This window comes from Microbispora sp. CSR-4, from assembly GCF_008033685.1.
Lineage (GTDB): Bacteria > Actinomycetota > Actinomycetes > Streptosporangiales > Streptosporangiaceae > Microbispora.
The window spans coordinates 57,320-98,612 of record NZ_VJVX01000032.1; the positions used below are offsets into that span (position 1 = coordinate 57,320).

32 protein-coding genes (1 of these 32 only partly in view) are annotated in these 41,293 nt (G+C 72.7%); 17 read left to right on the forward strand and 15 right to left on the reverse strand.

Annotated elements, in window-relative coordinates; all coding sequences use genetic code 11:
• Both FLV34_RS23020 and FLV34_RS23025 read right to left on the reverse strand, forming a co-directional pair.
• On the reverse strand, window positions 1-439 hold the 5' end (the start) of the coding sequence (locus tag FLV34_RS23020; RefSeq protein ID WP_142645329.1) for a diacylglycerol kinase family protein. Its footprint begins 491 nt before the window's first position; 439 of the gene's 930 nt are visible here — the first part of the coding sequence; the start codon lies at window positions 437-439; its stop codon lies off the left edge, out of view.
• 143 nt (window positions 440-582) lie between these two features.
• The gene (locus tag FLV34_RS23025) at window positions 583-3,336 is read right to left on the reverse strand and encodes an immune inhibitor A domain-containing protein (protein ID WP_142645330.1); all 2,754 of its coding nucleotides are present in this window, start codon (window positions 3,334-3,336) and stop codon (window positions 583-585) included.
• Between the two features lie 197 nt (window positions 3,337-3,533).
• On the opposite strand from FLV34_RS23025, the gene FLV34_RS23030 reads away from it, so the two are divergent.
• The 8 genes from FLV34_RS23030 to FLV34_RS23065 all read left to right on the forward strand — a co-directional run bounded on the left by FLV34_RS23030 (window position 3,534) and on the right by FLV34_RS23065 (window position 15,298).
• The gene (locus tag FLV34_RS23030) at window positions 3,534-4,874 is read left to right on the forward strand and encodes an FAD-binding oxidoreductase (protein WP_260617056.1); all 1,341 of its coding nucleotides are present in this window, start codon (window positions 3,534-3,536) and stop codon (window positions 4,872-4,874) included.
• A gap of 50 nt (window positions 4,875-4,924) precedes the next feature.
• The gene (locus FLV34_RS42625) at window positions 4,925-6,922 is read left to right on the forward strand and encodes a serine/threonine-protein kinase (protein WP_261985867.1); all 1,998 of its coding nucleotides are present in this window, start codon (window positions 4,925-4,927) and stop codon (window positions 6,920-6,922) included.
• Between the two features lie 168 nt (window positions 6,923-7,090).
• Window positions 7,091-8,689 carry an acyl-CoA carboxylase subunit beta gene (locus tag FLV34_RS23040; RefSeq protein WP_147944024.1) on the forward strand — a complete coding sequence of 533 codons (1,599 nt, stop codon included), beginning with the start codon at window positions 7,091-7,093 and terminating at the stop codon, window positions 8,687-8,689.
• An 82-nt stretch (window positions 8,690-8,771) separates the two neighbouring features.
• Window positions 8,772-11,243 carry a biotin carboxylase N-terminal domain-containing protein gene (locus FLV34_RS23045; RefSeq protein WP_142645332.1) on the forward strand — a complete coding sequence of 824 codons (2,472 nt, stop codon included), beginning with the start codon at window positions 8,772-8,774 and terminating at the stop codon, window positions 11,241-11,243.
• Window positions 11,240-12,040: an enoyl-CoA hydratase-related protein gene (locus FLV34_RS23050; protein ID WP_185948908.1), complete on the forward strand. Its 801-nt coding sequence runs from the start codon at window positions 11,240-11,242 to the stop codon at window positions 12,038-12,040. Before FLV34_RS23045 ends, FLV34_RS23050 begins: the two co-directional genes overlap by 4 nt.
• A gap of 79 nt (window positions 12,041-12,119) precedes the next feature.
• The gene (locus FLV34_RS23055) at window positions 12,120-14,117 is read left to right on the forward strand and encodes an acyclic terpene utilization AtuA family protein (protein ID WP_147944025.1); all 1,998 of its coding nucleotides are present in this window, start codon (window positions 12,120-12,122) and stop codon (window positions 14,115-14,117) included.
• A gap of 40 nt (window positions 14,118-14,157) precedes the next feature.
• Window positions 14,158-14,385 carry a hypothetical protein gene (locus tag FLV34_RS23060; RefSeq protein ID WP_187280701.1) on the forward strand — a complete coding sequence of 76 codons (228 nt, stop codon included), beginning with the start codon at window positions 14,158-14,160 and terminating at the stop codon, window positions 14,383-14,385.
• 67 nt (window positions 14,386-14,452) lie between these two features.
• Window positions 14,453-15,298, forward strand: a complete 846-nt coding sequence (locus FLV34_RS23065) for a helix-turn-helix transcriptional regulator (RefSeq protein WP_147944027.1) — start codon at window positions 14,453-14,455, stop codon at window positions 15,296-15,298.
• Window positions 15,299-15,480: 182 nt separating this feature from the next.
• On the opposite strand, the gene FLV34_RS23070 is transcribed toward FLV34_RS23065, so the two are convergent.
• From FLV34_RS23070 to FLV34_RS23100, 7 genes are all read right to left on the reverse strand, one after another.
• Window positions 15,481-15,897, reverse strand: a complete 417-nt coding sequence (locus tag FLV34_RS23070) for a bacterioferritin (RefSeq protein WP_142645336.1) — start codon at window positions 15,895-15,897, stop codon at window positions 15,481-15,483.
• Between the two features lie 62 nt (window positions 15,898-15,959).
• Window positions 15,960-18,179 (reverse strand): glycosyltransferase family 39 protein, encoded by a 2,220-nt coding sequence (locus FLV34_RS23075; protein ID WP_147944028.1) that lies wholly within the window; start codon window positions 18,177-18,179, stop codon window positions 15,960-15,962.
• Entirely contained in the window at window positions 18,176-19,348 is a 1,173-nt protein-coding gene (locus FLV34_RS23080) for a bifunctional glycosyltransferase family 2/GtrA family protein (protein WP_147944029.1), read from the reverse strand. The genes FLV34_RS23075 and FLV34_RS23080 overlap by 4 nt, the downstream gene beginning before the upstream one ends.
• A gap of 272 nt (window positions 19,349-19,620) precedes the next feature.
• Window positions 19,621-20,379, reverse strand: coding sequence for a YcnI family protein (locus FLV34_RS23085; protein ID WP_147944030.1), 759 nt, complete (start codon window positions 20,377-20,379; stop codon window positions 19,621-19,623).
• 199 nt (window positions 20,380-20,578) lie between these two features.
• Window positions 20,579-21,331: a hypothetical protein gene (locus FLV34_RS23090; protein WP_142645340.1), complete on the reverse strand. Its 753-nt coding sequence runs from the start codon at window positions 21,329-21,331 to the stop codon at window positions 20,579-20,581.
• A gap of 14 nt (window positions 21,332-21,345) precedes the next feature.
• Entirely contained in the window at window positions 21,346-23,085 is a 1,740-nt protein-coding gene (locus FLV34_RS23095; protein WP_222709592.1) for a copper resistance CopC/CopD family protein, read from the reverse strand.
• Between the two features lie 133 nt (window positions 23,086-23,218).
• The gene (locus tag FLV34_RS23100) at window positions 23,219-24,691 is read right to left on the reverse strand and encodes an LVIVD repeat-containing protein (protein WP_185948909.1); all 1,473 of its coding nucleotides are present in this window, start codon (window positions 24,689-24,691) and stop codon (window positions 23,219-23,221) included.
• Between the two features lie 499 nt (window positions 24,692-25,190).
• Here FLV34_RS23100 and FLV34_RS23105 point away from each other — a divergent pair, with 499 nt between their 5' ends.
• Window positions 25,191-25,550, forward strand: a complete 360-nt coding sequence (locus FLV34_RS23105; RefSeq protein WP_142645342.1) for a helix-turn-helix domain-containing protein — start codon at window positions 25,191-25,193, stop codon at window positions 25,548-25,550.
• A 26-nt stretch (window positions 25,551-25,576) separates the two neighbouring features.
• Here the strand turns inward: FLV34_RS23105 and FLV34_RS23110 are convergent, their stop codons facing one another.
• The 3 genes from FLV34_RS23110 to FLV34_RS23120 are packed head-to-tail and all read right to left on the reverse strand — an operon-like array spanning window position 25,577 to window position 29,285.
• On the reverse strand, window positions 25,577-27,010 hold the full coding sequence (locus FLV34_RS23110) for a cell wall metabolism sensor histidine kinase WalK (RefSeq protein WP_147944032.1): 1,434 nt from the start codon (window positions 27,008-27,010) through the stop codon (window positions 25,577-25,579).
• Window positions 27,007-27,726 (reverse strand): response regulator transcription factor, encoded by a 720-nt coding sequence (locus FLV34_RS23115; protein ID WP_168065602.1) that lies wholly within the window; start codon window positions 27,724-27,726, stop codon window positions 27,007-27,009. The genes FLV34_RS23110 and FLV34_RS23115 overlap by 4 nt, the downstream gene beginning before the upstream one ends.
• Before the next feature lie 20 nt (window positions 27,727-27,746).
• Window positions 27,747-29,285, reverse strand: a complete 1,539-nt coding sequence (locus tag FLV34_RS23120; protein ID WP_142645344.1) for an NAD(P)/FAD-dependent oxidoreductase — start codon at window positions 29,283-29,285, stop codon at window positions 27,747-27,749.
• Between the two features lie 382 nt (window positions 29,286-29,667).
• Between FLV34_RS23120 and FLV34_RS23125 the strand changes: the two genes are divergently transcribed.
• From FLV34_RS23125 to FLV34_RS23135, 3 genes are read left to right on the forward strand one after another with little or no spacing between them, the layout of a single operon-like run.
• Complete coding sequence (locus FLV34_RS23125; protein WP_142645345.1) at window positions 29,668-30,570, forward strand: pseudouridine-5'-phosphate glycosidase; 903 nt, start codon at window positions 29,668-29,670, stop codon at window positions 30,568-30,570.
• Window positions 30,567-31,505, forward strand: coding sequence for a carbohydrate kinase family protein (locus FLV34_RS23130; protein ID WP_142645346.1), 939 nt, complete (start codon window positions 30,567-30,569; stop codon window positions 31,503-31,505). The genes FLV34_RS23125 and FLV34_RS23130 overlap by 4 nt, the downstream gene beginning before the upstream one ends.
• A 37-nt stretch (window positions 31,506-31,542) precedes the next feature.
• Window positions 31,543-33,675, forward strand: a complete 2,133-nt coding sequence (locus FLV34_RS23135; RefSeq protein ID WP_147944033.1) for a hypothetical protein — start codon at window positions 31,543-31,545, stop codon at window positions 33,673-33,675.
• Here the strand turns inward: FLV34_RS23135 and FLV34_RS23140 are convergent.
• Both FLV34_RS23140 and FLV34_RS23145 read right to left on the reverse strand, forming a co-directional pair.
• Entirely contained in the window at window positions 33,659-34,102 is a 444-nt protein-coding gene (locus FLV34_RS23140; RefSeq protein ID WP_142645348.1) for a GNAT family N-acetyltransferase, read from the reverse strand. The two genes, FLV34_RS23135 and FLV34_RS23140, sit on opposite strands and share 17 nt — an antisense overlap.
• Window positions 34,103-34,158: 56 nt before the next feature.
• A complete protein-coding gene (locus FLV34_RS23145) occupies window positions 34,159-35,043 on the reverse strand; it encodes a LysR family transcriptional regulator (RefSeq protein WP_147944034.1) in 885 nt (294 codons plus the stop codon).
• A 107-nt stretch (window positions 35,044-35,150) separates the two neighbouring features.
• On the opposite strand from FLV34_RS23145, the gene FLV34_RS23150 reads away from it, so the two are divergent.
• Window positions 35,151-35,516, forward strand: a complete 366-nt coding sequence (locus FLV34_RS23150; protein ID WP_142645350.1) for a nuclear transport factor 2 family protein — start codon at window positions 35,151-35,153, stop codon at window positions 35,514-35,516.
• A 57-nt stretch (window positions 35,517-35,573) separates the two neighbouring features.
• Here FLV34_RS23150 and FLV34_RS23155 read toward each other — a convergent pair whose 3' ends face one another.
• Window positions 35,574-36,929, reverse strand: coding sequence for a cation:dicarboxylase symporter family transporter (locus FLV34_RS23155; protein WP_142645351.1), 1,356 nt, complete (start codon window positions 36,927-36,929; stop codon window positions 35,574-35,576).
• Between the two features lie 214 nt (window positions 36,930-37,143).
• Between FLV34_RS23155 and FLV34_RS23160 the strand changes: the two genes are divergently transcribed.
• The 4 genes from FLV34_RS23160 to FLV34_RS23170 all read left to right on the forward strand — a co-directional run.
• Window positions 37,144-38,889, forward strand: a complete 1,746-nt coding sequence (locus FLV34_RS23160; protein WP_187280705.1) for a sensor histidine kinase — start codon at window positions 37,144-37,146, stop codon at window positions 38,887-38,889.
• Window positions 38,886-39,557, forward strand: coding sequence for a response regulator (locus FLV34_RS23165; RefSeq protein WP_147944035.1), 672 nt, complete (start codon window positions 38,886-38,888; stop codon window positions 39,555-39,557). Before FLV34_RS23160 ends, FLV34_RS23165 begins: the two co-directional genes overlap by 4 nt.
• 1,019 nt (window positions 39,558-40,576) lie before the next feature.
• A complete protein-coding gene (locus tag FLV34_RS40645) occupies window positions 40,577-40,735 on the forward strand; it encodes a hypothetical protein (RefSeq protein WP_187280703.1) in 159 nt (52 codons plus the stop codon).
• Window positions 40,714-41,293 (forward strand): DUF222 domain-containing protein (locus tag FLV34_RS23170; protein ID WP_147944036.1); only part of this gene is annotated, 580 nt, incomplete at its 3' end. The genes FLV34_RS40645 and FLV34_RS23170, both read left to right, overlap by 22 nt.

A 41,293-nucleotide genomic window follows, 5' to 3' on the forward strand; every position in this document is an offset into this window, starting at 1 on the left:
TCGCGAGGTTGGCGAAGGGCCGGTCGCCGCAGATGCCGAGGTCGATGTCGGCCACCTTGCCCTCGGTGAACACGCCGATCGCCCCGGGCAGGTCGAGCGGCAGGCCCAGGCTGCGGGCGAAGTTGTTGGTGGTGCCGAGCGGCAGCACGCCGAGGGCGATGTCGCGGCCCGCCACGTGCCTGAACGAGCTGCTCAGCGTGCCGTCGCCGCCGCCCACGACGAGCAGATCGGGGCCGGAGTCGAGCGCGCGGGTCAGGATGTCGCGCAGCCGTGAGGGGTCGGTCACGGGGTGGACGCCGGTGAGCCGGAAGTCCCGCTCCTTCAGCAGCCGCAGCACCTCGGCATAGTGGCGGCGGCCCCGCCGGGACTTGGTGTTCACCACGACCGCGGCCTTCCGCTCCCGGTGGATGGCCGCCGTGTGATCCGCCTTGGTCCGCACGCTCACATGCTAGGGGCAGCCGCGCCCGGGCGCGCGGGCCCGGCGTGACCGCGCCCGCCCGGCATAGCCGGGCCCCGGCATGAGTGTGCCCGGCGGCCGTCCGGAGCGGACGGCGGCCGGGCACGGGGACCACCTGGCGGTGGTTACTTCTTGGCCGGGGTCACCTGGATGATCGCGGCCAGGTTGGCCGGCAGCGGGCTGATCAGCTTGATCTGCACGCCGAGCTGCTTGCCCTCGTCACCGGGGTTGCCGGAGCCGAGGATCGCGCCGCCGATGTCGGTGCCGTACAGCTCCTTGGCCGGGGTGCCGTCCGGGTGGACGATCCGGGTGGTGTACGGCTGGTTGTCCTTCGACGGGACGACCGCCGAGGAGTCACGCTGGCGGTAGTAGAGGCTGCCGTCGCGGATCTCCAGGCCGGGGTACCAGCCCTTGGCGTCCGTGAACGACTTCACCGCGGCCTGCTTGCCGAACGAGGTGCAGTACTCCTTGAACGGCTCGCCCTCGACGCACTCCTTGAACGGGTAGGTGCCGACGAAGTTGAACGCCGCGTTGGACGACTGCGGGCGGGACGGCAGGTTCTTCAGGACGGTCGGGTCCTTCTGCGCCGCCGCACCCGTACGGCGCAGCGGGTCGAAGTGCGAGTCCACGATGAGCAGCTCGCCCTTCGGGCCCACCGACGGCAGGTCGAACGTGCGGCCCGAGACGTCGTTGTTGGACACCGAGGTGTCGCGGTACCACACGAGCAGACCGGGGGCGTTGTACTTGACCTTCTCGACCTTCCAGGCGCCGTCGCGCAGCCAGGTCGTGTCGTAGGCGTACTCCAGGCCCTTGTCGAACCCGTCGAAGTTGCGCCACTCGGCCAGGTAGTACTGCGCCGCCTGCTCCTCACCGGGGTGGATGATCCAGCCGGCGCCGCTGGTGTCGGTGAACGTGCCCTTGGTGGTCGTCCAGCCGTTGGCGCCGCCCTCGACGTCGTCGGTCCAGACCGCGGTGGCGCCGCTGTTCAGCGAGAAGTCGTCGTTGAACCAGCCGCGCTGCACGGACGCCGCGTCCGTGGCGTAACGCAGGCGGATCTGGACGGACGTGCCAGCGAACGGCGCGAGGTCGACGTACAGGTGGTGCCAGCCGCCGCTCTCACCGGTGAGGCCGTACTTCTTGTTGCCGTAGTCCTTCAGGCGGCCGTTCGGGTCGGTGTAGTCGTCACCGGTGGTGGCGAGGCTGCCGTCCTCGTTGTAGATCTTCTGCTCGGTCCAGGTGGCGCCGCCGTCCGTGGAGATCTCGAAGAAGCCGAAGTCCCAGTCGGTCTCGATGCCCCAGTCGCTCCACCACCAGAACTTCGCGTCCGACCCGGCCGGGACGTCGACGGTCCTGCTCAGCTTGTTGTCGGCCCAGTCCTGGTCGCTGTTGGACCACCACATGTTCGTCCCGCTGTGCGGGACGGACATGATGTTCTGCTTGTCCGGCAGGTTGATCCGGACGCCGTCCTCGGTGCCCTTGGGCGTACGCGAGGTCTGGCCGACCACCAGGAGCTGGTCCTTGCCGCCCGGCTCGATGACCTTCGGGTTGGCCCAGCCGAGCACCCACTTGTCCCACAGGCCCATGTGGGTGGGCAGCGACTGGAAGATCGGCCCGGAGTGCGAGCCGCTCGACATCAGGTCCCAGAAGTCGACGTCGGAGTCGCCGGCGCCGGTGGTGTCGTACAGGTCCGGCAGGCCGAGGTCGTGGCCGTACTCGTGGGCGAACACGCCGACCCCCGCGTCCTCCGGCTGGAGGATGTAGTTGGAGATCTTGATGTTCGTGCCCGGCACCGTGTATCCGCCGGCCACGTCGCTGGAGTGGGCCCACAGGGAGAACGTGCCCTCGGCGCCGCCTCCACCGGACTTGTCCTCACCGGCGTGGATCAGCACGAGGTGGTCGATGACGCCGTCCGGCTCGTCGTAGTTGCCGTCGCCGTCGGCGTCGGAGGTGTCCTCGACGTCGTAGTCGGCCCACGGGAAGTTCGGGTTCGACTGCACGAGCGCGTTGACCGCGTCGATCGCGAGCTGGGCGGGGCCGCGCGGGTTGTCCGGGTGACCGGTCATGTCCTGCGGGTAGGTGTGGCACTTGCCCGCGCCGTACCACGCCTCGGAGTGCGGCACCTTGAGCCAGCCGACGGCCTGACCGGTGACGGTGTAGGCGCCCTTGGACATCTCCTCGTACATGTTCTTCAGGGTCGAACCGGAGATGTCGATGCCCTTCTTGCCGTCCCGGGGGTCCTTCAGGTCCGGACGGACCCGGGTCGTGATCCCCTTGGAGGTGTAGAGCATGTTGTTGTAATGGGCCGTGTTGAAGTCGGCCACCCACATGGAGTTGTTGTCCTTGCCCCCACCGCCGGCGGTGGCGGGGTTGGGGATCGTGTTGTGCAGCGGGCCGTTCAGCTTGGTGCCCGGCGGCTCGGTGATGCAGTCGTCGACGTCGTCGATCGTCCTCGGGTGCGACCAGCCGGAGAAGTCGTCGTTGGCCTGGTCGTTGAACTCGACCAGCAGCGTGAGGAGCTTGGCGGTCCGGGTCGTCTTCGCCTTCTTGTAGATGAAGTCGAAGGGGTTCTTCCCGGTCCTGATCGCCTGCTTCTCATGCTTGGCCAGGACCCGCGCCGCGACCGGGTTGCCGCTCGCGAACTTGTGGTCGATCGCCCGCGCCAGCGCGGCGGTGCGCTTGACGCCCTGGGACGGGACCTTCTCCTCGGTGGTGGTGAAGTCGCCCTGAACGCGCGGCGGCGCGTAGTTGATGTAGTGGTCCTTGGCGGAGGGCTGGTAGCCCGCCGTGGGCGCCGCAGCCGCGCCTGCTGCGGCCAGACCTCCTGCCGCCAGCCCGAGCGCGGGCACGATCGCGGCGAGACGCCGGATTCTTCTGGACAACGAGATCCCTTCCCGTCCGGGTTCCCCGGACACCCATGCACAGCGCGCCGGGATGAGCGCGCATGCGGGACCTTAAACGAGGGGGTAAAGGCCGGGTAAAGAGCGATCCGGCATGGTTGTCAAAATGTGATCTGTACCGAAAACCGTTAATAATTCCGGATGGGACCTGATACCGAACAGTGCCGTAAAGTCCAGACGTGAACGAGCTGACTTCCGCGCTCGCCGCGGCGCTGCCGGACGGGCGAGTCCTCACCGATCCCGACGTCGTCGACTCGTACGCCAGGGACCGCACCTTCGTGCCGCCGGGCAGGCCGCTCGGCGTGGTGCTCGCGCGGTCCCGCGACGACGTCGTGGCCACGATGCGCTGGGCGACCGAGCACCGCGTGCCGGTGGTCCCGCGCGGCGCGGGCACCGGGCTCGCCGGCGGGGCGACGGCCGTCGACGGCTGCGTCGTCCTGTCGCTCGCCCGGATGACCGCGATCCGCGAGCTGTCGCCGCAGGACGAGATCGCGGTCGTGGAGCCCGGCGTCATCACCGCCGACCTCGACCGGGCGGCCCGCGAGCACGGCCTGATGTACGCCCCCGACCCCTCGTCGTACGAGATCTCGACCATCGGCGGCAACCTGGCGACCAACGCGGGCGGGCTGCGGTGCGTGAAATACGGCGTGACCCGCGACTCGACGCTCGGGCTAGAGGTCGTGCTGGCGGACGGGCGGGTGCTGAACACCGGCCGCCGCACGATGAAGGGCGTGGCCGGATATGACCTGACCGGCCTGTTCGTCGGCTCGGAGGGCACGCTCGGCGTGATCACGGCCGCGACCGTGCGGCTGCGGCGGGCCCCGGGCGAGCTGGCCACGATCGCCGCCGAGTTCACCTCGCTGCGCGACGCCGCGGCGGCCGTCTCGGCGATCGTCGCCGCGGGCTGCCGGCCGTCGATGCTCGAACTCATGGACCGCACGACGCTGCAGGCCATCGACGACTGGAAGAACATCGGGCTTGAGCCGTCCACCAGGGCGATGCTCATCGCCCAGGCCGAGGGCTCGGCGGACGAGATGGCCGCGCTGTGCGGCGCCGCGTCGTTCGTGGCGGTGTCGTCCACGCCGGAGGAGGCCGCCGAGCTGATCGGCGTCAGGCGCCTGGCCTACCACGCCAAGGAGCGGCTGGGCCAGTGCCTCGTGGAGGACGTGTGCGTGCCCCGCTCGGTGCTCCCCGAGATGATCACCGCGATCGAGGAGGCCGCGGCACGGCACGGCGTGCTGATCGCGACGGTCGCCCACGCGGGGGACGGCAACGTGCACCCGGTGTTCATATTCGACCGCGGCCTCGCCGAGCCGCCGGAAGAGGTGTGGGCCGCCGCCGACGAGGTCTTCCGCGCCGCGCTCGACCTCGGCGGCACGCTCACCGGCGAACACGGCGTCGGCCTGCTGAAAAAGCGCTGGCTCGGCCTCGAAACCGGCCCGGTGGCCGCCGAACTGCACCAGGGCATCAAGCAGGTGTTCGACCCTTTGAACATCCTCAACCCCGGTAAGGCCATCTGACCACTGGTAGCGTTTGGTGCCATTGTCAGGTTGCGTGGTAATCGGGGGCGATGGTGGCGTTAGAGGCTGGGGATCCCGACCGCCTGGGCCCGTTCACGCTCGTCGACCGGCTCGGTGAAGGCGGCCAGGGAGTCGTCTTCCTCGGGCGCGGGCCGGCGGGCGAGCAGGTCGCGGTCAAGTTGCTGCACACCCGTCTGACGGCCGATCCGGAGGCGCGGGAGCGGTTCCTGCGCGAGGTCGCGCTGGCGCAGCGGGTCGCGCCCTTCTGCACTGCCCCTGTGCTGTACGCCGACCTCGCCGGCAATCAGCCGTTCATCGTCAGCGAGTTCGTGTCCGGGCCCTCGCTGCGGCAGCTCGTCGACCGGGAGGGGCCGCGCCGGGGCGCCGCGCTCGAACGGCTCGCCATCAGCACGGCGACGGCGCTGGCCGCCATTCACCGGGCGGGCATCACCCATCGCGACTTCAAGCCGGCCAACGTCCTGATGGGGCCCGAGGGCCCGGTCGTCATCGACTTCGGGGTGGCCAGGGCGCCCGACTCGCCCCAGTCAACCGCGACCGGCGCGTCCATCGGCACGCCCGCCTACCTGGCCCCCGAGGTGCTCTCCGGCGGCACCGCGGGCGCGTCCGCCGACATGTTCGCCTGGGGCGTCACGATGGTGTTCGCCGCCACCGGCAGGCCCGCCTTCGGCGCGGACTCGATCCCCTCGGTGATCACCCGGATCCTGAACACGCCGCCCGACCTGGGCGACCTCACGGCACCCCTGCGCGACATCGTCGCCGCGTGCCTGTCGAAGGACCCCGCGCTGCGTCCCTCGGCCGAGGACGTGGTCGCGCGGCTCACCGGACAGCCCACCGTTCCCGTACGGCAGGCCGCCGCACCGCAGGCGCCGGGACCCTACGCGACCGGGCCGCAGGCGCCCCCGGCGGGACCGCAGGCCGCCGCACCGCACGCCCCCATGCCGGGACCGCACGCCCCCATGCCGGGACCGCACGGCCCCGCACCGGCACCCGGACCACAGGCACCGCAGGGGCCGGGGCCGCACGGGCCGGGGCCGCACGGGCCGGGGCCACAGGCACCCGGACCACAGGCACCCGGGCATGCACCCGGACCGCAGGCACCGCAGGCGCCCGGACCTCACGCGCCCGCTGCCGGGCCGCGGGGTGCCGGAGCGCCCACGCCGCCCGGATCTCCCACGCGGCGGCCCGTGCTGACGTGGACGGCGGCCGCGGTCGGCGTGTCGGCCCTCGCGGCGGCGGCCTTCCTCGTGCCGACGTGGGTGTCCGCCAAGCAGATCTCGTCCGAGGACGCCCTCGGCCCCACCGCGACGCCCGCGGTGATCGAGTCCCAGGACGTCGAGGTGCCCCTCCCGCAGCCGTCCGAGCTGGTCACCGAACCCGCCCGGCCGAAGGGCGGGAAGCCCTCGCCGAGCCCCTCGGCACACCGGCAGACCGTGGCGCCGAAGCCGGGCGCCACCCCGGCGCGCACCCGCCAGGCGCGGCCGTCGCCCTCCCGCACGGCACGGGCCCAGGCCAAGCCCACCCACAAGGCCACCACACCGACGCAGACCAACCCGCTGCCCGCGCAGACCACCCCGGCCCCGGCGAAGACCACCGCCGCACCCAAGCCCACCGCGACGAAGACCACCGCCGCACCCAAGCCCACCGCGACGAAGACCACCGCCGCACCCAAGCCGACCGCGGCGAAGACCACCGCGGCGCCCAAGCCCAACCCGTACACCGCCGCGGGCGTGTGCGGGAGCGGCTACAGCGTCATCGACTCGCACTCCTTCGGCTCGGCGACGACATACCTGCTCTACAACGCGTCCAACGGCTACAACTGTGTGATCACGATGTCGAAGTACGTCGTGCCCGGGAAGATCAAGATGAGCGCGGTGCTGAAGGTCCAGAACGGGTCGTCCAACAGCGACTCCGGCAGCTACACGACGTATGCCGGCCCGATCCGGCTGGCCGCGAAGAGCAAGTGCGTCATCTGGGGCGGCGGCTACGGCAGCGCCTCCTGGAGCAGCGCGTGGTCGCACTGCTCCTGATCCCGGAACCACAGGGCTTGATCCCGGAACCACAGGGCTTGATCCCGAACCCACACGGCCTGGTCCCGAAGCCACCGGGGCCGGGCAGGAGGCCGGGCCCGGCTCGTTGACGTGACGGCGGCTCACCACGGAGGATCATCAGGTGACAGAACTCGGTTCGGTGGTGCGATGACGGTGCTCGTGAGCCGGCTGGAGACCTCCAGCGGCGAGTACGGCACGCGGCGCGAGGCCATGCTGGCGAAGCTCGCCGAGCTGGAGGCCGAGCACGCCAAGGCCGTCGCCGGAGGCGGGCCCAAATATGTCGAACGGCACCGGGAGCGCGGCAAGCTGCTCCCCCGCGAGCGCATCGAACTGCTCGTCGACCCCGACTCGCCGTTCCTGGAGCTGTCGCCGCTGGCGGCCTGGGGCACCGAGTATCCCGTCGGCGCGAGCGTCGTCACCGGCATCGGGGTGATCGAGGGCGTCGAGTGCGTCATCACCGCCAACGACCCGACCGTGCGCGGCGGCGCGTCCAATCCCTGGACGCTGCGCAAGACCCTGCGCGCCGCCGAGATCGCGCTGCGCAACCGCATGCCGTACGTGAACCTGGTGGAGTCGGGCGGCGCGGACCTGCCGTCGCAGAAGGACATCTTCATCCCCGGCGGCCAGGTGTTCCGCGACCTCACCCGGCTGTCGGCCGAGGGGATCCCGACGATCACGCTGGTCTTCGGCAACGCCACCGCGGGCGGCGCGTACGTGCCGGGCCTGAGCGACCACGTCGTCATGGTGCGGGAGCGGGCCAAGGTGTTCCTCGGCGGCCCGCCGCTGGTGAAGATGGCCACCGGCGAGGAGTCCGACGACGAGTCGCTGGGCGGCGCGGAGATGCACGCGCGGACCTCCGGGCTGGCCGACCATCTCGCCGCCGACGAGTTCGACGCGCTGCGGATCGGCCGCCGCATCGTGCGGCGGCTCAACTGGCGCAAGGCCGGGAACGTTCCCGCGTCCGGTTACGCGGAGCCGCTGTACGACGAGGACGAGCTGCTGGGGATCGTGCCGGAGGACCTGAAGGTCCCCTTCGACCCCCGCGAGGTCCTGGCCCGGGTGGTGGACGGCAGCGACTTCGACGAGTTCAAGCCGCTCTACGGGCCGAGCCTGGTCACCGGGTGGGCGAGCGTCCACGGCCACCCGGTCGGGGTCCTCGCCAACGCCAGCGGCGTGCTGTTCGGCGCGGAGTCGCAGAAGGCGGCCCAGTTCATCCAGCTCGCGAACCAGACGCGCACGCCGCTGGTCTTCCTGCAGAACACCACGGGGTACATGGTCGGCAGGGACTACGAGCAGAGCGGCATCATCAAGCACGGCGCACTGATGATCAACGCGGTGGCCAACTCGACCGTGCCGCACATCACGATCGTCATGGGCGCCTCCTACGGCGCGGGCAACTATGGCATGTGCGGGCGGGCCTACGACCCCCGCTTCCTGTTCAGCTGGCCGAGCGCGAAGTCGGCCGTCATGGGCCCGGCCCAGCTCGCGGGCGTCATGTCGATCGTGGGCCGGGCCGCCGCGCAGGCGCGGGGGCAGGCGTACGACGAGGAGGCCGACGCGGCGATGCGCGCCGCGGTCGAGGCGCAGATCGAGTCGGAGTCGGCGGCGTTCTTCCTGTCCGGCCGCCTGTACGACGACGGGGTCATCGACCCCCGCGACACCCGTACGGTGCTCGGGCTGTGCCTGTCGGCGGTTGCGGGGGCACCGGACCCGGGCCGGGCCGGCTACGGCGTCTTCCGGATGTGACCGGCATGCTCACTGGCACCATGCTCATCGGCACCATGCTCATCGGCACCATGCTCATGAAGATCGACGGGGGTGAGGGGTCATGATCGGGCGACTGCTGGTCGCGAACCGCGGGGAGATCGCCCGCCGGGTCTTCCGCACCTGCCGCGAGCTGGGAATCGAGACCGTCGCCGTCTTCACCGACGCCGACGCGTCCGCCCCGCACACCGCCGAGGCCGACCAGGCCGTACGGCTGGGCGCGCCCCTGGCGTACCTCGACCCGGAGCGGATCGTCGAGGCGGCCCGCAGGTCGGGCGCCGACGCGATCCATCCCGGCTATGGCTTTTTGTCGGAGAACGCCGGTTTCGCCCGCGCCGTGCTGGAGGCCGGGCTGACCTGGATCGGCCCCTCCCCCGAGGCCGTCGCCGCGATGGGCAAGAAGATCGAGGCGAAGGCGCTGATGGAGGAGGCCGGGGTGCCGGTCCTGCCGACCATCCCGCTCTCCCCGGACGCCCCCGTGGAGCTGACCGGTCCCGTGCTGGTCAAGGCGTCGGCGGGCGGCGGCGGGCGCGGCATGCGGGTGGTGCGCGATCCGGCCGGCCTCGCCGGGGCCGTCGAGTCGGCCCGGCGGGAGGCGCTGTCGGCCTTCGGCGACGGCACGCTGTTCGCCGAGCCCCTGCTGGAGGGCGCCCGCCACATCGAGGTGCAGATCCTCGCCGACGCCCACGGCACGGTCTGGGCGCTCGGCGAGCGCGAGTGCTCGATCCAGCGCCGCCACCAGAAGGTGATCGAGGAGGCTCCCTCCCCCGCGGTCACCCCCGAGCTGCGCCGCGAGCTGAGCGACACGGCGATCCGGGCCGCCCGCGCGATCGGCTACCAGGGCGCGGGCACCGTCGAGTTCCTGCTGTCCGACGAGGGCTTCTTCTTCCTGGAGATGAACACCCGCCTCCAGGTGGAGCACCCGGTCACCGAGAGCGTCTACGGCGTGGACCTGGTCCGGCTGCAGATCGAGGTCGCCGAGGGCGCCCACCTCGCCGCGCTGCCGCCGAGCCCGGTCGGTCACGCGATCGAGGCCCGCCTGTACGCGGAGGACTCCGAGGGCCGCCCGCAGAGCGGCGTGCTGCGCCGTTTCGAGATCCCCGGCGTGGACGGCGAGTTCGGGCACGAGGCGCGGCTGCGGCTCGACTCGGGCGTGACGTCCGGCACCGAGGTGGGCGTCCACTACGACCCGATGCTCGCCAAGGTCGTCTCGTACGGCCGCGACCGGGCGGAAGCTGCCCGGCGGCTGGCGGACGTGCTCGCGCGGGCGCGCATCCACGGGCTGACGACCAACCGCGACCTGCTCGTGGGAGTGCTGCGGCACCCGGACTTCCTGTCCGGGGCGCTCGACACCGGTTTCCTCGACCGGCATCCCGCACCGGCCCCGCTCGCCGGTCCCGAGGCCGTACGGCTGTCGGCGCTCGCGGCGGCGCTCGCCGGAGCGGCGGCCAACCGCGCCGCCGCCCGCCGCGACGGCGTGCTGGGCGGGCTGCCGAGCGGCTGGCGCAACGTTCCCTCCCAGCCGCAACGTGTGGCGTTCGACGCCGAGGACGGCGGGCGGCTGGAAGTCGCCTACCGGCTGACCAGGGACGGGCTGCGGGCCGAGGGCTTCGATGACGTCACGCTCGTGGCGGCGGAACCCGGCCGGGTGGTGCTGGAGACCACGGGCCTGCGGCGCACCTTCGAGGTGGCCGCCTACCCCGGGGCGCACCCCGGTGTGGTGCATGTCGACTCCCCGCTCGGACCGGTGCGGCTCACCCCGGTCGAGCGGCTGCCGCAACCGGCCGCGAGCGTGACGCCGGGGGCGCTGCCCGCCCCCATGCCGGGTACGGTCCTGCGCGTCGAGGTCAAGCCCGGCGACGTGGTCGAGACCGGGCAGCCGGTGGTCGTGCTGGAGGCGATGAAGATGGAGCACCTGATCGTGTCTCCCGCCTCGGGCACGGTGGCCGCACTGCACGTGACGCCGGGCACGCAGGTCGAGGCGGGCGTGCCTCTCGCCGTGATCGAGCCGTCGCCGCCGCAGGAACCGGACGGCGGCCCGCGGACGGAGGCTCCCCCGGCAGAGCCGGGCCCAGAGGCAGGGACAGGGACAGAGACAGGGACGGATTCGGGGGCGGACACAGGGGCGGACACAGGGGCGGCGACCGGCCCGGTGATCGGTGGGGTGACCGACCCCGTGATGGATGCGGGCCCGGATCCGGACCTCGGCGAACGTCCCGGCGCGGAAAGCCTCCCGGAGACGAGGCCAGAGTCGAGCCCTGAGGCGAGACCGGAGACGTTCTCGGCGACGGGCGCGCCACCGGAGACGGACGCCGCAAGCCATCGTGCGATGGACACCGGTGCGCATCCGGCATTCGGCACCGCCGGGCATCCGGGCACAGCGACCGGCCCGGTCATGGGGACGGGCGTTCCCTCCGGCATCGAGACGGGCGCCGGTCCGGGCACGCAGGGCGGCCCGGAGATCGGCAGTCCGATCCCCAGTCCGATCGGCAGTCCGATCGACGCTGATCGGGGCGGGGAGGCGACGCAGCCGTGAGCGAGCCCCAGGACGTGCTGGTACGCCGCGAGCAGGCGGGCGGCGTGGCCACGATCACGCTCGACTCCCCGCACAACCGCAACGCCCTGTCGTCCCGGCTGCTGCGGCAGCTCGACGACGCCCTGTCCTGGGCGCTCGACGAGCCCGCCGTACGGGTGATCGTGCTGACCGGCACGGGACCGGTGTTCTGCGCGGGCGCCGACCTGAAGGAGCAGCGCGGCGGAGGGGCGCCGGTCACCGCGTCGTTTCCCGACATCATGCTGCGGATCTGGGAGAGCCCGAAGCCGGTCGTGTGCCGCCTGAACGGCACGGCACGAGCGGGCGGCCTCGGGCTGGTGGCGGCCTGCGACTTCGCCATCGCCCCGGCGACCGCTTCGTTCGCCTTCACCGAGGTGCGGCTCGGGGTGGTCCCCGCCATGATCGCGGTCACCTGCCTGCGCCGCCTGGAGCCCCGGGCCGCGGCCGAGTATTTCCTCACCGGCGAGGTCTTCAGCGCCGGACGTGCGGTGGAGATCGGCCTGCTGACCCGGGCCGTGCCCGAAGAGGACCTGGACGCGACCGTGGCCCACTACACCGGCATGCTGCTGCGCGGCGGCCCGGAGGCGCTGGCGATCACCAAGCGGCTCGTGCGGGAGGTGCCGCAACTATCGGTCGAGGAGGGGTTCCGCGCGATGGCCGCGCTGTCCGCGGAGCGCTTCACCTCGGCGGAGGGGCAGGAGGGCATCCGGGCCTTCGCCGAGAAGCGGCCCGCCGCCTGGGTTCCCGCCGACGCGCCGTCCCCGGAAGCCGGGCGATGACGGCGCAGGCCGGGGCGATGACGCCGAAGGCCCGGCAGATGCCCGCGAAAGCCGCGCGGAGAACACCGGAGGCGGGCGGATGACATCGAAGGCCGGGCTTACGACGGCGCAGGCCGGGCGGCAGGGACCGATCCGGGTCGCGAACTGCGGCGGCTTCTACGGCGACCGGCTGTCGGCCGCCGAGGAGATGGTCGAGGGCGGGCCGATCGACGTGCTGACCGGCGACTGGCTGGCCGAGCTCACCATGTCGATCCTCGCGGGCAACCGGCTCAAGGGCCGCCCCGGCTACGCGCGTACGTTCCTGACCCAGATGGAGCAGGTCCTCGGCACCTGCCTCGACCGAGGCATCAAGGTCGTCGCCAACGCGGGCGGCCTCGACCCGGCCGGGTGCGCGGAGGCGGTCTCGGCCCTGGCCGACCGGCTCGGGCTGCGCGCGTCCGTCGCCCACGTCACCGGCGACGACCTCATGCCGCTCGCCGAGCCGCCGGTCAACATCGACACCGGTGAGACCCTGGGCGCGACTCCGCTCACCGCCAACGCCTACCTCGGCGGCCGGCCGATCGCCGTGACGCTGGAGCACGGCGCGGATGTCGTCGTGACCGGGCGGGTCACCGACGCGGCGCTGGTCACCGGGCCCGGCATGTGGTGGTTCGGCTGGGATTCGGGCGACCTCGACGCGCTGGCCGGATCCGTCGTCGCCGGGCACGTGATCGAGTGCGGCTGCCAGGCGACCGGCGGCAACTACGCCTTCTTCGAGGAGGTGCCCGACCTCGCCCACTGCGGCTTCCCCATCGCCGAGCTGTACGCCGACGGATCGAGCGTGATCACCAAGCACCCCGGCACCGGCGGGCTGGTCTCGACCGGGACCGTGACCGCGCAACTGCTGTACGAGATCGCCTCGCCGCGCTATCTCGGGCCCGACGTGACCGCCAGGTTCGACACCATACGGCTGGAGCAGGAGTGCCCCGACCGGGTCAGGATCACGGGCGTGCGCGGCGAGCCCCCGCCGGACACGCTGAAGGTCGCCGTCACCTACCTCGGCGGCTACCGCAACACGATGACGCTCGTGCTGACCGGCCTCGACATCGCCGCCAAAGCCCGCATCGCGCAGGAGGCGATCTGGGCGCGCGTCCCCCGCGAGTCGTTCGAACAGGTCCACGTGGAGCTGACTCCCCTCGGCGCGGACGGCGCGGGCTCGGCCGCGCCCGGCCCGGAAACCGGCGGACACCCGGCCAGGGGCGGCGCGGGCACAGCCGGTGCCGGCGGCAGCGTCACGGATGGTGCGGGCGAAGGCGGCGCGGGTGCGGACGAGCCCCGCACGGGCGGCATGACCACCGGCGGCGCGGGTGCGGGCGACCCGCGCACAAGCGCCGTAGATGAGGGCAGCCCCCGCACGGGCAGCGTGACCACACACGGTGTGGGCGCGGCCGCGACCGCGCTGTTGCGGATCACGGTCATGGACTCCGATCCGCGCAAGGCGGGGCGGACGTTCTCCTCCGCCGTGGTGGAGACCGGCCTGGCGAGCTATCCCGGCTTCTACGGCCTGACCCCGCCCGGCGACGCCTCCCCCTACGGGGTCTACTGGCCCTCGTCGGCCGACGCGCGGGCCGTGCTCCCGGTGGTGACCGTGGACGGAGTCCGCGTCGAGGTGCCGCACACCCCTCCGTCCGGTCCGCTGCTGGGCGAGCAGGCGGGCGGGCCGCCCAGTGAGACGCCCGGCGACACCGTTCCTCCGTACGCCGGGGATCTCGCGGCCGGGCCGGTCATGCCGCTCGGCAGGGTCGCCGGCGCCCGCTCGGGCGACAAGGGCGGCGACGCCAACCTCGGCGTCTGGGTGCGCGATCCCGCGCGCTATCCGTGGCTCGCGGCGTTCCTGACCGTGAAGCGGCTCAGGGAGCTGCTGCCGGAGGTCGGCGACCTGCCGATCGAACGGTTCGCGCTCCCGAACCTGCACGCGCTGAACTTCGTCGTCCACGGGCTCCTGGGCCGGGGCGTGGCGGCCAGCCCGCTCCTGGACGCCCAGGCGAAGGCGCTCGGCGAGCGGCTTCGGGCTGTATGCGTGCCCATTCCGCTATGACTAGGATTGCGCCGTTCGCCGCCGATCGGGAGAGAAGGACATGCGATTGCGCTTTCTCGGCTCCACCTCGGAGGCGGGGGCCTGCCCCTCCCTCTACGAGACCGGCCGCGGCACGATAGCCGTCCAGGGCCGGGAGGTCGTGGACCACGAGGGCCGCGCCGGCCTGCGCCATGTGCTCGACGGGGAGACGGCGGTCGAGACGGCGGTCGAGGTGCCGGGGGAGCTCCTCGTGGAGATCGCCCGGCGGGTCCTGCCCGATCACGATTGAAGGCCTCCCTCTGGCAGGATCCGGCGCGCCGGGTCTACCTTGAACCGCACCACGGCCGGAGGTGGGCATGAGCGGTTTCCATCAGGCCCGCATGGACCTGGGAGCCCGGCTACGCCGGTTGCGGGAGAACGCCCGCCTGTCCGGGAAGGATCTCGCCGAACGCCTGCGCTGGCAGCCGTCCAAGGTCTCGCGCATCGAGAACGCCCGCCAGACCGCCACCGAGGACGACGTGGCCGCGTGGGGAAAGGCCGTGGAGGCCGACCCGCAGACCATCGACGACCTGATCCGGCAGGCGGCCGGCCTGCTGGAGCGGCACGACTCCTGGCGGCAGCGGAACAGGAACGGCCTGGCCGCGCTGCAGGATGACGTCCGCGACCTGGAGGCGCGCACCCGGCTGTTCCGGGCGTTCGAGCCGGGCGTGGTGATCGGCCTGCTGCAGACCACCGAGTACGCCAGGCACACCTTCGGCAAGGTCAGGCGGGTCCACGAGCCCACCGACGACGTGGACGACGCGATCCGCGTCCGCATGCGGCGTCAGGAGATCCTGTACGACCCGGCTCGGCGGTTCCGGTTCGTCATGCCCGAGGCGGTGCTGCGTTACCGGCTCGCGCCCCCGGACGTGATGCGCGGCCAGCTCGACCGGCTGATCGCGGTGACCACGCTGCCGAACGTGGAGTTCGGGCTGCTGCCGTTCGAGGCGCAGTTGCCGTCCGCGCTGATGAACTCGTTCTGGATCTACGACGACTGCCTGGTCGGGGTGGCGACCATGACCAGGGACCTGCTGCTTCGCGACGCCGAGGACGTCGCCTTCTACGCGGAGACGTTCGAGGAGTTCTGCAAGGTGGCGGTCTTCCACGACGACGCGAGGGCGCTGATCGTCCGCGCCCTCGACGACTACGCCCGCCCGCGCTGACCTCGCCGCACGACTTCATGCCACGTGCCGCACGCACGACCGTGCCGTACCACCGGGCCGTACCACCGGGCCGCACGCCCTTGCGGCACCACCGTGCCGCCCATGCGTCGGCGCCCGGACGCGGGAGGTCGCGGCCAGGGCCGAGCCGCGACGTCCCGCCTCACTCCGCGTGCCGCCGTCCGTCACTTCCCCAGGGCGGTCTGCAGGTCCATGACGTGGTCCTGCGTCTGCTGCAGCAGCGGGCGCAGCGCCTCGGCCACGTCGCTCAGGCCGAGCTCCTGGGCCTGCTCCACGCGCTCGCGATAGCGGCGCAGCTGCTCCTGCTCCAGCTCCAGGTCGAGCCGGAGGGCGTCGGCGCCGTCGGTCGCCACCGGCACCTCGGGAACGCGGACGCTCGGGACGCCGCCGAGGAAGTCGATCTGCTCGGCCAGCGTGCTCGCGTGGTCGAGCTCCTGACCGAGGTGCTGCCTGAGCTCCTCGATGATCGACAGATACTCCGCGCCCTTGATGGTGGCCGTGTGCTGCACATACTGGACGATCGAGCGATACTCGCTCTCCAGGTCCTCGTTGAGCAGGGCGATGAAGCCATCCGTGTCCATGGGAGTCCTCTCGTCGGTCGGAAGGCCCGCCACCTACCCGCCGTGGACGCCGCCGAACGCCGTCAGCCCACCTTGTAGAGCGAGGATCCGCCGCCGTCCGCGAAGACGGACGTGCCGGTGGACGTGCCGCCGTACTCCGCGGGGTCGACCTGGGTGCCGTGCGCCTTCACCCATGCGGTGACGTCCGCGCTCGCGCCACGTCCGAAGCCGCCGCCGATCAGGACGTACTTGAGCTTCCCCTCGGCCACGTACCGGCGCAGCTTGTCCACGCTCATCGCCGGGTCCGAGCCGGTGAACCCGCCCATCGCGATGACCGGCTCGCCGGTGGACAGGATGAGCGACGACGCGCTCTGCGCGCTGTCCACCGCCACCAGCCAGGTGGCGCTCCCCTTGTTCCGCTTCAGGTACGCCGCCATCGCGGCGTCCACCTGCCCACCGGGCCCGCGCATGCCGGGCCCGCCCTGCCGGTTTCCGCCGGGCACGGCCTCACCCGGTCCGCCGTACCTGCCGAAGCCTGCGGGGCCACCGAAGCCACCGGGACCGCCACCAGGACCGCCACCGGGACCTCCACCAGGACCGCCACCGGGACCGCCACGGGGGCCGAACCCTTGCGACGGCCCCGCCGTGGGGTTGGTGCCGTTCACCGCCGCACCCAGCGGCGTCACCGCGTACGCCGCCGGACCGGCCAGCCCGGCCGCGACCGCCGCCGCGAGAGCCACCGCCGTGACCCGCGCGGCCGTCCGGCCCCCACGCCCGGCCGGGCCGCCACCCGCCGTGCCGCGGCCCGCGAGCGCCGTGCCCGCCAGGACGAGCACCGCGACCGCCGTGCCGCCCGCGACGGCCCAGGCGAGCCACGGCACGAACTCCGGCGTACGGCGCAGCACGACGAACGACCAGGCCCCGGTCACGGCGATCGCGGCGGCCAGGACAAGCCGCCACGCGGCCGAGGCGCGGGCCGCCCGCCACATCAGCCCCCCGCCGATGCCGGTCAGCGCGGCGACCGCCGGGGCCATCGCGGTCGTGTAGTACGGGTGGAAGGTGCCGCTGGAGAAGCTGAAGACGGCGTAGTGCACGAGCAGCCAGCCGCCCCACACCAGCAGCGACGCGCGTACCGTGTCCCTCACTGTGTCCCTCACCGGGTCCCTCACTGCGTCCCTCGCCGGACCCCCGGCCGGACTGACGGCCGGACTGACGGCCGGGCCGAAGGCCGATCCGGCGACCAGGACGAGGCCGCAGACGAGGGCGACCACGGCGAACGGGAGCAGCCACGAGATCTGCCCGGCCATGACGTCGTTGAACAACCTGCCCGCGCCGGACGCGCCGCCGAAGCCGCCGCCACCGCCGGGACCACCGGGACCGCCGCCGAAGGCACGTGTCACGCCTTCCGGGACACCGGCGGGAAGCCTGCCCCGGCCGCCGCCGTCGCCCTCGCCGCCGAAGATCCGGCCCAGGCCGTTGTAGCCGATGACCAGGTCCCAGACGGTGTTGTCCGTGCTGCCGCCGACGTACGGCCGCGACGACGCGGGCCACCGGTCCACCACGACCATCCACCACGCGCTGGTGACCACGAGGACCGCTCCGGCGGCCGGCAGACGGCCGAGCCGGCGTACGAACGCCCCCGGCGCGGCGTAGAGGTAGGTCAGCGCGAACGCCGGCAGCACGAGGTAGGCCTGGAGCATCTTGGTGTTGAAGGCGAGGCCCACCAGCACGGCGGTGCCCAGCAGCGTGCGCAGCCGCCCGGTGCGGATCGCCTCCAGGCAGAGCCATCCGGCCGCGACCAGCAGCAGCACCAGCACGGTGTCGGGGTTGTTGTCCCTGTTGATGGCCACGGTGATGGGCGTCAGCGTCATGACGAGGGCCGCCAGCAGGGCCGCGGCCCCGGCCGCACGGGCGTCCAGCCCACGCAGCGCCCGCCGTACGGCGGAGTGCACCAGCGCGACCGACGCCACCCCGGCCGCCGCCTGCGGCAGCAGCATGCTCCACGTGCCGAACCCGAAGATCCGGGCCGACAGGCCCATCACCCACAGCGCGAGGGGCGGCTTGTCGACCGTGATGTACGACCCGGCGTCCAGTGCGCCGAAGAAGAACGCCTTCCAGCTCTTCGTGCCGGAGTAGATCGCCGCGGCGTAGTAGTCGTTGGCGTACCCGTTGCGGCCGAGCGCCCACGTGTAGAGCACGGCCGCGAGCACGAGGACGGCCCACCTCCCCCAGCGCAGGGCGGGGGTCACACGGTCCGCCGGGGCCCGGTGACCGATCGGCGCCGCGGAGGCGAGGAGGGTCATCGGAAGTCCTTCCGGGGCGCGAAGACCCAGGTGCGCAGGAGCAGGAAGCGCAGCAGGGTGGCCAGGCCGTTCGCCACGACGACGGCGGCCAGCTCGGCCGCCCGTGGCGCGCCGTCGGGCAGCGTGACCAGCCCCGCGCTGGTCAGCGCGAGCCCGGCGACGAAGGCGACGAGCCCGCCGAGGTGGTGCCGCAGCGCCCCCGCCCGCCCCCGTACGCCGAAGGTGAAGCGGCGGTTGGCCGCGGTGTTGGCGACGGCGGTGACGAACAGCGCGACGGCGTTGGCCGCCACCGGCGGCAGCACCGAGCGCAGCATCCAGAACAGCGCCAGGTATGCCACCGTGCTGATCGCCCCGATCACCGTGAAGGCGGGGATCTGCGTGCGCGCCGACGCCCGGGACGGCGGGGCTGCCGGGGCCACGAGACTCCCCCGGGCGACCCGCACCATGCCCTTGAGGTCGTCGACCGCCGTCCTGATGATGTCCACCCGGCTGTCGGGGTCGTCAACCCAGTCGACCGGCACCTCGTGGATGCGCAGCCCGTGCTGCTCGGCCAGCAGCAGCAGCTCGGTGTCGAAGAACCACGCCTCGTCCTGCACAGTCGGCAGCAGGGCCTGCACGATCTCGGTGCGGGCCGCCTTGAACCCGCACTGCGCGTCGGAGAAGCGCGCTCCCATGAGCGAGCGCAGCAGCAGGTTGTAGGCCCTGGAGATGATCTCGCGCTTCGGGCCGCGCACGACGTTGGACCAGGGGGACAGGCGGGTCCCGATGGCCAGGTCGCTGTGGCCGGTCATCAACGGTGCGATCAGGGGAAGGAACGCGTCGAGGTCGGTCGACAGGTCCACGTCCATGTAGCCGACCACGTCGGCCTCGCTGGACTCCCACACCCGCCGCAGCGCCCGGCCCCGGCCCTTCTGGTCGAGGTGGACGGCCCGCACTCCCGGCAGCTCGTGGGCCAGCCGCCGGGCGATCGTCCACGTGCCGTCCGTGCTCGCGTTGTCGGCGATCGTCACGCGGAAGCCGTACGGGAAGTCGCCGCTCAGGTAGGCGTGCAGTCGCTCCACGCTCGCGGCCAGGACGCGCTCCTCGTTGTGCACGGGAACGACGACCTCGACCAGGCGGGTCCTGCGGGACGCCCCCGCCGCCGGCCCGGAAACCGTCGTCGTGCTCATGCCGTCCCCTCGCCCGACGGCCGGGAGTGGCGTCGCACCGGGGGCAGGCCGGTGGCACCGGCGTGAGTCGCGCCGTGCCTGTCGATTCGCTCGCTTCGCTCGCTCATGGGCCCACGCTCGCGAGCCGGAATGGGACCGCTCTGAGCCGTTCATTAAGGCCACATGAATTGCGCCGGTGGCGGTCCCGACGCAGGCCGCCACCCGGCCGACTGTCAGCGGCTCACAGCGGCACTCTGCGCGGGCTCCGGGCGCGGCTCGTCCGGCCCATCCGCCTAGCCTGTCCGGCGTCGGTGCAGGGCGGGCGCCACAACGCATCCCAGGCAGATCACCAGCGAGGCCGCGGACAGCCCGATCGCCCACGCCACCCCCGCGTCCGAGCCGGACTCCGGCGCGGCCGCCTCCGCTCCGGCCGCCGCCTCCGCTCCGGCGGCCGGGGCCGCGCCAGCCGCCGAGCCGGGCGCGGCGGCCCCCTTGGCGGTGAGATCGAGCACCGGCGCGGGCCGCTCCGCCTCGTCGTCTCCCGAGCTCTCCTGGATCCAGCGCACCACTTCGCCGTCGCTGTAGTGCTGGAGCGTCTTGAACGTCAGCCGGTCGGTCTCCGGCAGCGGCCCGGCGCTCACCGAGAACTCGTCGTACTCACCCGGCTTGATCCCCGAGTCCTCATCCGACGCGGTCCAGGTGATCTTCGAGGTCACCTCGCCGATCTTCGTGCCGTGCGACTCGATCGGCGTGGCCAGAGTCGTCTTCTCGATCTTGTACGACCAGCCGGGGTGCGGCTTCACCGAGACCGAGGCCAGCGGGAACTCGGTCGGGAGCCGCACCTCGATCTTGGTGGTGCTCGCGTCGTCGCGCTCGTTGGGGACCCGGAACGTCAACGCCGCATAGCCACCCTGGACCGCGGCGTCCGCGGTCACCTTCACATGCGCGAACGCCGCCGCCGGCAGGACGGCGACCAGGCAGGCCGCCACGGTCGCGACGACCAGCCCGCGTGCCGTACGGCGCAGCGCGCGCACCCGCATCCGCACCCGCATCCCGCGAGGCGTACGGGACGCCGTGCCGCACGCGGCTGCGGCCGGTCCGGGGCGTGCCGGCGCAGCCGCCGCACCGCCCGCGACCGGGTGCGCGGGGCCGACGCCCGTTGCCGCGGGCGCCACACCCGCCCGAAGTGCTCTGCCGCTCAACGTTCCTCCCATCGGCGGGACTCCCACCGTCGCGTTCATCGGTGATCCGCTAGCCGAGGCGGGCCAGCGTCGTCGTCATCAGGTCCTTGACCTTCTCCTCGGTGTCGGACCGGTCGCCCACCTTCTTGATCTGGGTGTAGCCGACGTAGAGGACCGCGTTCGCCTTGTGCACCACGACGGTGACCAGATCGTCGTAGGTGTCCGAGCCCAGGTCCGCCGGCGGGGTGTGCACGAGGTGCTGGGCGAACCCTCGCCACCCGTTCACCTCCACAGGCCGGCTGCTGGTCCTGTAGTCGCCCACGATGGACGGCGGCCCGCCGAGGATGGTGAACGTCGCCGGGCACTTTGCCGACTCGGCCGTCACGGCGTTCATCGCGTTGCCGGCGAGCGTGGAGCTCTCGAAGACCACCGCGCCCTGCGTGACGACCGGGAGCGTCTGCGGCCCCACCTTCGGCGGAGCGACGATGAACCGCCCGGTCGGGTTCCCGCCCACCGGCTCGATGGCCGCTTCCACCGGACCCTTCACGTCGTCGGCACGCTGGACGTACGGGCAGGTGGGGATGCTGTTCGGCGGCGTGTAGATGGTGTGCGACGCGTGGTCCTCGTCCTCGAACGCGACCGCGCCCTTTCCCAGGTCGGCGGCGCCGACGAAGCCGGAACGGATGGTCTCGACGGTGTAGGGCGGCTTGGTCACCGGCTCCGGTGTCCCGCCGGAACACCCCGCCAGGACGCCGGCGGCGATCGCACCGGCGGCGGCCAGGGCCACCCGCGACGCGGGGGCCGTACGGTCAGCGCCTCGCATGTGTCGGCAGCCTTTCAATGTGCGGTGAACGGGACACGCACGCGTGTCTCGTCGAAGTCGGAAACGCGGATGTCCAGCCGCAACGCCCACTCCCCGGGGTAGGGGATGGACATCGAGCCCGCCACGTAGTGCCCGGGTTCGGCCGCCGTCAACGTGACGGGCAGCGCGGGCACGCCGCGGTCCCGCGATTCGAGCGCGCCGGAGATCTCTGGCACCGCGACCAGCCTGCCGTCGCGTCCGGTCAGGTAGATGTCCGCGGTGTTGCCGCCCGGTCTCGCCGGTTCGATCTTCACCTGGATCGAGCCGCCGCGCAGCCCGCCGTACGGGCCGGACGCGTTCACCGCGGCGGGGAACGGGACCGTGGTGTCCACCGGCGGCGCGTAGCTGGTGCGGGCCGGGGCAGTGTCGACCAGAACGGCGGTGACGGACACGACGACGATCCCGAGCACGACCTCACCGGCGACCGAGCGGCGCAGCCTGCGCACCGCAGCAGCAGGGTCCTGCGGCGTACGGCGGGCGCGGTCGCGCCGCTGTACGAACCGCCGCGATCCGGAGGCGAGCGCCAGCACCCCGAGCACGATGGCGAGCTTGACGAGCAGCAGCCGCCCGAAGCCGGTCGCGCCGAGCGCGCCCCACGTTCCCACCTGACGCCACGACAGGTACAGCCCGGTGACCGCGATCACCGCGAAGCACAGCAGCGCGAGCCGGGAGAACCTCGGGAGCGCGGGCTCCAGGGAGAGCAGCCCGGGGTCCCGCTTGCCGGCCGGGGCGAGCACGGAGAGCGCGAGCGTCACCAGGCCGCCCAGCCACAGCGACATGGCGAGCAGGTGCAGGCTGGTCGCCGGGACGGCCAGCCAGGTCTGCGTGCCGCTCTGCGCGTGGTCCGCGAGCGTCCAGGTCAGCGTCATGGCGACGGCGCCGACGGCGACCACGGGCAGCGCGATCCTGCGGCCGACGCCGCCCGGCTCGGGAGCGTCCGTCTCCGCGTCGGCGGCGGCCGAGGGGCGGATCGCGATCAGGAAGACCACACCGAGGACGGCCACGAGCACCAGCCGGGCCAGCAGCGCGTACCCCAGCCGGGTGGACAGCGTCGCGCCCAGCAGGCCGGGGTCGAACACCCCGGTCAGCGGCCTGCCGTCGGCGTACGGCCCTTGGACGAGCAGCACCACGGCGGTGCCTGCGGCCAGCGCGGCGAACCCCGACCAGACGACGCGCCGGCCGCGCCGGTCACCACGTCCCGCGGGCCAGAGCGCGGCCACGAACATCCCGCCGCCGAGGACGAGGGCCACACCGAGGTAGGCCACGCCACGGCCGATCGCGGCGACGACGGGGACCACGCGGTCGGCGTCCTGCTCCACGTCGGCGGCCATCGCGCTCGGGTGGCCGACGCTGAAGCTGAACGCCCCCGACACAACGTGCGAGCCCACGGACGTCACCCGCCACGACACGACGTAGGTTCCCTCGGCCAGGTCCCGGGGCAGGCTCGCCCGCGCCGTGTCGGCCTTTCCGTCGGCGAACCCCGCCGCGCCGATGGCCAGCTCCTTGCCGGTGGGGTCGAGCAACTGGATGGACCGGCCGCTCAGGCTCACCGCCTCGTCGAAGCGGAGCCGCACCTCGGCCGGGGGCGAGGCCAGCACCTGTCCGTCGACCGGCGAGCTCTCCAGCAGGTAGGCGTGCGCGTACGCCGGGCGGGCGGCCACACCGGGGAGGAGGCCGACGACCAGGCCGCCGGCCAGCAGGAGCACTGCTGCCACGAGTCGCGCGACGGGCACGGCGTATGTCGTCTCCCGCGTGAGATGTCGGCGTCGCACCGTCACCCTTCCACTCCGTCAGGGCGGAGCCTGCCCGAGCGGGGAGTCCCGCCCGGACCGGCTCCGGCTCGGACGGTCACTTGTCGCAGGAGTTCCAGCAGATCTTCTTGTCCGGCTTGCCCGCCAGCTTGCCGTCGAACCGCAGCACGTCGACGCCCCGGTTGTAGTCGGCGACGTAGACCAGGCCGTTGTGCCAGTACGCGGCCGACGCCGAGCCGCCGGTCACGTCCGTGCCGGACGGGACCCGGAAGTAGCCGACCTGGGTCGGGTTGGCCGGGTCGGACACGTCGAGGAACCGCGTGCCCTGGCCGTACCATCCGATCGCCACGATGTTGCCGTTGACGGTGAACCAGTGGGCGGAGCAGCTGCCGGTGGTGGCCGAGCCCTCCTTGCCCCAGGGCGACCAGTGGCTGACCAGGTTGAGCCGGAGCGGCTTGTCCGGCGTGGACTTCCAGCCCTCGCCGTCGTAGCTGCCCTTCAGCGACACGATCTTGAACTCGCCCGCCTGGGAACAGGTGGTGATGTTCTCGTTGGTCACGTAGACCAGCTCGCCCTTGTCGAAGGAGCCGAGCTTCTCGGTGTTGTGGTAGGCGTTGTGGTCGAAGTAGTCGAAGAACTCCGTGCCCTGCGGATTGGTCGGCATGGCCGTACCGCCCGCGTACGGGATCGGGTCGTACGCCGTCGCCACCCGCTTGGTCTTCCGCACCGGGTCGTAGTGGTTGCCCTTGGTCCAGTAACCGCGGACGCCGCCCTCGCCGGAGACCCAGGCGACGCCGTCCTTGTCGACGTCGACACTGTGCACGTAGTCGGTGACGCCGTCGAACCGGCCGAGGTCGAGCGCCAGATCCAGGGTCTTCGGGTGCTTGGGGTCACGGATGTCGGTCACCCGGACCGGCACGCCCTTCCATGACGGGTCCTGGCCCGGCGTGCCGGTGTTGGCCGGTCCGACCGACCACAGGTAGGAGCAGTCGTTGATGCAGGTGGCCGTGTGCCCGGCCGCGACCGGCTGGAAGACGACGACCTTCGGCTGCCAGGGGTTCTTCACGTCCACGATGTAGACGCCGGACTGGCCGGTCGAGACGGTGCCGCCGAAGCCGCGCGGGTCTCTGCTGAGGAAGACCAGCTTGCGCTTCGGGTCGACGGTCATGTTCTCGCCTTCCCAGAACCTGTCCTGGGTGTCCCCCGGCTGGCGCAGCTGGGCGGCCGTGATGGTGGAGACCAGCGCCGGGTGCTCGGGGTCCTTCAGCGACCAGACGGCCAGGCCGCCGGTGCCGTTGGCGAACATGAAGTCGTAGCCGTACTTGTCGTAGCTGATGAAGTTCAGCCCTGAGTAGCCGCTCACGCCCTTGACGTTGTCGAGGAACGTCACGTTGCTCTTGACGGCGGTCGTCGGAACGTTGTGCACGTCGTCCAGGACCGGCCCACCATGGGCGGAGTTGTCGGATGGACGCTGGTCGGACGGTGTGTCGGCGAACGCCGAGCCTGCTGCGGGGATCTGCAGTGCTGCCGCGGTCAACAGCGCGGCTGCGGCCGCTACGAGAGGTTTCACTCTCACAAACCCTCCTTGAGGGGCAGCGAAGCGGATGTAAGCCGCATCGCCGAAGATCGTGATCAAACTGACTCTAATCACCACGAGAGTGGATGTCAGTAGTCAAAGATCTCAGAAGGGTATCTTTAGGGACTCGGAGAAAACCCTGGTTTCAGGCCAACCACATCACGCCGAGCACGTCAAGCCCCGCATTCACGCGCCCACACCAACCGGCCCCGATGCTGCGGCGGCCCAATGACGACCTATCGGCTGCGCTCGGGTCCGGAGAGGCGCGGTCAGCTCGGCCCAGCTCGTGCAGACGCTCGCTACGTGTCGAGCAGATCAAGCGTGCGTTTGAGGGTCGTTCCCGTTCCTGCACAGCCCGCGTCGCGGGTAGTCCCGTTGTCCCCTTGCAAACGCCCCACGACTATTCCCGGAGCGATTTTCGATTCACCGACTCCGGCACGGGGTGCTCATGAGGCGTCAAGGAATCCGGGCGCGGACGGATTGAGGCGATGGAATGAACGATCGGGAGCTGGGCCGGCGGGTGGCGTACTGGCGGCGTCGGCGCGGCCTGACTCAGCAGATCCTTGCCGACCGGATTGGCCGTTCGACCAGTTGGTTGCGCAAGGTGGAGGCCGGGGTTCGAAGCGCCGACCGGCTTTCCGCCCCGGACTCGCTCTGCGAGGCGCTGAACGTCGATCTGCAAACCCTGATCGGCGAGGAGCCCGCCCGGAGCGGAACCGTGTGCATCGACGACGCCCAGGTCGAGCACATCCGGAACGCGATGGAGCGTTACGCCCTCGATGCCGGACCGGGAGACCTCGTCCGGTTGCGCCGCCAGGTCGCGTACGCCGCTCGCGCGGGAGTGCAGGCATGAGCCGGGGCGTGCTGTACGTGCCGGCGTCAGGCGGCCGGCGGGTTGCCGGGGAGCTCGACGGTGGCGAGGGTGCCGCCACCGGGGGCGTTCTCGATCGCGACCCGGCCCCCGGCGTCCCGTACGGCCTGGGCCACGATCGACAGGCCGAGACCGGATCCGGGCAGGCTGCGCGCCGACGGCGAGCGCCAGAACCGCTCGAACACGTGCGGCAGCTCGTCGTCGGGGATGCCGGGGCCCTCGTCGCGCACGGTCAGCACGCCGCCCTTGAGCCGCACGGTCACCAGGCCCCCGGGCGGGCTGAACTTCACGGCGTTGTCGAGCACGTTCACCGCGGCCCGCTGCAGGCCCCTGGCGTCCCCGTGCACCTGCCACGGCTCCAGGTCGACGTCGAAGCGCAGCCCTGGACCGCGCCGCCTGGCCCGCTCGACCGCCGAGGCCACCACCTCGTGCAGGGCGATGTCGGACGACCCCTCGCCGCTCTCCGGCTTGCGCGACAGCTCCAGCAGGTCGCCGATGAGGCTCGACATCTCCTCGAACTGCTCCTTGACGTTCGCCAGCAGGCGCCGCTTGGCCGAGGGCTCGATGGCGCGGCCGGTGTTCTCGCTGCGCAGCAGCAGGTCGATGTTGGTACGCAGGCTCGTCAGCGGGGTGCGCAGCTCGTGTCCCGCGTCGGCGACGAGCCGCCGCTGGCGCTCCTGGGAGCTGGACAGGGCGGCGGTCATCGTGTTGAACGACCGGCTGAGGCGGGCGATCTCGTCCTCCCCCTCCACCGGGATCGTCACGCTGAGGTCCTCGGTCCTGGCGACGTGCTCGACCGCGCGGGTCAGCCGCTCCACCGGGCGCAGTGCCGTACGGGCCAGCCAGAGCCCGGCCACGGCGGCGCCGAGCACGCCGAGCACGCTGACCGAGCCGAAGACGAGGGCGAGGATGCGGAGCGTCTGGTCCATCTCGGCGGTGGAGCGGAACACGCTCACCGTGACCGGGCCCGGCCGCAGGGGCGGCTCCGCGAGCTGGGCGACGTCACCCGGAGGGACGCCGGGACGCGGCTCATATCTGAAGGTGTAGACGAGCACGGAGGTGCCGTCGGTGGCGACCGCGTCGCGCAGCACGGGCGTGCCGCCGGAGGCGGCCATCGTCCGTTCCTGTGCCGTCGGCGTCACCTGGGCCGACCCGGACGCGACGCACACCGAGCCGTCCGGCAGCACGACCTGCCAGCTACGCCCCGAGGGGTCCCAGTCGGGCCGGGGGCGGGCCTCCTTGCGCCCCTGACCGGCGCAGTCCCGCAGCGCGAACGCGACCTGCTGCGCCGGCGGCCGCAGGTGCGTGATCGAACCGACGATCTGGCCGCGCATCTCACTGCGGACGAGCAGCCAGCACACGGCCGCCGCCACCGCGACGGCCAGGGCGACCCCGGCCGCGATCAGCAGCGTGAGCCGGGACCGCAGGGATCGCCGTCTCACGGCGACGGCCGGAGCACGTAGCCCACGCCGCGCACCGTGTGGATCACGCGGGGCAGCCCGCCCGCCTCGGTCTTGCGCCGCAGGTACATCACGTACACGTCCAGCGAGTTCGACGACGGCTCGAAGTCGAAGCCCCACACCTCCCGCAGGATCTGCTCGCGGGTGAGCACCTGGCGTGGGTGGGAGAGGAACAGTTCGAGCAGCAGGTGCTCGGTGCGGGTGAGGTCGAGCCTGCGGCCGGCCCGGGTGACCTCCCAGCTCACGGTGTCCATGCGCAGGTCGCCGAAGGCGAGGACGTCGCCGCCGCTCTCGTTCCGCACGTACTGCCCGCCGCGCCGCAGCAGCGCCCGCACGCGGGCGAGCAGCTCGTCGAGCTCGAACGGCTTGACGAGGTAGTCGTCCGCCCCGGCGTCCAGGCCGGAGACGCGGTCGCCGACGGCGTCGCGGGCGGTCAGCATGAGCACCGGCAGCAGGTTGCCCGCGGCGCGCAACCGCCGGCAGGCCGTCAGCCCGTCGAGCCGGGGCATCATGACGTCGAGGAGCACCGCGTCGTACGTCCTCCCGTCCTGCCCGGCGCGGTCGAGGAGGTCGAGCGCGGTGAGCCCGTCGGCGGCGGTCTCGACCGCGTAGCCCTCGAACTCCAGGCTGCTGCGCAGCGCCTCCCTGAGTGCGGGCTCGTCATCCACTACCAGCAGTTTCGCCGATTCCTCACGCACCGGCACAAGCTACCCGAGCGTCATGAAGGTTCCGTTAGAACGGCCATCGCGGCGTTGTGGCCGGGGATGCCGCTGACGCCGCCGCCGCGCCGGGCGCCCGCGCCGCACAGCAGCACCCGCTCGTGCGCCGTCTCGACGCCCCACTGAGCGGGCCGGTCCCCGTGGCCGCCCTCCTCGGCGTACGGCCAGGACAGGTCGCGGTGGAAGATGTGGCCTCCGGGCAGGCCCGCGTCGCGCTCCAGGTCGAGCGGCGTCTTGACCTCCAGGCAGGGCTCGCCCGAGGGCGCGCGCAGCAGGCAGTCCTCGATGGGCTCGGCGAGCACGGAGTCGATCGAGGCGAGCGTGCGGGCCAGCGCCTCCTTCTTCGCCGCCGGATCGGCGAACAGGCGCGCCGGCATGTGCAGGCCGAACAGCGTCATCGTGTGCGCCCCCGCCTCGCGCAGCTCCGGGCCGAGGATCGAGGGGTCGGTGAGCGAGTGGCAGTAGACCTCGGCGGGCGGCAGGTCCGGCACCTTCCCCGCGGCGGCCTGCGCGTACGCCGCGGCGAGCTGGTCGCGGGTCTCGTTGATGTGGAAGGTGCCGCTGAACGCCTCGGCGGGGTCCACGGCGGGGTCGCGCAGCCGGGGCAGCCGCGACAGCACCATGTTGATTTTGAGCTGGGCGCCCTCGGGCCGCTCGGGCGTCTCCCCGAGCAGGCGGGCGAGCACGGCGGGCGGCAGGTTGGCCAGCACCTTCCCGGCGGTCACCGCGTGCTGCGCGCCGTCGTCGAACGTGACCTCTCCCGTGTCCGGGTCGATGGCCAGCACCTCGGCGCCGGTGCGGATCTCGGCGCCGTGCCGCCGCGCGACCTCGGCGAGCTCGGCGGTCACCGCGCCCATGCCGCCGACCGGGACGTTCCAGTCGCCCGTGCCGTCGCCGATGACGTGGTAGAGGAAGCACCGGTTGGCCAGCAGGTCGGTGGCCGGGTCGGCGAAGGTGCCGATCAGGGAGTCGGTGAGGACGACCCCGCGCACGGTGTCGTCGGCGAACCGCTCGTCCACCACCTCGCCGACGGGCCGTTCGAACAGGTCGCGCCACGCCTCGTCGTCCCCCACGACCTCCCGAAGTGCCGTACGGCCGCGCAGCGGTTCGAGCAGCGTCGGCGCGACCCGCTGGGCCACGTGGGCGGTCATCCCGTAGAACCGCTCCCAGGCGGCCAGGTCGTGCCGTCCTCCGGTCACCGCCTCGAAGGAGGCGGCGGTGCGCGCGGCGTCCTCGTTGTCCACGAGCAGACCGGTGTCGCCCGCCGGCGTGTAGGAGGCGAAGCGGCGGCGGCGCAGGTCGAGACGGAGCCCGAGGTCCTTCACGATCTTCGTGGGCAGCAGGCTGACCAGGTAGGAGTAACGCGACAGCCGCGCGTCCACGCCGGGGAACGCTCGGGCCGACACGGCGAGACCGCCCACGTGGCCGAGGCGTTCCAGGACCAGCACGCTGCGTCCGGCGCGGGCGAGGTAGGCCGCGGCGACGAGGCCGTTGTGCCCGGCGCCGGCGATGACGACGTCGTAGTGCGAGCGTGGCATGAAGGCGTTCTCCCGGGTCGTACGTGGCTCGGTGTCTCAGTGGGCGGGGCCGGATGCGGGTCGTGACGGCGGGCGTGAAAGGGTCTCGGAGGGCCGACGGGGGGCCGGCGACGGGTGAGGCTGGGCGGACGCCCGCAACTTATCGCAAGTTCCCCCTCGATACCCGGGCAGAATATGCCGAAGCGGACAATCTTCCGCCAACGAGAGAACCCCAAGCGGGAAACACACCGAGCGATCCGGAGGGGCGCGCCGCCGATCTGGACCGAGCAGCGCGCGGGAGCGAAGCGACCCGAGCGCGACGAGGGAGGCGCCGACGGCGCGCCTTCGGCACGGCCAGGCGGAAGTGAGCGCCCCGATGGTGAGCGGGAAACACAGGAGAGACATGCGCGTTTCCGATGAGGTCGCCGAGGCGCTGGCCGCCGGCCGTCCGGTGGTCGCCCTGGAGTCCACCATCATCTCCCACGGGCTTCCCCAGCCCCGCAACCTCCAGGTCGCACTCGAACTGGAGGACATCGTCCGGCAGGCGGGGGCCGTGCCGGCGACGGTGGCGGTGCTGGACGGCGTCCCCCGGGTGGGCCTGGACAAGGAGGGGCTGGAGCGGATCGCGACCGAGCCGGGCCTGCGCAAGCTCGGCTTCCGCGACCTCGCCCCGGCCGCCGCGCTCGGGCTCAGCGGCGCCACGACCGTCTCGGGCACCTCGTTCCTGGCCGCCCGCGCGGGCGTGCGGGTGTTCGCCACCGGGGGCCTCGGCGGCGTCCACCGCGGCTGGACCACGGTGCAGGACGAGTCTGCCGACATCGACACGCTCAGCCGCACGAGGATCACCGTCGTGTGCGCCGGGGTGAAGTCGATCCTCGACGTGCCCGCGACGCTCCAGCGGCTGGAGACCAAGCAGGTCACCGTCGTGGGCTACCGCACGGACGAGTTCCCCGGTTTCTACCTGCACACCTCCGGCGAGCCGGTGGACTGGCGCATCGAGACGCCGCAGGAGGCCGCCGGCGTCATGCGGGCCCAGGACGCGCTCGGCGGGCTCGACACGGCGCTGATCGTGGCGAACCCGGTGCCGGTCGATCTCCAGCTCGACCCCGAACTGCACGACCGGGTGCTCGCGGACGGCCTGCGCGCCGCCGAGGAGCGCGGGGTCACCGGGCAGGCCATCACGCCGTTCCTGCTGGAATACCTGGTCGAGGGCACGGGTGGCGCCTCGCTGGAGGCCAACCTCGCGGCCGTACGCGGCAACACCCGCCTGGCCGGGGAGATCGCGGCCGCCTGGGCGGCCGGGTGAGCGGTCTGCTGGTGATCGGCGACGTGGTCACCGACGTCGTCGCGCTGCACGACGGCCCCGCGGCCACCGGCACCGACACGCCCGCCGACATCGCGCTGCACCCGGGCGGCTCGGGGGCGAACACCGCCTCCTGGGCCGCCCGGCTCGGCGCGGACACCCGCCTGCTCGCGCGGGCCGGGTACGACACCGGCGAGTGGCACGCGGCCCAGCTCACCAAGGCCGGGGTCCGGCCGCACCTGCGGATCGACCCGGAACGGCCCTCGGCCGTCGTGATCGCGATGGTCGACTCCACCGGCGAGCGGTCCATGCTCACCAACCGCGGGGCGAGCGGCCACATCGGGGTCGGCGACTGGACCCCGGACCTCCTCGACGGGGTCGGGCACCTGCACGTGTCGGCGTACACGATGTTCGCCGAGCCGGGCCTGGAGCTCGTACGGCTCGCCATGCGCGAGGCAGCCGGGCGCGGGATCACCATCAGCGTCGATCCGGCCTCCAGCGGGCCGCTGCGCGCCTTCGGGCCCGAGCGGTTCCTCCGCGAGAGCGCCCCGGCGAGCATCGTGATCCCCAACCTGGAGGAGGCCCTGCTGCTCGCGGACGCCGCGGATCCCGAGACGGCCGCCGGCACGCTCAGCGCCCACTACGGGACGGCTGTGGTGAAGCTGGGGGCCGGTGGTGCCCTGCTGGCCCGCGATGGCCGTATAGTCGCCAGAGCGGCCGCGCCCACGGCGGAGGTCGTCGACTCGACGGGCGCGGGAGACGCGTTCGCCGCGGGGTTCCTGGTCGCCTTCATGGCCGGGGACACGCCCGAGGAAGCCCTGCGTAAGGGGTGTGAGACGGGTGCCGCGGCGGTCGCGCAGATCGGTGCCCGGCCGGATCCTGGGAACTTTACCCTATTGACACCAATTGCTGGTTTGCGGCGTAAGCTGCACCATTAGCAACATGCGTCACTCTCGGGAGGGTGCGGTCATACCGATGGACGCCGAGTCAACGATCTGCCTGAGCGACCTGGTCCCGGCCCTGCGCTGGAGCCGTCCTCAGCAGGTGGCCGAGCTGCTGGCCGACCCGCGCCTGCCCGGCGGCTGGTGGGCCTCCGTCGGAATCGGCCGCGCGATGCGGGCGACCGGCGTCGACTGGCTCTGCGAGCGGCTCGCCCGCCTGGCGGTCGGGCGCTGGGACCACCTGCCCCTCACCGACCTGCTTCCGGCGCTCCAGGTGCACACCGTGGACCCGGCCATGCCCGGCTGGCCCGACCCCGTACGCACGGTGGTCAACCACCTCGGCGGCTGGTATCGGCTGCGCCGCCTGACGCCGTGCGACCTCCAGGCCCCGGCCGCCCCGGCCTCGCCCGAGGTTCTCCTGACCACGGTGTTCCGGGAGGTGTTCGGGCGCCTGGAGAGCGAGCTGGCGTCCGGGCGGTCCGCGGAGGCCCTCGCCGGGGCCGAGGCCGCACCCCAGGCCCAGGCCGCCCAAGCACAGGCACAGGCACAGGTCCAGACTCCGGCACCGCCTCAGCCGCAGGCACAGGCACAGGCACCGGCACCCGCACAGGCACAGGCCCCCACACAGGCACCGGCACCCGCACAGGCACCGGGTCAGGGCCAGACGCAGGCGCCCGCCGGCCCCGCCTCCGTGCCCTTCCCGCAGGCCGTGCCCGGGACCTCCTCTCAGGCGTTCCCCCAGGTCGCCGCCGCGCAGGCACCGGCTCAGGCACCCGCCCAGACGCCCCCGCAGCCGGGGCAGGCGCCCGCCCGGCCGGGGCAGGGCACGCCGCCGCCACCCACCGTACCGGGGGCGGCGCCGGCGGCAGGACCGGTCAGGCCCGCCACCCAGCCCTTCGCCCGGCAGCCCGGAGCCTCGCTCCCGCAGGTCCCTGCGGCCCCTGCGCAGCCACCCGCCCAGCCCGCCGCTCAGCCGGCCGCCCAGCCTGCTCCGGAGGCGGCGCGGCCCGCCGACCTCAGCGCGCACCCGATGGTCGCGGTCATCGAGGGCCTGTTCCGCGGCTGGGACCCGCTCGCCAGGGCCGTCGCGGCCGAGCGGCTGTTCGCCGCCGAGCCGGTGAGCCTGCGCACGCTGGCGCACAACCTCAACGTTGACCGCGACCTGCTCTCCCAGGCCCAGCGCGCGGCCGAGGAGCGGGTGCTGCTGTGGCTGCGCTCCCCCGACTCCGCGCCGCTCACCGGCCACCTGTTCGGGCTCACCGAATGGCTGGGCGCGGCGGCCACCCAGGAGCAGCTCATCGCGGCCGACCCGTCCCACCCCATCGAGGTGCCGGCCCTCGGCACGCCGCTGTGGCGGGTGCTGGTGACGCTGATGCCCGACCGCCGCCTCCAGGACGGCTGGCTCGTGGTCGGCGCCCTCGCGGGGCTGCGGGAGAAGACCCGCCAGCTGCTGGCGAACAAGCCGGCGGACGCCGACGTCGTGGAACTGCTCGGCCAGCTCGGCATCCGTGCCCACTCGGCCAAGGCGTGGCTCGAATCCATGCCGCAGGCGAGCTCGCCGGCCGAGCCCGGCCCCCTGCCCACCCGGCACGGCCCCGACCAGTCCGCGCGGCCCGCGCCGCTGCCCCGCCGTACGCCGGGCGCGAACGGGCACCATCACGGCCGCGGCGGGGTCCCGATCCCCTCGCAGGCCAACAACGGGCCCGACGCCGCCACCGCGCTCGCCGCGCTCAACGCGCTCACGAACGGCAATCTCAACGGCAACCTGAACGGACACCAGAACGGGCACCAGAACGGGAACCACCTGGGCGGCAATCTGAACGGGGGCGTGCCGCGGCCCCACCTGGTGCCGAACCCCCGCCCGACCTCCAGCCCGGCCTCCGACCCGCGCCGCTGGCAGCGGATCGACGTCACCAGCGGCCACCTGCGGGGCGAGCCGGTCGCGGTCCCGGAGGGGTACGCCGCCCAGCTCGGCATGCGCCCGGGGACGCTGCTGTCGGTCACCGGCCCGGGGGACAACGCCGTCGTGCTGGTGTGGCGCGACCGGCAGCCGGTGTTCGACTCGCTCCAGCCGGTGCTGATGCGGCTGAACGCACGGCCCGGCGACTCGGTCTACGTGACCGTGGACGGCTATCGCCTGGACGCCCAGCTCACGTCTTCGGTCTGAGCATCTTGCGGTAGTAGGTGGCCGACACCTCGTAGCCGAGCGCGCCGTAGAACTCGGCGGCCCTCCGGGTCGCCAGTGCGACGTATCCGGCCTGCCGTGAGCGCGCCCACGTCTCGAACTCCTCAAGGAGCCGCCGCCCGATGCCGAGACGGCGGTAACCGCTCTCGATCATCGCCTCCTCCACCCACGCGACCCTGCCGTTGGCGAACAGCGTGAGGTGGGTGAAGCCCAGCAGGTAGCCGCGTACGGTGCCGTCAACGGTGGCGACGAGCAGGAAGGCGTCCTCGTTCTCCAGGAGTTGCGGCAGCGCGGCGTCGAACGGCGCCCGCTCGGGCCGGAACGTCACCGCGAACTCGCGGGCGAGCGCGAAGATCTCGTCCGCGTCGCTCTTCTCGGCCCTCCGGAACTGGAGATCACCAGACGTCATGAAAGGGACTCTAGGAGTGCCCGGGCACATACGTCCAATCCGGAGTCCGGCGATTCTCACGCCGGAGGCACGGCGAAGGAGCGCCGGGCGTGCCGTACGAACTCGCGTACGGCCGGGCCCTGGCCGCCGCGCCACAGCAGCGCGAGCAGGGCGGGCGTCTCGACGTCTTCGATGGTGAGCGCGGTGAGCCGGTCCCGGTAGGCCGCGGCCATCGACTCGCTGAGGACGGCGACGCCGAGCCCGCGGGCCGCGAGGCCGGCGATCGCGTCGGCCGCCCCGGCCTGCAGCGCGATCACCGGCTGGAGACCCCGGGCCGCGCAGGCGCGGTCGAAGACGGTGCGCAGGCCGGTGCCGTACGGCATGCAGACGATCGGGTGCGCGGCGAGGTCGCTCAGGGTGACGCCGCCCCGTCCCGCGAGGGGGTGATCCGGAGGGACGGCGGCGACGAGCCGCTCGCTGACGATCGTCAGCGTCTCCAGGCCGTCCGGGGCGGCGGCGAGCCCGGCGAGGGCCAGGTCGAGAGCCCCGGAGCGCACCCCTTCGACGAGCCGATCGGAGTTGTCCTCCAGCAGGGCGATCTCGACCCCGGGATGGGCCCGGTGGAAGGCGGCGAGTGCGTCGAACAGCGGCGTGACGGTGCAGCCGACGACCATCCCGACGGTGAGCCTGCCCCGGATGAGTCCGGTCACCTCGCCCACCGCCTGGCCCAGCGCCCCGGCCGCGGCGAGCGCGGCGCGGGCGTGGTCGAGCGCGGCCTTGCCCGCGACGGTCAGGGTGACGGTCCGCGCGGACCGGTCGAACAGCTCGGCGCCGAGCTCGCGTTCGAGCTGCCTGATCTGGGCGCTGACGCCCGGCTGGCTGATGTGCACCCGCTCGGCGGCGCGGGTGAAGTTGCGCTCCTCGGCGACCGCGACGAAATACTCCAGCTGGCGCAGCTCCATAACTTTTGATTCTAGTTGCCAGCAGAACCATCTGTTGGACTTCTGGAAGGCGGCTCGGCAGGGTGGAGGCCGTACGAGATTCGCCGTCGAGATTCGGGGAGGAACCGATGCCGGATTACGAGAAGGCCATGCGGCCGGAGGACATCACCCGCCTGTTCGTCGAGCGGTCCAACGCCGGTGACGCCGCGGGCGTGGCGGCGCTCTACGAGGAGAACGCCGTGCTGGCCTACCCGCCGGGCAGCGTGACGGCCGGCCGGGAGGCGATCCGCGCCCTGTGGGAGAAGGTGCTGGCGAACCGCCCCCGCTTCGAGCCCGAGGAGCCCCTTCCGACGCTGGTCAGCGGCGACATCGCGCTCACCTCGACCCCGCCCAGGGACGGCGCCGGCGCCCGCGCCCAGGTCGTACGGCGCCAGCCGGACGGAAGCTGGCTGCGAGTGCTCGACCAGCCGGAGTTCCAGCCGCCGTCCCGCTGAGCGACGTGCTGCCGGCACGCCCCGGGGAGCGGCGCTCCCCGGGGCGTGCCGGAGCGATCAGGAGTGGACCGGTGTGGCGGCGGGTTCGGCCCCGGGAGCCGGGGCGTGGCCCTCGTCCACGAACGTCGCCTCGTCGAAGGGCACCCGGCCGGCCAGCACCTCCTCGGCCCGGGAGCGGTCGAAGTCGCCCACCCATGAGCCGATCAGGACGGTCGCGACCGCGTTGCCCGCGAAGTTGGTCAGCGCCCGGGCCTCCGACATGAACCGGTCGATGCCCACGATCAGGCCGACGCCGTCCACGAGAGCCGGCCGGTGCGCCTGCAGGCCTCCCGCCAGCGTGGCGAGGCCGGCGCCGGTGACCCCCGCCGCCCCCTTGGACGCGATGATCATGAAGACCAGCAGCCCGATCTGCTCCCCGGCGGAGAGCGGGAAGCCGGTCGCCCGCGCCACGAACAGCGTCGCCATGGTCAGGTAGATGGCGGTACCGTCGAGGTTGAAGGAGTAGCCGGTCGGCACCGTGATGCCGGCGACAGCGCGGCTCACCCCCAGATGCTCCATCTTGGCGATCAGGCGCGGCAGCGCCGACTCGGAGGAGGACGTGGACAGGATGAGCAGGAACTCCCGGCCGAGGTAGCGCAGCAGCGACAGCAGGTTGATCCGCGCGCCGAGCCACAGCACCGTGCCGAGCACGACTCCCACGAAGAGCAGGCACGTCAGATAGAAGCCGCCCATCAGCAGCGCCAGGCTGCGCAGCGCGTCGAAACCGCCCGCGCCGACCACCGCGGCCATCGCGCCGAACGCGCCGACCGGAGCCGCCCACATGATCATCGCCAGCACGCGGAAGACGAGCCGCTGCACGTGGCCGAGCCCCCGCAGGATGGGCGCCGCCCGCTCCCCCATCGCCTGCAGCGCGAAGCCGGTCAGCAGCGCGACCAGCAGGGTCTGGAGCACCTGGCCCTCGGTGAACGCCGAGACGAACGTCGCCGGGATGATGCCGAGCAGGAACGACGTGGTGTCGCTCTCGCCGCCCTTGGCCGCCTGCTCCTCTGCGGCCTTGCGCAGCTCGTCGGTCAGCTGGAGCCCCTCGCCGGGGTGCAGGACGTTGCCCACGAGCAGGCCGATGGCCAGCGCCACCGTGGACATCACGAGGAAGTAGCCGATGGCCAGCCCGCCCACCTTGCCGACCTTCGCGGCCTGGGCCACAGAGCCGACGCCGAGCACGATCGTGCAGAAGATGATCGGGCTGATCATCATCTTGATCAGTGCCACGAAGGCCGTGCCCAGCGGTTTCAGCGCCACCCCGGCGTCCGGCGCCACCAGGCCCAGGGCGATCCCGAGGAGGACCGCGACGATCACCGCCAGGTAGAGATAGTGGGTCCGGTCACGGGGTGCCGGGTTCGGTGTGGTCGTCACGCGACCCTCCTCGTCCTCATACGGCCCACGACAGACGCGGGCGACAACGCGATCTGGTCGGTGACTATGCGCCCGGTAGTGACCTGGGTCACTATTGCGTACATTTCGTTCACGGCGGTTTTCACCGGCGCGCGCCGCGGCGGTGAATCCGCGCAGACCGCGCAGGACCGTGCAGGACCGCACCGGGAGCGAGGACGCTGAGGCCGTGACGACGATGACCGCCAGGCTCGGACGCTGGAGTCTGGCCCGGCAGGTGCTCGTGCTGCAGATCCTCGTCGTCGCGATCACCGTGGCAGGCGCCACCTTCCTCGGTTTCCTCCGTACCCGTCAGCTTCTCGACGACGAGGCCGCGAGGACGAGCAAGGCGGTGGCGATCAGCCTGGCCGACGCGCCCACCGTGCTCGACGCGCTGGACGACCCCGATCCCTCGGCCGTGCTCCAGCCGTACGCGGAACGGGTGCGCACGGAGGCCGGGCTCGACTTCATCACGATCATGAACACCGAGGGCCGCAGATACACGCACCCCAATCCCCGGCAGATCGGCGGGCACTTCCTCGGCACCACGGCGCCGGCGCTGGCCGGGCGCACGTTCACCGAGACCTACACCGGCACGCTGGGGCCGTCCGTACGGGCCGTCACCCCCGTGCGGGACGCCACCGGCCGGGTCGTGGCACTGGTCAGCGCCGGCATCACGGTGGCGAAGATCAGCGCCGAGATGCGCGGGCAGCTCGGCTCGGCCGTCCTCACCGGCCTGCTCGGCCTGGCGGCGGGCATCGCCGGCGCCTACCTGGTGGGCGCCCGCCTGCGCCGTCAGACGCACGGGCTGGGCCCGGCGGAGCTGAGCCGCATGTACGAGTACCACAACGCGATCCTGCACGCGGTGCGCGAAGGGCTGCTGCTCGTCGACCGGGACGGCCGGCTGACCCTCGCCAACGACGGCGCCCGCGACCTGCTCGGCCTGCCCGAGGACGCGGAGGGACGGCACGTCGGCGACCTGGGCCTGTCGCCCTCGCTGGCCGAGATGCTCGGCTCCGGGGAGAGCCGGTCGGACGAGATCCACCTGACCGGCGAACGCGTGCTGGTGGCGAGCGCCGCCGTGGTGCGGTCAGGCGCGCGTTCGCTCGGCACGGTGGTCACGCTCCGCGACCACACCGAGCTGCAGGCCCTCGCCGGGCAGCTCGACGCCGAACGCGGCTTCGCCGAGTCGCTCCGCTCGGCCGCGCACGAGGCGGCCAACCGGCTGCACACGGTCGTCGCGCTCGTGGAGCTGGGCCGCACCGACGAGGCGGTGGAGTTCGCCACCGCGGAGCTGCGGGCGGCCCAGCGGCTCACCGACCGCGTGGTGGGCTCGATCCGCGAGCCCGTCCTCGCGGCGCTGCTGCTCGGCAAGAGCGCGGCCGCCGCGGAGCGCGGAGTCGATCTCGTGATCAGCCCGGACAGCGAGCTCGACGACGTCGCCCTCGACGCCCGCGACCTCGTCACCATCGTCGGCAACCTGATCGACAACGCGATCGACGCCGCCGTACAGGGCACTGTTCAGGGCGCTGTTCGGGGAACGCCGCCCGCCCGGGTCCGTGTCCACCTGCGCGCCGAGGACGGCACGTTCCTGATCAGGGTCGCCGACAGCGGCCCCGGGATCGACCCCGGCGTCGTACGTGACGTGTTCCGGCGCGGCTGGTCCACGAAGGGGGACGGCCGGGGGCTCGGCCTCGCGATGGCGGGGCAGGCGGCCCGGCGCCTCGGCGGCGACATCGAGGTCTGCGCCGGCGAGGGCATCGGCGGTCAGGGGGCGGTGTTCACCGTACGGCTCCCGCTGCCGCGTCAGTCTGATGGGCCGGACGGGCCGGACGTGCTGGACGTGCCGGACGTGCCGGACGTGCCGCGCCGGGCGGACGGGCTGGGACGGGCGGCGGCGGACGTTCCCGGCGGCGGCCCGGGGCGCGCGGAGGTCCGGCCGTGATCTCGGTGCTGATCGTGGAGGACGAGGAGCTGACCGCCGAGGCCAACCGCCTGTACGTCGAGCGGGTGCCCGGCTTCCGCGTCGCGGGCGTGGCCAGGTCGGGCGGCGAGGCCGTACGCGCGCTGCGCCGCGAGCCGGTTGACCTCGTGCTGCTCGACCTCTACCTGCCGGATATGCACGGGCTGGACGTCTGCCGGGCCATGCGGGCCGCAGGCCTGCCCTCCGACGTCATCGCCGTGACCTCGGCGCGGGACTTGTCGGTGGTCAGGTCGGCCGTCTCCGCCGGGGTCGTGCAATATCTGCTGAAGCCCTTCACCTTCGCCCTGCTGCAGGAGAAGCTCGAACGATACGCGGCGTTCCGGTCGTCGATCAGCGGGCCGGGCGAGGTCAGCGGCCAGGGCGAGGTGGACCGGGCGCTGTCCACCCTGCGCGGGACCGCCCGCCCCCACCTGCCGAAGGGGATGACGGCCGACACCCTGGAGGCGGTCGCGGGCGCGCTGCGGGACGCCGCCGACGGCATGTCTGCCCAGGCCGTCGGCACGGTCGTGGGCGTGTCCCGGGTGACGGCCCGACGTTACCTGGAACACCTCGTCGACACCGGCGTCGCGCGCCGGGTCCCCCGATACGGCGGCCCCCGCCGCCCGGAACTCTGCTACACCCTCGCCTGATCAACCATCCGCCCCGACGACCACGCGCCAGCTCCCCCGATACGGCGGCCCCCGCCGCCCGGAACTCTGCTACACCCTCGCCTGATCAACCATCCGCCCCGACGACCACGCGCCAGCTCCCCCGATACGGCGGCCCCCGCCGCCCGGAACTCTGCTACTGCCTCGCCTGGTCGAGGCCGTCAGCAGCCCCCGCCCCGCTCAACCTCACCGTCCTCCCGCCCTTGGCCGTGCCCTGACGGCGCGCGGCCCGTCGGCAGCGCCCGCCTCGGCAAACGCAGCGAGGCCGCAGCTCGCACCAAATCGCCCAACGACTTTGCTCGGGTTGAGCTGAGGCTCCAACCCTCCGCTTCGCACGGTTGTCACTCGCTCACAGAGTGTGAGATAATCCATACAACAGTTCGAATGAAACGAGGAGGGTGTGATGGATCTGTTCGATATCGATCCTGAGCGCCTTAGTCATTCGAACGATGTCGACGGTGAGTGGTGGGACGGCTGGTGGGATCGCCTGATCGCCAATTCCCCACTGTGGTCGTCCGACGGCTCGTCCGCCCGCGAGCCCTTCCCGATCATCAACTTTGGGCCCCGGCAGCACGCAGACGCGCCCGGCACCGATAGCGCGGACGCTCCAGGCACGGACGCCCCAGGCACGCATACCGACAGGGCAGATAGCGACGGCGCGGAGTCCACGGGTAGGGCTGCCGCCGGTGCGGATGCCGCTGGCATAAGCGGTGCTGGCACGGACGGCGCTGACGCGAACGCCGCGCGTTGGACCGCCGACAGCGCGGGATCTGACGCGGGTGCCGCCCGTGGGGCTGCCGATCGTGCGGCTGCCGCCGGTGCGGACGCCGCTGGCGCGGATGGTGCTCGCGCGAACGCCGCGCGTGGGGCCGCCGAGAGTGCGGCATTCGCCGGTGCGAATGTGGGTGGCGCGAACGGCGCTGGCGCGAATGCCGCCCGTGAGACTGCCGAGGACGCGGCTCCCGCCGGTGCGAATGGCTCCGGCTCTGGCGCTAGCGCGGATGGCGCTGGCACGGGCGGCTCTGGCTCGGGTGCGGGCGCAGGTGCGGGTGCTTCCGGCGGTGTGGGTGGGCGTGATCGTGGCCGTGGTCGTGGTCGTGTGCGGTCGTCGTGGGTGGTGGTGGGGTCGGTTCGTGAGGTGGCCCAAGAGCTGGCGCTGACCCCGCTTCCCGACGATGTGGACATGTGCCTGGCCGAGGCGGAGGAGTTGCTGTTCGCCCGGGATCGGATCACCAGCGCGCTGGCCGACCGCGTCGGCCGGGTCCACCGAGCAGGTCAGGCCAAGCAGCATGGGCATGCCTCCACCCGCTGCTGGTTGCGCACCAGTGGGGGGATGACGGTGGGCGGTGCGGGCCGCCTGCTCACGTTGGGCGCGGAGCTGCCGCGCCTCCCTACCGTGTGGGAGAAGTTCGCCACAGGGGAGTTGGCGGCGGGGGTGGTGGAGGCCATCTGCGCCGCTGTGGCCGGACTATCGGATGAGCAGGCCGGCCTGGCGGAGCCGATCTTGGTGGACCTGGCGGGCAAGGCCGGGGCGGCGGAGGTCGCCAAGGCCGGCCGCCACCTGCGGGCGGTGCTGGACCCCGATGGGGAAGAGCGGGATGAGCGGGCCGATTACGGGAGGCGGTTCCTGCGGGTCCGCCCGGGCAAGGGCGGCGGCGTGGAAGGGGAGTTCTACCTGCCGCGTGAGGCCGGCGCCCGGTTGATGGCGTTGTTGCAGG

Coding starts and splice junctions, on each gene's coding strand:
- FLV34_RS23040 (WP_147944024.1), top strand. CDS start 7,091: ATGACGGTGCTCGTGAGCCGGCTGGAGACCTCCAGCGGCGAGTACGGC.
- FLV34_RS23065 (WP_147944027.1), top strand. CDS start 14,453: ATGAGCGGTTTCCATCAGGCCCGCATGGACCTGGGAGCCCGGCTACGC.
- FLV34_RS23070 (WP_142645336.1), bottom strand. CDS start 15,897: ATGGACACGGATGGCTTCATCGCCCTGCTCAACGAGGACCTGGAGAGC.
- FLV34_RS42625 (WP_261985867.1), top strand. CDS start 4,925: ATGGTGGCGTTAGAGGCTGGGGATCCCGACCGCCTGGGCCCGTTCACG.
- FLV34_RS23120 (WP_142645344.1), bottom strand. CDS start 29,285: ATGCCACGCTCGCACTACGACGTCGTCATCGCCGGCGCCGGGCACAAC.
- FLV34_RS23085 (WP_147944030.1), bottom strand. CDS start 20,379: ATGCGGGTGCGGATGCGGGTGCGCGCGCTGCGCCGTACGGCACGCGGG.
- FLV34_RS23045 (WP_142645332.1), top strand. CDS start 8,772: ATGATCGGGCGACTGCTGGTCGCGAACCGCGGGGAGATCGCCCGCCGG.
- FLV34_RS23140 (WP_142645348.1), bottom strand. CDS start 34,102: ATGACGTCTGGTGATCTCCAGTTCCGGAGGGCCGAGAAGAGCGACGCG.
- FLV34_RS40645 (WP_187280703.1), top strand. CDS start 40,577: ATGGCGCTGGCACGGGCGGCTCTGGCTCGGGTGCGGGCGCAGGTGCGG.
- FLV34_RS23090 (WP_142645340.1), bottom strand. CDS start 21,331: ATGCGAGGCGCTGACCGTACGGCCCCCGCGTCGCGGGTGGCCCTGGCC.
- FLV34_RS23135 (WP_147944033.1), top strand. CDS start 31,543: ATGGACGCCGAGTCAACGATCTGCCTGAGCGACCTGGTCCCGGCCCTG.
- FLV34_RS23055 (WP_147944025.1), top strand. CDS start 12,120: ATGACATCGAAGGCCGGGCTTACGACGGCGCAGGCCGGGCGGCAGGGA.
- FLV34_RS23075 (WP_147944028.1), bottom strand. CDS start 18,179: ATGACCCTCCTCGCCTCCGCGGCGCCGATCGGTCACCGGGCCCCGGCG.
- FLV34_RS23080 (WP_147944029.1), bottom strand. CDS start 19,348: ATGAGCACGACGACGGTTTCCGGGCCGGCGGCGGGGGCGTCCCGCAGG.
- FLV34_RS23060 (WP_187280701.1), top strand. CDS start 14,158: ATGCGATTGCGCTTTCTCGGCTCCACCTCGGAGGCGGGGGCCTGCCCC.
- FLV34_RS23105 (WP_142645342.1), top strand. CDS start 25,191: ATGAACGATCGGGAGCTGGGCCGGCGGGTGGCGTACTGGCGGCGTCGG.
- FLV34_RS23125 (WP_142645345.1), top strand. CDS start 29,668: ATGCGCGTTTCCGATGAGGTCGCCGAGGCGCTGGCCGCCGGCCGTCCG.
- FLV34_RS23145 (WP_147944034.1), bottom strand. CDS start 35,043: ATGGAGCTGCGCCAGCTGGAGTATTTCGTCGCGGTCGCCGAGGAGCGC.
- FLV34_RS23150 (WP_142645350.1), top strand. CDS start 35,151: ATGCCGGATTACGAGAAGGCCATGCGGCCGGAGGACATCACCCGCCTG.
- FLV34_RS23160 (WP_187280705.1), top strand. CDS start 37,144: ATGACCGCCAGGCTCGGACGCTGGAGTCTGGCCCGGCAGGTGCTCGTG.